58 protein-coding genes, 1 rRNA gene, 2 pseudogenes and 1 riboswitch (1 of these 62 running past the window's edge) are annotated in these 57671 nt (G+C 38.4%); of the genes and pseudogenes, 19 read left to right on the top strand and 42 right to left on the bottom strand.

The window, feature by feature from the left end:
* From D8Q48_RS13245 to mobQ, 6 genes are all read left to right on the top strand, one after another.
* Positions 1–783, top strand: the 3' portion of a protein-coding gene (locus D8Q48_RS13245; RefSeq protein ID WP_015530849.1) for a ParM/StbA family protein. The gene continues 135 nt to the left of window position 1, outside the view; the window shows 783 of its 918 coding nt (coding positions 136–918); the start codon falls outside the window, past its left edge; its stop codon occupies positions 781–783.
* Positions 784–786: 3 nt separating this feature from the next.
* Positions 787–1170, top strand: coding sequence for a hypothetical protein (locus tag D8Q48_RS13240; RefSeq protein WP_005348488.1), 384 nt, complete (start codon positions 787–789; stop codon positions 1168–1170).
* Between the two features lie 24 nt (positions 1171–1194).
* Complete coding sequence (locus D8Q48_RS13235; protein WP_008392702.1) at positions 1195–1911, top strand: replication initiator protein A; 717 nt, start codon at positions 1195–1197, stop codon at positions 1909–1911.
* Positions 1908–2765, top strand: a complete 858-nt coding sequence (locus D8Q48_RS13230; protein WP_121056762.1) for an ATP-binding protein — start codon at positions 1908–1910, stop codon at positions 2763–2765. Before D8Q48_RS13235 ends, D8Q48_RS13230 begins: the two co-directional genes overlap by 4 nt.
* A 170-nt stretch (positions 2766–2935) precedes the next feature.
* A complete protein-coding gene (locus D8Q48_RS13225; RefSeq protein ID WP_009265797.1) occupies positions 2936–3157 on the top strand; it encodes a DUF3847 domain-containing protein in 222 nt (73 codons plus the stop codon).
* Between the two features lie 137 nt (positions 3158–3294).
* Positions 3295–5004 carry a MobQ family relaxase gene (gene mobQ / locus D8Q48_RS13220; protein WP_121056760.1) on the top strand — a complete coding sequence of 570 codons (1710 nt, stop codon included), beginning with the start codon at positions 3295–3297 and terminating at the stop codon, positions 5002–5004.
* A gap of 142 nt (positions 5005–5146) precedes the next feature.
* On the opposite strand, the gene D8Q48_RS13215 is transcribed toward mobQ, so the two are convergent.
* The 7 genes from D8Q48_RS13215 to D8Q48_RS13185 form a co-directional block, all read right to left on the bottom strand.
* Positions 5147–5527 (bottom strand): DUF4825 domain-containing protein, encoded by a 381-nt coding sequence (locus D8Q48_RS13215; RefSeq protein WP_008392698.1) that lies wholly within the window; start codon positions 5525–5527, stop codon positions 5147–5149.
* A 61-nt stretch (positions 5528–5588) separates the two neighbouring features.
* Positions 5589–6005 carry a YjdF family protein gene (locus D8Q48_RS13210; protein ID WP_008392697.1) on the bottom strand — a complete coding sequence of 139 codons (417 nt, stop codon included), beginning with the start codon at positions 6003–6005 and terminating at the stop codon, positions 5589–5591.
* A gap of 428 nt (positions 6006–6433) precedes the next feature.
* On the bottom strand, positions 6434–7195 hold the full coding sequence (locus D8Q48_RS13205) for a helix-turn-helix transcriptional regulator (protein ID WP_015530848.1): 762 nt from the start codon (positions 7193–7195) through the stop codon (positions 6434–6436).
* A gap of 321 nt (positions 7196–7516) precedes the next feature.
* Positions 7517–7888 (bottom strand): TnpV protein, encoded by a 372-nt coding sequence (locus D8Q48_RS13200; protein WP_008392695.1) that lies wholly within the window; start codon positions 7886–7888, stop codon positions 7517–7519.
* A gap of 31 nt (positions 7889–7919) precedes the next feature.
* Positions 7920–9587 (bottom strand): 23S rRNA (uracil(1939)-C(5))-methyltransferase RlmD, encoded by a 1668-nt coding sequence (gene rlmD / locus D8Q48_RS13195; protein WP_330514708.1) that lies wholly within the window; start codon positions 9585–9587, stop codon positions 7920–7922.
* Entirely contained in the window at positions 9584–10543 is a 960-nt protein-coding gene (locus D8Q48_RS13190) for an HD domain-containing protein (RefSeq protein WP_117990725.1), read from the bottom strand. The genes rlmD and D8Q48_RS13190 overlap by 4 nt, the downstream gene beginning before the upstream one ends.
* Before the next feature lie 21 nt (positions 10544–10564).
* Positions 10565–11881 carry a S1C family serine protease gene (locus tag D8Q48_RS13185; RefSeq protein WP_117990729.1) on the bottom strand — a complete coding sequence of 439 codons (1317 nt, stop codon included), beginning with the start codon at positions 11879–11881 and terminating at the stop codon, positions 10565–10567.
* A gap of 143 nt (positions 11882–12024) precedes the next feature.
* Here D8Q48_RS13185 and D8Q48_RS13180 point away from each other — a divergent pair, with 143 nt between their 5' ends.
* The 3 genes from D8Q48_RS13180 (at position 12025) to D8Q48_RS13170 (ending at position 16774) form a co-directional block, all read left to right on the top strand.
* Entirely contained in the window at positions 12025–14400 is a 2376-nt protein-coding gene (locus D8Q48_RS13180) for an endonuclease MutS2 (RefSeq protein ID WP_117990733.1), read from the top strand.
* A 13-nt stretch (positions 14401–14413) separates the two neighbouring features.
* The gene (locus tag D8Q48_RS13175; protein ID WP_022074935.1) at positions 14414–15115 is read left to right on the top strand and encodes a response regulator transcription factor; all 702 of its coding nucleotides are present in this window, start codon (positions 14414–14416) and stop codon (positions 15113–15115) included.
* Between the two features lie 255 nt (positions 15116–15370).
* Positions 15371–16774, top strand: a complete 1404-nt coding sequence (locus tag D8Q48_RS13170) for a HAMP domain-containing sensor histidine kinase (RefSeq protein WP_118689126.1) — start codon at positions 15371–15373, stop codon at positions 16772–16774.
* A gap of 129 nt (positions 16775–16903) precedes the next feature.
* Here D8Q48_RS13170 and D8Q48_RS13165 read toward each other — a convergent pair whose 3' ends face one another.
* A complete protein-coding gene (locus D8Q48_RS13165; RefSeq protein ID WP_118737955.1) occupies positions 16904–18070 on the bottom strand; it encodes an ABC transporter substrate-binding protein in 1167 nt (388 codons plus the stop codon).
* A gap of 219 nt (positions 18071–18289) precedes the next feature.
* Between D8Q48_RS13165 and D8Q48_RS13160 the strand changes: the two genes are divergently transcribed.
* The gene (locus tag D8Q48_RS13160) at positions 18290–18460 is read left to right on the top strand and encodes a 4Fe-4S binding protein (RefSeq protein WP_022074555.1); all 171 of its coding nucleotides are present in this window, start codon (positions 18290–18292) and stop codon (positions 18458–18460) included.
* Between the two features lie 300 nt (positions 18461–18760).
* The gene (locus D8Q48_RS13155; RefSeq protein WP_121056758.1) at positions 18761–19360 is read left to right on the top strand and encodes a helix-turn-helix domain-containing protein; all 600 of its coding nucleotides are present in this window, start codon (positions 18761–18763) and stop codon (positions 19358–19360) included.
* A 97-nt stretch (positions 19361–19457) separates the two neighbouring features.
* Here D8Q48_RS13155 and dnaB read toward each other — a convergent pair whose 3' ends face one another.
* From dnaB to D8Q48_RS13055, 21 genes and pseudogenes are all read right to left on the bottom strand, one after another.
* On the bottom strand, positions 19458–20804 hold the full coding sequence (gene dnaB, locus D8Q48_RS13150) for a replicative DNA helicase (RefSeq protein ID WP_121056756.1): 1347 nt from the start codon (positions 20802–20804) through the stop codon (positions 19458–19460).
* 21 nt (positions 20805–20825) lie between these two features.
* Positions 20826–21275: a 50S ribosomal protein L9 gene (gene rplI, locus D8Q48_RS13145; protein ID WP_022074685.1), complete on the bottom strand. Its 450-nt coding sequence runs from the start codon at positions 21273–21275 to the stop codon at positions 20826–20828.
* Between the two features lies 1 nt (position 21276).
* The gene (locus tag D8Q48_RS13140) at positions 21277–23322 is read right to left on the bottom strand and encodes a DHH family phosphoesterase (protein ID WP_121056754.1); all 2046 of its coding nucleotides are present in this window, start codon (positions 23320–23322) and stop codon (positions 21277–21279) included.
* 280 nt (positions 23323–23602) lie between these two features.
* Positions 23603–23869, bottom strand: a complete 267-nt coding sequence (gene rpsR / locus D8Q48_RS13130; protein ID WP_022074687.1) for a 30S ribosomal protein S18 — start codon at positions 23867–23869, stop codon at positions 23603–23605.
* Positions 23870–23908: 39 nt separating this feature from the next.
* Positions 23909–24361, bottom strand: a complete 453-nt coding sequence (locus D8Q48_RS13125; RefSeq protein WP_022074688.1) for a single-stranded DNA-binding protein — start codon at positions 24359–24361, stop codon at positions 23909–23911.
* A 15-nt stretch (positions 24362–24376) separates the two neighbouring features.
* Positions 24377–24664, bottom strand: coding sequence for a 30S ribosomal protein S6 (gene rpsF, locus D8Q48_RS13120; protein WP_022074689.1), 288 nt, complete (start codon positions 24662–24664; stop codon positions 24377–24379).
* Between the two features lie 121 nt (positions 24665–24785).
* Positions 24786–24974, bottom strand: coding sequence for a DUF951 domain-containing protein (locus D8Q48_RS13115; protein WP_022074690.1), 189 nt, complete (start codon positions 24972–24974; stop codon positions 24786–24788).
* Positions 24975–24984: 10 nt separating this feature from the next.
* Positions 24985–25803, bottom strand: a complete 819-nt coding sequence (gene srtB, locus D8Q48_RS13110) for a class B sortase (protein WP_121056752.1) — start codon at positions 25801–25803, stop codon at positions 24985–24987.
* A 231-nt stretch (positions 25804–26034) separates the two neighbouring features.
* Positions 26035–26160, bottom strand: a complete 126-nt coding sequence (locus tag D8Q48_RS17810) for a hypothetical protein (RefSeq protein ID WP_279230738.1) — start codon at positions 26158–26160, stop codon at positions 26035–26037.
* A gap of 41 nt (positions 26161–26201) precedes the next feature.
* Positions 26202–27047 (bottom strand): hypothetical protein, encoded by an 846-nt coding sequence (locus D8Q48_RS13105; protein ID WP_243116302.1) that lies wholly within the window; start codon positions 27045–27047, stop codon positions 26202–26204.
* A gap of 145 nt (positions 27048–27192) precedes the next feature.
* Entirely contained in the window at positions 27193–27585 is a 393-nt protein-coding gene (locus D8Q48_RS17600; RefSeq protein ID WP_243116301.1) for a hypothetical protein, read from the bottom strand.
* Positions 27585–28133 (bottom strand): annotated as a pseudogene (locus tag D8Q48_RS17595) (helix-turn-helix transcriptional regulator); the annotation flags it as partial. The pseudogene D8Q48_RS17595 and the gene D8Q48_RS17600, both read right to left, overlap by 1 nt.
* Positions 28134–28348: 215 nt before the next feature.
* The gene (locus tag D8Q48_RS13095; protein ID WP_121056750.1) at positions 28349–28546 is read right to left on the bottom strand and encodes a hypothetical protein; all 198 of its coding nucleotides are present in this window, start codon (positions 28544–28546) and stop codon (positions 28349–28351) included.
* Between the two features lie 672 nt (positions 28547–29218).
* Complete coding sequence (locus D8Q48_RS13090; RefSeq protein WP_121056748.1) at positions 29219–30778, bottom strand: SMI1/KNR4 family protein; 1560 nt, start codon at positions 30776–30778, stop codon at positions 29219–29221.
* 639 nt (positions 30779–31417) lie between these two features.
* Positions 31418–31750 carry an Imm70 family immunity protein gene (locus tag D8Q48_RS13080; protein WP_243116303.1) on the bottom strand — a complete coding sequence of 111 codons (333 nt, stop codon included), beginning with the start codon at positions 31748–31750 and terminating at the stop codon, positions 31418–31420.
* On the bottom strand, positions 31705–31833 hold the full coding sequence (locus tag D8Q48_RS17590; RefSeq protein ID WP_243116299.1) for an immunity 70 family protein: 129 nt from the start codon (positions 31831–31833) through the stop codon (positions 31705–31707). The genes D8Q48_RS13080 and D8Q48_RS17590 overlap by 46 nt, the downstream gene beginning before the upstream one ends.
* A 68-nt stretch (positions 31834–31901) precedes the next feature.
* Complete coding sequence (locus D8Q48_RS13075) at positions 31902–32408, bottom strand: hypothetical protein (protein ID WP_118688947.1); 507 nt, start codon at positions 32406–32408, stop codon at positions 31902–31904.
* Between the two features lie 342 nt (positions 32409–32750).
* Entirely contained in the window at positions 32751–33386 is a 636-nt protein-coding gene (locus D8Q48_RS13070; protein WP_121056746.1) for a lactate utilization protein, read from the bottom strand.
* A 17-nt stretch (positions 33387–33403) separates the two neighbouring features.
* A complete protein-coding gene (locus D8Q48_RS13065) occupies positions 33404–34927 on the bottom strand; it encodes an AAA family ATPase (protein ID WP_121056744.1) in 1524 nt (507 codons plus the stop codon).
* A gap of 76 nt (positions 34928–35003) precedes the next feature.
* Positions 35004–36338, bottom strand: a complete 1335-nt coding sequence (locus D8Q48_RS13060) for a VWA-like domain-containing protein (protein ID WP_121056742.1) — start codon at positions 36336–36338, stop codon at positions 35004–35006.
* An 11-nt stretch (positions 36339–36349) separates the two neighbouring features.
* Complete coding sequence (locus tag D8Q48_RS13055; protein WP_117992054.1) at positions 36350–37312, bottom strand: leucine-rich repeat domain-containing protein; 963 nt, start codon at positions 37310–37312, stop codon at positions 36350–36352.
* A gap of 235 nt (positions 37313–37547) precedes the next feature.
* Between D8Q48_RS13055 and D8Q48_RS13050 the strand changes: the two genes are divergently transcribed.
* Entirely contained in the window at positions 37548–38393 is an 846-nt protein-coding gene (locus D8Q48_RS13050; RefSeq protein WP_117992045.1) for a YitT family protein, read from the top strand.
* Positions 38394–38460: 67 nt separating this feature from the next.
* Here D8Q48_RS13050 and D8Q48_RS13045 read toward each other — a convergent pair.
* Together D8Q48_RS13045 and D8Q48_RS13040 are read right to left on the bottom strand one after the other, a co-directional pair.
* Positions 38461–38607 (bottom strand): annotated as a pseudogene (locus tag D8Q48_RS13045) (MerR family transcriptional regulator); the annotation flags it as partial.
* A gap of 49 nt (positions 38608–38656) precedes the next feature.
* Positions 38657–39556, bottom strand: a complete 900-nt coding sequence (locus tag D8Q48_RS13040; RefSeq protein WP_121056740.1) for a hypothetical protein — start codon at positions 39554–39556, stop codon at positions 38657–38659.
* A gap of 184 nt (positions 39557–39740) precedes the next feature.
* Positions 39741–39853, top strand: a riboswitch (TPP riboswitch).
* 141 nt (positions 39854–39994) lie between these two features.
* Between D8Q48_RS13040 and thiW the strand changes: the two genes are divergently transcribed.
* From thiW to D8Q48_RS13025, 3 genes are all read left to right on the top strand, one after another.
* Positions 39995–40501: an energy coupling factor transporter S component ThiW gene (gene thiW, locus D8Q48_RS13035; RefSeq protein ID WP_121056738.1), complete on the top strand. Its 507-nt coding sequence runs from the start codon at positions 39995–39997 to the stop codon at positions 40499–40501.
* Positions 40502–40805: 304 nt separating this feature from the next.
* Entirely contained in the window at positions 40806–42116 is a 1311-nt protein-coding gene (gene thiC / locus D8Q48_RS13030) for a phosphomethylpyrimidine synthase ThiC (protein ID WP_118688953.1), read from the top strand.
* A gap of 259 nt (positions 42117–42375) precedes the next feature.
* Positions 42376–42756 carry a hypothetical protein gene (locus tag D8Q48_RS13025; RefSeq protein ID WP_117992041.1) on the top strand — a complete coding sequence of 127 codons (381 nt, stop codon included), beginning with the start codon at positions 42376–42378 and terminating at the stop codon, positions 42754–42756.
* A 119-nt stretch (positions 42757–42875) separates the two neighbouring features.
* Here D8Q48_RS13025 and D8Q48_RS13020 read toward each other — a convergent pair whose 3' ends face one another.
* Together D8Q48_RS13020 and kduI are read right to left on the bottom strand one after the other, a co-directional pair.
* A complete protein-coding gene (locus D8Q48_RS13020; protein ID WP_022074702.1) occupies positions 42876–43670 on the bottom strand; it encodes a gluconate 5-dehydrogenase in 795 nt (264 codons plus the stop codon).
* Positions 43671–43767: 97 nt separating this feature from the next.
* Complete coding sequence (gene kduI, locus D8Q48_RS13015; RefSeq protein WP_022074703.1) at positions 43768–44631, bottom strand: 5-dehydro-4-deoxy-D-glucuronate isomerase; 864 nt, start codon at positions 44629–44631, stop codon at positions 43768–43770.
* A 274-nt stretch (positions 44632–44905) separates the two neighbouring features.
* On the opposite strand from kduI, the gene D8Q48_RS13010 reads away from it, so the two are divergent.
* Positions 44906–45775 (top strand): AraC family transcriptional regulator, encoded by an 870-nt coding sequence (locus D8Q48_RS13010; protein ID WP_022074704.1) that lies wholly within the window; start codon positions 44906–44908, stop codon positions 45773–45775.
* A 34-nt stretch (positions 45776–45809) separates the two neighbouring features.
* On the opposite strand, the gene D8Q48_RS13005 is transcribed toward D8Q48_RS13010, so the two are convergent.
* The 6 genes from D8Q48_RS13005 to dctP all read right to left on the bottom strand — a co-directional run bounded on the left by D8Q48_RS13005 (position 45810) and on the right by dctP (position 51418).
* Positions 45810–46451 (bottom strand): L-rhamnose mutarotase, encoded by a 642-nt coding sequence (locus D8Q48_RS13005; protein WP_118688957.1) that lies wholly within the window; start codon positions 46449–46451, stop codon positions 45810–45812.
* A 56-nt stretch (positions 46452–46507) separates the two neighbouring features.
* Complete coding sequence (locus D8Q48_RS13000; protein ID WP_172697012.1) at positions 46508–47377, bottom strand: polysaccharide deacetylase family protein; 870 nt, start codon at positions 47375–47377, stop codon at positions 46508–46510.
* A gap of 90 nt (positions 47378–47467) precedes the next feature.
* Positions 47468–48586 carry a glycoside hydrolase family 88 protein gene (locus tag D8Q48_RS12995; RefSeq protein WP_022074707.1) on the bottom strand — a complete coding sequence of 373 codons (1119 nt, stop codon included), beginning with the start codon at positions 48584–48586 and terminating at the stop codon, positions 47468–47470.
* A gap of 16 nt (positions 48587–48602) precedes the next feature.
* Entirely contained in the window at positions 48603–49907 is a 1305-nt protein-coding gene (locus D8Q48_RS12990; protein ID WP_022074708.1) for a TRAP transporter large permease, read from the bottom strand.
* On the bottom strand, positions 49908–50384 hold the full coding sequence (locus D8Q48_RS12985) for a TRAP transporter small permease (protein WP_117992038.1): 477 nt from the start codon (positions 50382–50384) through the stop codon (positions 49908–49910).
* Between the two features lie 11 nt (positions 50385–50395).
* Entirely contained in the window at positions 50396–51418 is a 1023-nt protein-coding gene (gene dctP, locus D8Q48_RS12980) for a TRAP transporter substrate-binding protein DctP (RefSeq protein ID WP_121056736.1), read from the bottom strand.
* Between the two features lie 316 nt (positions 51419–51734).
* On the opposite strand from dctP, the gene D8Q48_RS12975 reads away from it, so the two are divergent.
* Positions 51735–52622, top strand: coding sequence for an AraC family transcriptional regulator (locus D8Q48_RS12975; protein WP_117992036.1), 888 nt, complete (start codon positions 51735–51737; stop codon positions 52620–52622).
* 30 nt (positions 52623–52652) lie between these two features.
* Here D8Q48_RS12975 and D8Q48_RS12970 read toward each other — a convergent pair whose 3' ends face one another.
* Entirely contained in the window at positions 52653–53465 is an 813-nt protein-coding gene (locus tag D8Q48_RS12970; RefSeq protein WP_121056734.1) for a sugar phosphate isomerase/epimerase family protein, read from the bottom strand.
* Positions 53466–53691: 226 nt separating this feature from the next.
* On the opposite strand from D8Q48_RS12970, the gene D8Q48_RS12965 reads away from it, so the two are divergent.
* Positions 53692–54330 (top strand): bifunctional 4-hydroxy-2-oxoglutarate aldolase/2-dehydro-3-deoxy-phosphogluconate aldolase, encoded by a 639-nt coding sequence (locus D8Q48_RS12965; protein WP_121056732.1) that lies wholly within the window; start codon positions 53692–53694, stop codon positions 54328–54330.
* 41 nt (positions 54331–54371) lie between these two features.
* Positions 54372–55394, top strand: coding sequence for a sugar kinase (locus D8Q48_RS12960; RefSeq protein ID WP_121056730.1), 1023 nt, complete (start codon positions 54372–54374; stop codon positions 55392–55394).
* A gap of 276 nt (positions 55395–55670) precedes the next feature.
* Here the strand turns inward: D8Q48_RS12960 and mgtE are convergent, their stop codons facing one another.
* Positions 55671–57065 carry a magnesium transporter gene (gene mgtE / locus D8Q48_RS12955; RefSeq protein WP_121056728.1) on the bottom strand — a complete coding sequence of 465 codons (1395 nt, stop codon included), beginning with the start codon at positions 57063–57065 and terminating at the stop codon, positions 55671–55673.
* 493 nt (positions 57066–57558) lie between these two features.
* Positions 57559–57671, bottom strand: a 23S ribosomal RNA gene (locus D8Q48_RS12950); the annotation flags it as partial.

Genomic DNA, 57671 nt, shown 5'->3' with positions numbered 1-57671 from the left:
TACAACGGCATTTACTACCGGATCGGCGAAGGACACAAAGAATTTATCCCGGATAAAGCTATGGACGAAGAATATTATCTTCTGACGCTAATGGCTATTGCAAGGGAACTGAATGTCTTTTCCATCCGTGAAGCAGATGTTCATCTGGCTGCCGGACTTCCTCTGACATGGATCAGAAATCAAAGAGAAGCTTTTCGTTCCTATCTGCTCCAGAATCCAGAAGTCCATTACCGTTTCAACGGCAAAGAATATCATCTCCGCTTTGTGGGATGTAGCCTTTACCCACAGGGATATCCGGCTATTGTAAACCACCTTGGAAATTTCAAGGGAACTAATCTCCTTGCAGATATCGGAAACGGAACCATGAACATTCTGTATATCAACAATAAGAAAGCACAAGAAAGCCGATGCTGGACAGAAAAACTTGGTGTAAACCAATGCATGATTGCTGCAAAGAACGCTGTTCTGGACAAATTTGGAGTGAAGATTGAAGAATCTACAGTAGAACAGATTCTGCGGTTTGGAACAGCTGACATTTCAGCACCATATATGGATTGTATCAGTTCTATTGCCAGACAGTATGTGGCAGAACTTTTTTCCACACTCCGCAAATATGAATACAATCCTGACCTAATGCACCTGTATGTAGTTGGCGGCGGTGGATGTCTGATCCGTAACTTCGGAACGTATGACAAATTACGAGTCACCATCATTGATGACATCTGCGCCACCGCCAAAGGTTACGAATCTCTGGCTTATATGAGCCTGAAAAGGAGGGGATAAACCATGCAGAACAATATCCGCAACACAAACCTGCGCTTTAATCTGGACAAAGAACAGCAACGGAGAGCCTGGGAATATTTACAGACGATGGACAGGCAGGATTTTAAATCTTACAGTCAGGTAATCTCTCTTGCACTGGTAGATTATTTTGACCGCTACTACCGCACACAGGCTGATCCTTATCTGGAAACAAGAGAACGGGAAGAACTTTTTGTGAAACAGATTGTAGATGCAGTGGAAAACAGTCTGAAACAGGCATTGCCACTTTTTCTTTCCGGACTGACTGCAGGCATGGCGCAAAGGGAGCCCCAAATCAGGGCATCCTTTCCAGCACCTGAAAATTCACAGCCAGATAGTGATGTAGACTGGGATTTTCTTGGGGAATAAACCCTTTTGATTGGAGGTGAACACATGACTGACTTTCTGACAGCAGACACCAACCTGCCATCTTATATGATGTTTCCCCGTTTCCTTCTGGACATGGAAATAAACGAAACTGCCAAAATGCTTTATATTATCCTGCTCGACCGGGCAAGGCTTTCCCAGAAAAATGAGGGCTGGTCAGATACAGATGGTCATGTGTTCATTTACTTTACGATTGAAGCACTGGCAGAAGTTCTCCACAAAAGCCAGATGACGGTTAAAACTGCTCTGGCAGTACTGGAAAAACAAGAGCTTATCTTCCGAAAACGGCAGGGTCCCGGACAGCCCAATCGGATTTATGTAAAACTCCCAAAAGAAACCATCCACTATACAGACAGATTTCTTTCCCTAAGACAGACAGAAAACTGTCCTATTGACAGACAGGATTCTTTCCCTGATACAGACAGAAAACTGTCTGGTAATAAGAAAGAGATAAAAAAGAACAATTTAGCAATAAGAGGGAGTAAGGATCCACTCTCACCCTATGGAAAATTTCAAAATGTTTTTCTGTCAGAAAAAGAGCTTGAAGATATCCGGCAGACAATCCCTGACTGGAAGGATTATATTGAACGCTTATCCGGTTATATGGCTTCTACCGGAAAGCAATATCAGAACCACGCAGCTACCATCATCAGTTGGGCAAGACAGGATCATCCTGCTTCCCGACAACGAAATTACGAAAGTGAGGAATACGAAACATTATGACAAAATTTATAGAAAAACCAACAGCTATAACCCCAAACAGAGAGCTTCAGTCTGATGAATATTTTAACGAAACAGACCACCTTATCTACTGTTCCAAATGCAATACGCCAAGGCAATGCAGGCATGAATTACAGGGAAAGGTTCTTATTCCTTCCATCTGCTGTAAATGCCAGCAGGAAATCTTTGAGCAGGAAGAAGCCCAGAGAAAACTTCATGAAAAACAAATGGAAATAGAGCATCTTAAAACCAGCGGCTTACAGGACAAAGCACTCTATGACTACACTTTTGCTAGGGATAACGGCATCAATCCGGAAATAAAACTGGCACACAATTATGTAAGCAACTGGGAAGAGATGAGAGCAAATGCTTCCGGACTTCTCATCTGGGGTGATGTCGGTACTGGAAAATCTTTTTTTGCAGGCTGCATTGCCAATGCCCTTCTGGAAAAAGGCGTTCCTGTACTGATGACCAACTTTTCCCGAATTCTAAATACCCTTACCGGAATGCATTTTGAAGACAGAAACCAGTTCATCAACAGCTTAAACCGCTACAGTCTTCTGATTATTGATGATCTCGGAATTGAGCGGAACTCTGACTTTGCACTGGAACAGGTATTCAATGTGATCGACAGTCGTTACCGAAGTAAAAAGCCCCTGATCATAACGACCAATCTCACTTTATCAGAGCTGAATAACGCCGCTGATATCGCACACAAACGAATTTATGACCGTATTCTGGAGAGATGTATTCCTGTCCGTATCAATAACCGGAATATTCGTCAGGACAACGCTTCCGCCAATTTGAAAGAGGCGAAGAAAATCCTGCTAAGCAATCCTGATTTGAACCAGAATTGAAACAACGGAGTATAACTCAATAGTTATTTCTCACTGGCAGTGGTGCTACTTTCTTTTCATATTCATCACCAGAAATATGCCACTGTCAGTTATCCGAAACTATAGTACTAGACCAGAAGATTTTGAAACCAAAATTGCCCGGATACGGGCATAAAAAGGAGGTGCCAGATATGGCAGATAAAAGGACAATAACACCAGAAGAAAAGGCACTTTTACAGGCAAAACACCGTCAGGAAGAAGCTGAAGCAAGAAATCGGAAAAAAGAGCGTGATGCCAGAACACACCGATTAGTCCAGGAAGGAGCAATTCTGGAAAGTATTGTTCCCCATATTAAAGAAATGGATTTAGATTCCCTAAAACGGGAGCTGATGATCCGGTTACGGGGAATGTAAACGCACAAGTTCTACTCCCGAAGGGCGCACTTACTCACCACCTGATAAATCAGGCAGTGGTATCCCCTTCGGGGCTCGTGCGCTCTGCCGAGGGCTTTATCCGCTGTTGCAGGCAACATCGAAAGGAGGTGCCAGATATGGCAATTTATCATATGCAAGCCAAAGTCGTCAGCCGTGGTTCCGGTCGGTCTGCTGTTGCTGCTTCTGCTTATATGAGCTGTAGCCGCATGTACAATGATTATGACGGCATCCAGCATGACTATACCAGAAAGCAGGGGCTGATCTATCAGGAGGTGATGCTTCCTTCAATGGCTCCATTGGAATGGAATGACCGGGAACAACTCTGGAATGCTGTGGAAGAAAACGAAAAGACCAAAGACAGCCGACTTGCAAGAGAATTTGTTGTCGCACTCCCCGTTGAGTTGGATAAAGACAGCAATATTTCTCTTCTTCAAAATTTTATTCAAAAGAATTTTGTAGATATGGGAATGTGTGCTGATTTTGCCATTCACGATACAGATGGTCACAATCCCCATGCACACATTCTTCTTACTGTCCGACCACTAAATGAAAATGGAACATGGCAGTATAAAACCGAAAAAGAATATCTCTGTATCAAAGATGGAGAAGAAAAAGGATTTACTGCTTCTGAATTTAAAACTGCTCAGAAACAGGGATGGGAAAAGCAATATCGCTATAAAGTTGGGAAAAAGAAAGAATATCTGACTTCCTCTGCCGCACAGGAAAAAGGATATGAACGGATTGATAAACACCCCAAGAGCAGCCGATATGGCAGACAGAATCCTATTTCCGAACAATGGAACAGTGATGAACAACTCCATATCTGGAGAGCAAACTGGGCAGATGCCGTAAATAAAATGCTTGCACGTAATCAGATAAATGCCGCCATTGATCACCGCAGCTTTGCAGCTCAGGGAATCACCGAACAGCCAACCATCCATGAAGGCTACATTGCCCAGAATATGGAAAAGAAAGGCATGATAGCAGACCGCTGTGAAATCAACCGTCAGATTCGTGCGGATAACAAAATGCTCCGAGAATTAAAAGCAAAATTAGCAAAACTGGCTGAAGCTGTAGAAAAGTCTATTCCAATAATTGCAGAAACCTTGGAAGCAATCCGAAATCACATGATTTTTACACAATATCATTTGCTCCACAATGAGATGCAAAAAGAAGTGATCCATGACTGGATGAATCATTTTAATCCAATACTGAATAAATACAACACCGTTAAAAAGAAACTCAAAGCTAAAGTTACAGAGCGGAAAGAACTGAATGTGAAAAAAGAGAAAACCAGTATTTTGAATCCCATCCAGCATATAAAATTGAATCAGCAGCTTACCACTGTTACCGAAGAAATTGAAGAACTGAAATCAAGGAAAGAGCAGCTAATCTTCCAGGCACAATGCTCTACCGATAAAGATATGACGAATCTATCCAAGAAATACGGCCAGATGAATAACAATCTTGATATCCTGGATTCTCAGGACATCTCGCTCAAAAAACAGCTTGAAAAAGATGCTGCCGCTTTCCGGGAAGAAAAATTTCGTCCTGAACCTGAACAGTATACAGAATTACTGGACACCAGAATCCAGATACGTCCTGATTTCCGGGATAAGCTGATCGAGCAGCTCAAAGGTACTTTTGGTAAGTATTATGACTATCACCGCCGTGATATTGCCGCCAATGAAGTGGATTATCTGAATGTTGAAGATCCTGATGTCTTCTCCCATCGTGCCTGGGAACTTGAATGTCAGAGGAAACAGGAGATGCGGCGAAATCAGCCTGCTTGGGCTAAGAAAAAGTCCTATGATATGGAATTGTAATCATCTTCGAGTAGATAATATACTCTTACAAATCTCTTGTTCAAAAATAAACTCCTTTCAAAAAGGCGTATGGAAATCAAAACTTCCATACGCCTTTTTATATTCTGCTCTTCAAATTGTCTAAAAGTTGACTAAAAATATATCACCGTTCATATGATACAATAATTTCTTTGCTATCTGCTGTTTTATAATCAATTGTTCCCAAATTACCAATCAAATCAAATGTCATATCTGCATTAACCTGCAATTCATCTTCAAGCTTGACTGCAGACGGCTCATCTTTTAGAAAAACTGTTAATCCATAAGGCTCTGTTTCAGACTGTATCTCTATACTATCATATGAGTATCCCTCCGGATACTCTTGACCGCTTACAATATTTATAACATTCGAAGAATCTCCTACATAATCTGTCTTATACTGCGATAGATCAGGAATTTCGTACAGATTTTCTTTTTTTCCACACGCCGAAATCAACATTATTGACATGGCAACTAACATAATTGCAAGTACTTTTTTCTTCATAGAAACACCTCCCGAAAGCTTTATTCAACACTTTTCGATTTGAGTAAAAGCCCAAGGGACTTTAATGTCCCTTACGCTTTTCTCTTTTCTGTCGCTGTTTCAGTTCAAACATTCGCTGCTCTTCTGCCTCTTTTTTCTTGCGTCTTTTCTCTTTGCGTTCCTGCTTGTTCTGTTCCTGCTGTAATTTCAACGCCTGTTGCGATTTTGTACCAATGCCTATTTCCAGCATCTGTTTCTTTGCTTCCCGCTGCATCCGTTTCGGATTTCTTTTGATATCCTTTACAACAGTTTCAACAACCGGACTGAATTTCAAACTGAAATAGCACTTTTGAATATATTCCTGTACTTCATAATCTTTTGGCTCTGCACCAAATGTTACCTTTGCCACAGATAATTTACCATCTTCGATGCGTTCAAAGATTCCCACCCAAAACGGCTCTTCAAAAAATACTGTCAGCTTTCCATTTACTTTGTCCATAAGAATCCCTCCTAAAATTGATTGAACAAAGAATGGACAACCCGGAGGGGCAGGTTACTTACCCTATTTATATAGGACGGCCGGGCTACCTACCGGCTCTGGCACATCAAAGATGTACGTTGCGTTTTTATCTTTGCGTTTATAATCAAGCCATATGGCACGATTAACTTAATTCTGTAACTTCTAAGTTACGTTCCTCCAAAATATTCTTCTTACTTCATAAGATTCTATCTTCTGTTCAAATCATACCATATGATTAATGCATTTTCTATATACTTTCTTGATAACCAGCAAAAAGCTCCCGAAGGAGCTTTCCACGTTTTAAATGTACGCTAATTCGCTTAACACAATCTCTTCTGCATCATTCCTTATTTCCCATGAAGAATGTTGTAAATTAGTAATATCCACAACGATAGCAGGTAATTTAATTATTCGTATTTTTTCCCGATAATGTAAATCGAAACTACCATACCACCTAATATCATAATTAAGAAAATTTTATTTAAAATATCCCATAAAGCTATATTGAGACAATTGATTATTATAATACCTGCAAGAGGATATAGAACAACCGTTGCAAGTGTCCAAATTTTTAAAGTTGTACAGATGTACATCCAATTTCCATTGTTAAAGGATAAACCCACTAGATGTATTCTAAAAATTCCTTGTGAAACATAATTTATCTTGTTGGCATCATAATATGTTGGTAACATGTCTTTGGCAAAGAAACAAAACCATGCACCAAATAAAAGCATTAACCCTGTAACCAGCAATATATCACCTTTCATCTCTGCTATTGAATTCCCAGATGCAACTAACATAATAATTTCTGTAATAGATATTAAAAAACATAGCAAATATGCTAATATCCAGTTTTTTCTATGCTGATGAATAGAATTCCTAACAGCCATATCGAGAGAGCCTACTACCAATTCCTCGACTTCTTTTGTATCAATATTTTTCTGTGTATCTATTTTTTCTCCACGTAACAATTCTGTAACGGTAACATCTAATATATCAGCTATTGGTATGAGTAATACGACATTAGGCATACTAAGACCACGTTCCCATTTACTAACTGTTTTATCTGATACATATAATTTTTCAGCCAAATCCTTTTGAGTTAAATTCTTTTCCTTTCTTAATTCGGTTACAAATAAACCAAATTTTTCATTACTAATTTGATACATACATCCACCTCCTGCACACATATTATAATGGGAGTACGCATAAATCAATCGACCAGCAGTAGAATTGCAGAATATTAACACAAAATTCATCAAATAATCTCCCCATCATGATTATTTCTATAAAGTTATCTTCGAATATTTTTTAAGGCATACTATGGAATAATTAAATCGGCAACTTATGACTATGACGGAAAAAACCAGCCTTCCGGAACTTAGAAAAAGTCACCTGATATGGAATTGTAATTCGATTCTTCTTAGAACTCTTATAAACACAAAAGCTGAACAAATAGGATTTTTCTTCCTACCTGTTCAGCTCTTTGTTTACCTGTAAATCAATTCATTTAACACAATCTCTTCTGCCATATTACGAATACCATTTACTGCTCTGACCCATGCCATCTGGTCACGAGCTTTCAATTCTTCCGTAATGCTCTGCCTCTCCATCATCTGACGCACCAGAATACCCATCCTCTCCTGTGCTTCGTTGTCTACAGCATTCAGATGTTCTGTCAGTCTGTCTTCCAACATATACAGTGAATACATTGCCGGACGATGCTCTTTAAGATATGTCTTTCGCATCATTCCATATTTCCCATAATGCGGTTCTTCATCTGTACTGACAAGATTCGGATAGTAAATTCCGTCTGCGCCAAGTGTGTAGGTTCCACCCATTTTTTCAAATGTGCTTTTCATGTGTTATTCCTCCTTGAAATCAGCGATATCCTTAAATCATCGCAAAATATTTCAGGGCAGCCTTGATAGCATCTTCTTTCTCTTTCGGACACTGTAGCACTTTGGGATTTTCTGTCTTTGGCAGATTATAGTTTTCTCCCACTTCAATTCCACATTTGCGTTTTACCTGAGAAATATATAAATTTGAAACCTTCAAGCCAAATTCTTTCAGCACATAATCTTTGATTTCCTGATAGGTTGCTTTCAACTCGGCACTGGTGGCATCCAGCTCGTCCAGGTCTAAGTCAATCTCTATCGTGTCATCTGGTTTTTGTTGGGACAAAAGAACAACCGTCTCTATATGCACCGACATCGGAAATTGATCTACCGCCCTGACTCTCTCCAGGCAATATCCTCTCTCACAAAGAATCTTCAAATCTCTTGCCAATGTCGCCGAATCACAGCTTACATAGACAATTTTATCCGGCTGCATCTCTGTCATCGTATGCAACAATGTCTCATCACATCCTTTACGTGGCGGATCTACCACAATAACATCTGCATGAGCTCTTTCTCCGTCATGTGTTTTTGCATATTCTTCATAGTATTTTGGCAAAATTTCTTCTGCTTTTCCAACATAAAATTCTGCATTTTCAAATCCGTTGATCGCTGCATTTCTCTTAGCATCTTCAATGGCCTGTGGAATAATTTCAACTCCGTAAACCTTTTTTGCTTTCTGTGCTAAAAATAATGAAATCGTTCCAATTCCACAGTACAGATCCCAAACTGTCTCATTCCCTTTTAAATCCGCATATTCCAATGCAAGCCCATACAATTTATCTGTCTGTACAGGATTAACCTGGTAAAATGACAATGGAGAAATCTGATATTTTACATCCCCGATGTAGTCTGTAATATATCCTTGTCCCCAAATTATTTCATAAGAATCGCCCATGATTACATTTGTTCTTTTTGTATTGGAACTAAATGTAATACTTGTCATTCCTTCCAGTTCTCGCAATGTTTCTACAAGTTCTTCGACATGTGGAATGTGTTTTCCATTAATTACATAACAAACCATGATTTCTTTTGTTGTAAATCCATACCGGATAAGAGCATGACGAATCAGACCTTTTCCTGTATTCTCATCGTATGACGGAATCTGATATTTTTTCATAAACGAAAGGGTCTTCTCCAATATTTCTTTATTGACTGCCACTCCAAGTGCACAGTCCGTATTTGCTATAATATCATGTGTTCTGCCCGCATAGAATCCTGTAATGGGATTCCCCTCTTTATCTGTTCCGAATGGAAATTGAGCTTTATTTCGATAGTGAAACGGCTCTTCCATTCCGACAACCGGCTCCATGATTTTTTCTAAAAGTTCTGGAGAAAATCCACCGATTCTCTCCAGATTACCACGTACTTTATTATGTTTAAATTGAAGCTGCTGCTCATATGACATTTCCTGAATCTGACATCCGCCACATTTTCTTGCAAATGTACAGACTGGTATCACACGATCTTTCGATGGTGTGATGATCTTCATCAGTCTTGCGTAACCATAATTTTTTTTAGCTTTCATAACCTTCGCTTCTACTACATCGCCAATTACAGCATCTTTAATAAATAATGTATATCCATCTATTTTTCCGATTCCTTCACCATTGACACCAATGTCTTCAATAGTTACAATCGCAGTTTCGTTTTTCTGCATCATGATTTGCTTTCCTCACTCAATGATGTTTTTCTAAGATTTGATTCAAACAGACGATTATATCCCAACCAGTCTGTTCCTGATTTATCTTTGAAAATCTCCTTCAATGTCTGCATCTTTGCGTCTGCATTATCTGCCAGATTCAGCGCCACAGCTTCTGCCAGTGCCGGTTTCTTTGGTGAACCATATTCTAATTCTCCATGGTGTGCTACGATGCAGTGTTTCCATTCATTTGCCAGTTTTTCCGGGAAATCCGGAATTGTACGGATTGCCTCCCCTATCATCTCAACTCCTATCACAATATGTCCAACGAGCTGTCCGATGTCTGTATAATCATTGTCTGGGAAATTTGACAGTTCTTTCGTCTTTCCAATATCATGACAAACTGCTGATGCATACAATAAGTCTGCATTTAAAATATCATATGCATTTACAAAGTATTCGCACATCTTAGTCACGCTCAAAGTATGCTCCAAAAGCCCTCCTGCAAATCCATGATGAACTGTCTTTGCTGCTGAATGTCCTTTAAAGGATTTGATAAATGCTTCATCTTTTACAAAATAGTATTCTACAGCCTGTCGTAAATGTGGATTGGAAATTTTGCGAATGTACCCCAGTAATTCCTCATACATACCATCTACACTTTTTTCTGAAGTCGGCATGTAGTCTCCCGGATTGTATTCATCTTCACTTGCAATACGAAGCTGTTTGATATTTAACTGTAAATTATTGTTGTATGTAATTACATCTCCAACAACTTCAACAAAGTCCTTCTCGTCGTAATCTGCAATTCCCTGAGAGTTCGGATCCCATATCTTTCCGTCCAACGTACCTGTCTTATCCTGTAAGATAAGGTTATCATATGGTTTTCCGTTTCTTGTCTCGGCTGAGCGTTTTCCTTTACACAGATAAATACTTCTGATCGTTTCACCCTCATGCAGCTCTTTAATATATTTCATTATTATTTCCTCTTTCTATCTCTATTCTTTGCTTCCTATCGTGACATTATATGTCACTTCTACATATCCATTACTTCCACGGCGTTGTCCACGGACTTTTATTATTTCACCCACGGTACACTTTTCAATCGCTTTCGTATATGATGCTGTTCCTGTCACGGTCATTCCTTTAATTTCCTGAATAATATCTCCATGCTGGATTCCCGCATCCATCGCCGGAGAATCTGACTGTACATTCGTAATATATACTCCGATTGGTATGTTCTGCTGTTCTGAAATTTCTTCTGTCACAGCACTTCCATACGCTCCCAGATATGGTATACTTTCTCCGTTTAACAACATCTCAAGCACTTCCTTCAAATCTGAAATCGCAAGTGCATTTGCTGTCCTGCTTCCTGTGTCCTTCAATATATCACTTCGGATCAGCCCTAATACTTCTCCTTTTAGATTCACAAGAATCCCTGTACCGCCTTCGGCTAAAGAAATATTTGTACTGAGCACCTGACACTGGCTGTCATCAAATACCGCCTCCTGTGATTTGGAACTGATCACACCATAGCTTAAGCCATCATCATAGCCAAATATGTATCCGAGTGCAATAACAACCTGTCCTCTTTTGCAAGTATTTGAATTGCCAAATGTGGCTACTTCGATTCTCTTTTGTGTCGCATCGGAAACATTTTTCTTATCTATGCTAAACACTGCAATATTTCTATTCTTGTCTTGTTTTTTTAATGCCGCATCAGATTTTTCCTTCCCGTCAAATGTCACTTTCCAATGCGTTGCTTCTTTGCAGATCAAAGCGTCTGTTAAAACAAGTATTTCCCTCGAATTTTCACCTACGATCACTCCTGAAGATTGTTTCAGATTCATAGTCTCTGTTGTCCAGTCCCCTTTTTCGGTCGCTTGAACTATTACAACACTTTTTTCTGCTTTCTCTGCTATAGAATACATGCTGTCCAACATTTCTTCATAGTGTTCTGCCGCAGTCTCAGTACTAAGCTGTGAATCATCTGCATCGTCTTGTGAATCATCGTCTTGTGCTGTATCTCCATCCTCAACAGGTATTGTTACCTTGGTCTCATCGTGATAAAATATCTCTTCTGCCCATGGTTTGAGCGCAAAAAAACTACAGCAGGCAAAACCCCCGAAAATTATACCATACAATATATTCCGTATATATTGCATAACTCGGCTTTTCCCGCTCTTCTTTTTTGTCTTTACAGTCTCTTGAAGAAAAGAAAAGTTTTCTCCTGCTTCTTTTTGACTTTTCCTTGTATCTTTTTTCTCATCAGCACTTGAATTGTCACTGTTTTTTTCTTTCTGTTCCTTCGACATACGCTGCAGTCTCCTTTACCAAATCAGTATAACGTATTCCTGCGGATTGTTCAATATTATCCTTTCCAATGGATTGTAAATAAGCTATAATGAGGATTGGTAAAATAGTATTTTAATTAATATTTTTATAAAAAGGATAGATTATGAATCAGAAAACATTAACCAAATTAGAATATCATAAAATTATTGCCATGTTGGAAGAACAGGCATCTTCTTTTCGTGGCAGGCAGCTTTGTCGTAAACTGAAGCCGATGACTAATCTGAATAAGATTAATACATCTCAGGAACAAACTGCTGCTGCATTTACCAGACTGATTAAAAAAGGGCGCATTTCTTTCAGCGACGCCGCTCCTGTAGAAGAGTCCATGAAACGTCTGGAGGTTGGTGCTGCTCTCGGAAGCGGCGAATTACTCCGCATTCTCAAGCTTCTTCAAACAGCCGGACGTGTCAAAGCATATGGCCGTCATGACACACAAGATGAACTTACTGATTGTCTGGATGCCTATTTTGAACAACTAGAGCCTCTGACTCTTTTGGCAAATGAGATTGAGCGCTGTATCATCAGCGAAGATGAAATCAGCGATGATGCCAGCAGCACACTGAAGCACATCCGACGTAATATCAATAATATGAATGACAAAGTGCATGCTACCTTAACAAATCTTGTAAATGGTTCTCTTAGAACTTATTTGCAGGACCCGATTATCACAATGCGTGGAGACCGTTATTGTCTGCCGGTCAAAGCAGAGTGCCGTGGAAATGTACAGGGTATGATCCATGATCAGTCTTCTACGGGTTCTACTTTATTTATCGAACCTATGGCTGTTGTGAAATTAAATAATGATCTGAAGGAATTATATGCTAAAGAACAGGAAGAGATCCAGGTGATCCTGGCTCGTCTTAGCGAGGATACTGCAGAATATATCGAAGAGATCCGAACAGACTATCGCTCTTTAACTGACTTGGACTTCATTTTTGCAAGAGGACGTCTTGCACTGGAAATGAACGGAAGCCGCCCGCTTTTTAACACCGAGGGACGTATTTATATCCGTGAGGGACGTCATCCGCTACTGGATGCACGTAAAGTTGTTCCAATTACAATTTCTCTCGGAAAGGATTTTACACTATTAATTGTAACCGGACCAAACACCGGCGGTAAGACAGTGTCTCTTAAAACTGTGGGATTACTGACATTGATGGGACAGGCAGGACTTCATATCCCAGCCGGCGACCATTCCGAACTGGCTGTATTTCATCAGGTTTATGCTGATATCGGAGATGAACAGAGTATCGAACAAAGTTTAAGTACATTTTCTTCTCATATGACGAATATCGTTTCCTTTTTGCAGGATGTAGATGAGAATTCTCTTGTTCTTTTCGATGAGTTAGGTGCCGGAACCGACCCGACAGAGGGAGCTGCCCTCGCCACTGCCATTCTCTCATATTTACACAAGCGTGGAATCCGGGCAATGGCTACTACACATTACAGTGAATTAAAAGTGTATGCATTATCTACTCCGGGCGTTGAAAATGCCTGTTGTGAATTTGACGTAGAAAGTCTGAAACCGACCTATCGTTTATTAATCGGTATACCTGGTAAAAGTAATGCTTTTGCAATTTCCAGCAAGCTTGGAATTCCGGATTATATTATTGAAGATGCGAAAAAACGACTGACTGAACAGGACGTCTCTTTTGAAGACATGATGACTGATCTTGAGACAAGCAAACGTACAATTGAAAAAGAACGCGAGGAAATCGCTGCATATAAACGTGAGATTGAAGCTTTAAAGATGCAGACTCGGCAAAAACAAGATAAACTGGATGAACAAAGGGAACGTATCTTACGAGAAGCAAATGAAAAAGCAAACGCTATTTTGCGTGATGCCAAAGATGTTGCCGACGAAACGATTAAGAATTTCCGTAAATTTGGAAAGGAAAACATTTCTGCGGCTGATATGGAAAAGGAACGTGAACGACTTCGCAAAAAAATCAAAGATACTTCTGCTGCATCTACAATCAAAGCACAGAAGCCAAAAAAAGCTTATAAGCCATCCGATTTTAAGCTTGGTGAATCTGTTAAGGTTCTCAGTATGAATCTGACAGGAACAATCAGTTCTAAACCTGATTCTCGTGGAAATGTAACTGTACAGATGGGTATCTTACGTTCTCAGGTAAATATTTCTGACCTGGAAATTATCGAGGATGTGAATCCATACAGTCCAAAAGCAATGAAGCGAACTTCGAAGAGTAAAATTAAAATGAGTAAATCACTTTCTGTAAGTCCAGAGATTAATTTACTTGGAAAAACTGTCGATGAAGCCGTTTCCGAATTGGATAAATATCTGGATGATGCACTTCTTTCTCATCTGAACAGTGTCCGTGTCGTACATGGAAAAGGAACCGGTGCTTTGAGAAAAGGAATTCATGAATACTTACGCCGTCAGAAACACGTCAAGTCTTATCGACTTGCTGAATATGGCGAAGGTGATGCCGGTGTTACTATTGTAGAATTGAAATAAGGAGGAATTTGAAATGGTCACAAAACAGAAAATTTTAATCGTAGATGATGATGAAAATATTGCCGAGCTCATTTCTCTTTATCTGACAAAGGAATGTTTCGATACGAAAATGGTCTATAACGGAGAAGATGCACTCAACGCATTTGACACTTATCAGCCAAATCTTGTGCTTCTGGATCTTATGCTTCCAGGCATTGACGGTTATCAGGTGTGCCGCGAAATTCGTGCTAAATCTGCTACGCCTATCATCATGCTTTCCGCCAAGGGAGAAGTTTTTGACAAAGTACTCGGGCTGGAGCTTGGTGCAGATGACTATATTTTAAAACCGTTTGACTCTAAAGAAATGGTTGCCCGTGTACGCGCCGTTCTCCGCCGTTATCAGCCAGTCCGTCCGGAACCGGCTGCTGCCGAGAAGATTAAATGTGTGGAATATGACGGACTTATTATTAACTTGACCAATTACTCTGTCGTTTGTGACGGACAACAGGTCGACATGCCGCCAAAGGAACTTGAACTGCTTTATTTTCTTGCATCATCACCAAACCAGGTATTTACAAGGGAACAATTATTAGATCAGATTTGGGGATATGAATATATCGGAGACACCCGCACTGTTGATGTTCATATTAAACGCCTTCGTGCAAAAATCAAAAATCATGATTCCTGGGGGCTTAGCACCGTCTGGGGTATCGGATATAAATTTGAGACAAAATAACTATGTTCTTATGCCGTACGGTCCTTTAGCTGTACGGCAATGATTATATCAAGTCGAGCAGCCGCGAGACTTGGCGCGTGATTCTGGTCAGCGTAAGCTGACACATTCTTTTCAGAATCACTGCGCATCCTCGCGGAGCGTTTATCTCAGTCGGAGATTGGACTCCCACTGAAACAAATTTGCTGTTACTCACCACCTGAAAGAGGTGGGAGTCTTCTCGACTGAGATAAAAAAACAAGAAAGGCTTATCTATCTATGAAAAGTACACTTAGTTTAAAGTTTATTATTTTATATATCATTTTTGGATTCTTGAGCTTTTTCACTGCCGCCACTCTTGGAAATCAGCTTTTAATTGAGACTCTTAAAGTCAACACCGCGCAAAACATGTACAAAGAGGCCAATATCCTTACAACCAATTATCTGCCTTCTTATTTTTCCGGCGAAACTACCGCATGGTCTGTCCATACTCAGTTAAGTGCAATGAAGATCTACATGAATTCTTCTCTCTGGTTTGTATCAGAAGACGGAACAATCATTACTGCCAGCAATTGGAATAACACAAGTGCGCCTTCTTCTATTGCTGATTTCGATCCAGCTGAAACCGCCGGAAATCAATATTTAACAGGTGATTATCATGGATATTTTAAAGAAGATATGATTACAGTCATCGCTCCTGTTATACAAGGATTTGATACCAAGGGGTATCTTTTAATCCACACCCCTGTATCTTATATTGACAACATTTGTGTTCAGCTGATGAAACCTTTCTATATCACTATTTGCGTAATTTATATTATGGCATTTATTTTTCTGATTGGTTTTCAGTATTTTATACTTCTCCCTCTCCGACAGATTACAGATGCTGCAAAACAATATGCGCTTGGAAATCTTGAGTATGAAACTCCTGTACACACACAGGATGAGATGGGATATCTGTCAGCATCTCTCAATTATATGGCTGCACAGTTAAAGGATATGGAAGACTATCAAAAGAAAATCGTTGCAAATGTTTCTCATGATTTCCGTTCTCCTCTTACTTCTATGAAAGGGTATGTTCAGGCTATGTCTGACGGAACAATTCCACCGGAATTATATGAGAAGTATCTCGGAATCATTTTATTTGAAACAGAACGTTTGACTGATTTAACCAATGACCTGCTCACCTTAAATGAATTTGATACAAAAGAACTTTTACTTGATAAAACCGATTTTGACTTGCAGGAAATGATCAAGCATACCGCTGCATCCTTTGAAGGAGTCTGCACTCCAAAACATGTTTCAATTAAATTAGTACTGGTAGACGAAACAGTTCTGGTCCATGCCGACCGACGAAAAATCCAGCAGGTACTATATAACTTAATCGATAACGCTATCAAATTCAGCGACAATGATTCTACTGTCACCGTCGAAGTCACACTGAAAAACGACAAGATTTTTACTTCTGTCAAAGATACCGGTATCGGTATTCCTAAAAATGACCAAGGAAAAATCTGGGAACGTTTTTACAAATCAGACCTCTCTCGCGGAAAAGACAAAAAAGGAACCGGCCTTGGGCTCTCTATTGTAAAAGAAATTATACAAGCTCACGATGAACATATTAATGTCATCAGTACAGAAGGCGTCGGAACAGAATTTATTTTTTCGCTTACTCGAAGCTAAGGCAGGGGAGCCAAAAGGGGACGGAGAGCCAAAAGGGGACGGAGTTTAATGGCTTTTTGCTACGCAAAAAAGCCATTAAACTCCGTCCCCTTTTGGCTCTCCGTCCCCTTTTGGCTCCCTCTTTTGACTCTATTTATACAACATATTCTGAATTGATTCATCTTCCAGGTTATCTTTTGTAACCCAGATATATCCTGTATCTACAACTGCTTCATTTCCACTCTGCAATATGGTTCTCGCTGCTGCAACAACGGAAGCATATCCCATACCAAATGGATTCTGCACTACAAGCCCTGCTATCTCTCCATTCTTCATTGCAGTAATTTGTTCCTCTCCTATATCAAATCCTACAAGTGCCACTTTGCCTGCAAGCTCTGTTTTTTGCAATGCTTCCAAGGCAAAAATTGTTGAGGATTCATTTGTTCCAAATACTCCTTTTAAATCAGGATATTTTTTCAAATAATGCTGCATTACTTCATCGTCCGTCATCTTCTCTACTGCTGCTTTTTGAAGATCTTCTGATATATTCGGATCCTTTTCTACTGCAATCTTCTTTTTCAAATCATCCAGCTTATCACAATATATCGTTTCTACGATTGATACAGACGGATAATTATTTTTTATCTCCTCTTCAAAACTTTTTACTCTTTCTTTTGCTGTCTCGGAATTGGAATCATGTACAACAAGGATAACCTGTCCTTCATCTCCTATTTCGTTGGCCAATTTATATGCTCCTGTGCGGGCTGCATCTTTATTATCAGTCTTTACGATACACTGGATTCCTTTATACTCATTTCCTGAGTCCAGTGAAATGACCGGAATTCCATTTGCTGTTGCCAAGTCAAACTGTACGCTGCATGCAGCACTGTCAATACTTGCTATTCCAATCGCATCCGGATAGCGCGACAGCTCTTCATCCAGAATATTCACCTGCTCATCGATATCCTCTGACTTTGCCGGTGCATTATATGTAACTTTAATCTTATCGCTGCCTTTATAGCCAAGCTCTTTATTTAAATCGTCCGCGGCCTGCATAACACCTTTTTTAACATTCGTCCAATAGGATGATGAATCATCTTTTCCGATAATTGAAATATATGTACCCGGCTCAAGGTTCAAGCCTTCCACATTATTGTATGCCGCAGGCGATATCGCATTAAGATTCCCCTGGTATTCTGGCTTTTCCGTTTCTTTTCCGGTAAATGTTGTTGTCTGTTCCTGCTGTTTTCCACACGCACATATCATAAATGTCGTTGCCATTACAACTGCTGTAACGGTCATCCATCTTTTCTTCATTCATTATCTCCCCTTTTTATAACAAATCATTGTATATGCTTTTACTGTACCTTACTTATTGTACACGATTATTGTGAAAATAAAAGGAATTTTTTCTTAAATCTTTCTTTTTTGCAACTTATACTGTAATAATTTTCTACTTGTATATTCTACACATTTGTATTAGAATAGAGGATAACAACAGAAAAATGTTGTAATTTTTCGAAGGAGGTACATACTATGGCACGCGTAATTAGTGATGAATGTGTAAGCTGTGGTACTTGCGAAGGCGAATGTCCAGTAGGCGCTATTTCTGAAGGAGATGGCAAATACGTTGTAGATGCAGACGCTTGTGTTGATTGTGGAGCTTGTGAAGCTGCATGTCCTACAGGAGCTATTTCTGAAGCTTAAGAATCATATTATAAAGCAAAGTGATCACAAAAAAGAAAGCCTTACTCATCTGATGTCAGATGGCGTATGGCTTTCTTTTTTATTGCTTTACTTGTTTTTTTCTCAATATTTCTTTATAACCACGTTTTTTATCGTTACTGTTCCAAGTAACTTTTTGTCTTCTCTTCGCAGAATTTGACGAACGATTTTCCCTCGCAATAAGTATACTCTATGCTATACTTGTTTAAGGAACATGATTCATATTTATATCATTTCTATTAGACTTGTTATCCGAATATCTTAAGGAGGTATCTATATTTTATGGGTGAAGTCAGATTTATGATTTCTGAGGCCGCTAAACAAGTTCATGTTGAAGCTCATGTACTTCGTTACTGGGAAGATGAACTGGATTTGAAAATTGGCCGTACAGAAATGGGACACCGATACTATACTGAAGATGATATACAACTATTCCGATGTATTCAAAGACTAAAAGATGAAGGCGTTATGCTAAAAGATTTGAAACCTATGATTCATGAACTAACAATCGCAAAAGAAAAATTAACTGAGCCAAAAGAAACCGCTAAACTTCCGGCAAATGTAACATCCACTGATATTACTAAAAAAGAAGTGGATTCTGCTGATGTAATTCCTATCACTCAATTGGAACAAGTTCGTAATCTCATTGGGGATGTATTGACAGAAGTTGTAACTGAAAATAACAAAACACTGGAAACAAACATTAGCAAGAAAGTAACTCAGGATGTTCTGCGAGAAGTAGATTTTCTTTTTCAGGCAAACGAACGTCAGGAAGAAGAACACTATCGTAAACTTGACACCTTGATTCGCCAACAGCAGACACTTCGAAAAGAGGCCGTGAAAGACACTCCTCTCACCCGCCTTCGAAAAATTCTTACATAGGAGAGAACCGGGGAGAGCCAAGGGGACGGAGTTAGTGGCTTTTTGCTACGCAAAAAGCCACTAACTCCGTCCCCATTTGGCTCTCCGGTTCTCCCAACTATTGATCCTGCTGTCGCAGTTCGTTTCCAAATCTTGTATACTGAGGCATCCATGCCAGTCGCACTGTACCAATCGGGCCGTTACGCTGTTTTGCAATAATAATCTCAGCAATGTTTTTATCTTCCGTATCTGGAATATAATAATCTTCTCGATAAATAAACATACATACGTCGGCATCCTGCTCAATGGCTCCGGATTCACGCAAGTCAGACAACATAGGACGCTTATCTGTTCTGGATTCTACTGCACGACTCAACTGAGAAAGTGCAATAACCGGAACATTTAACTCTCTTGCCAGCCCTTTAAGCGAACGTGAAATCTCTGAAATTTCCTGCTGACGGCTCTCATTACTTCTTCCACCGCTTCCACTCATCAACTGTAAGTAGTCAATAATGATAAGATCCAGTCCCATCTCCATCTTATACTTACGACATTTCGAACGCATCTCTGCAATTGAAATACCGGATGTATCATCGATGATCATTTTCGATTTTCCAATTCGTCCTGCTCCTTCTATCAGCTTCTCCCAATCTGTATCTTTCAAATTACCGGTTCGAAGCACCTGTGCATCTACATGAGATTCCAGCGAGAACAGTCGGTTAACCAGCTGTTCCTTTGACATCTCAAGACTGAATATTGCAACTGCCAGATTTTCACGGAATGCAACATGCTGTGCGATATTTAACACAAACGCTGTTTTTCCCATAGAAGGACGGGCAGCGATCAAAACCAAGTCCGAACGCTGTAATCCGGATAATTTATAATCCAGGTCTATAAAGCCGGTTGGAATACCGGTTACTGTTCCCTTCGTCTTGGATGCTTTTTCGATTACATCCAACGCATTTAACACAACCTGCTTAATAGGAACATATTCTTGTACATTTCCCCGTTCAACTAACTCAAATACCTTTTTTTCTGTCGTTTCCAAAATCTCCTCAAGCGGACGATTTTCCATATAACAGGTATTGGCGATTTCTTCATTAATCTTGATCAGTTTTCTTAATGTCGATTTCTCCTGAACAATCTGCGCATAATACTTTACATTTGCAGAAGTGTCAACATTCATCAACAAATCACGGATATACTCCATGCTGACAATTTCCGGTGGAGCATTTTTTTCTTTTAAATGTTCCTGCAATGTAATCAGATCAACCGGTTTGCCAGAATGAAACATCTCCACCATCGCATCAAACAAAATTCCATAAGCAGTCTGGTAAAAATCCTCACCATGCAAAATCTCAGATGTCTCCATAATTGCATCTTTATTCATCAGCATGGCTCCTATGACAGCCTGCTCTGCCTCTGTACTGTGCGGCATAATTCTTTTAATTACTGCTTCTTCCATACATTCCCCTTAAGAACGTCTTTATTTTTCTTCTTTTACTTCTACTGTCACTTCAGCTGTTACCTCAGGATGAAGCTTTACAGGCACTTTATGTGTACCAAGTGTTTTTAATGCATCCTTCAACTGTACTTTCTTCTTATCGATCTCCAGTCCTAACTGCTTCTTTACCTCTGCTGCAATCTCTTTATTTGAAACAGAACCGAATACTTTTCCGCCCTCTCCAACTTTAATTGCAACTTCAACTTTACCTGCTTCCAACTGTTTTGCAAGCTCTTTTGCAGCTTCAAGATGCTCTTTTGCAACCTTTGCTTCATTATTCTTCTGGAGCTTAAGATCATTCATATTTTTTCCATTGGCCTCAAGACCAAGTTTCTTTGGCAAAATAAAATTTCTTGCATATCCATCGTTTACATTTACGATTTCACCTTTTTTTCCAAGGGATTTTACATCCTGTAATAAAATAACTTTCATGTTAAATATCTCCTTCTTCTATCATTTTATCAATCGTCTGTTTTAACGCCTTGATTGCTTCTTCCATATCGGTATGATCAAACTGAGCACCGGCAGCATTGATATGACCGCCTCCACCAAGCTTTTCCGCAACAATCTGAACATTTACCTCATCAATAGAACGGGCACTCATATAAATCTTGCCCTCATAAATAGTCAAGACAAATGATGCCTTGATTCCACTAATATCCAACAGCTCATTTGCAGCCTGTGCGGCCAGAACAGTCGGACTTTCAACATCACTCGGACACTCTGCGATTGCAAATTCCTTGCGATATACCTCTGCCATACGGACAGCCTCTGCCTTCGCTCTATATGAATCCATGTCATCTCGGAACATCTTACGGACTCTTGTAATATCCGCACCGCATCTTCGCAAAAATGCAGCGGCTTCAAATGTTCTGACACCCGTTCTGTTCATAAAGTTTCTCGTGTCGATCATGATTCCTGCATACAGACAATCCGCCTCAACACTTGGAATCTTAATATCATCCACAATATACTGAAGCACTTCTGCTACCATCTCACAAGCAGATGACGCATACGACTCTACATAAGACAAAACTGCATTCTCAATTATATTACTGCTCTGTCTATGATGATCCAATACAGCAATTGTCTTCGACTTCTTAAGCAACTCCGGACACTCTGTCATCTGTGGCTTATTTGTATCAACCACGACAATCATCGTATTATCGTTGATATAATCCAGTGCTCTCTCTGATGTCAGGAAAATATCATCCTCATATGCAGTACTATCCACAATCTCATCATATAATGGACGAACAGAACTTGGCACACTGTTCATGACAATATGCGCTTTCTTCTTCAATTCCTTTGCAGCTCGATAAATTCCCATACAAGCTCCAAGACAGTCTGCATCCGCAATCTTATGTCCCATAACAATAACCTGATCCTTGGCAACAATAAATTCACGCAACGCTTCTGCTTTGACACGCGCTTTCACACGTGTATTTTTTGAAGTCATCTCTTTCTTACCACCAAAATATGTGATGCCATTACAATCTTTAATTACTGCCTGGTCTCCCCCTCTTGCAAGTGCAAGATCGATTGCTATACGGGCATAGTTATAACTCTGAGCATATGTTGCTGTATTTAATCCTAATCCAATACTTAATGTCGCTGAGCGGGCATTACCAATATTGACCTGTTTTACCTCTTCCAACAGCGAAAATTTATCTGCTTCGAATTTCTTATAGCTTTCTTTTCGGATTACAATGAAATACTTGTCCTTCTCCAGTTTCTTGACAATTCCATCTACATCTCCGATATACTTGTTAATCTTTCGGTCAATCAATGCGATTAATAAGGACTGTCGCACTTCCTCAACACTTTCCATGACTTCGTCAAAGTTATCAATATAAATGAGTCCTGCAATCATACGCTGGTCTTCATTTTCTTTGATGTACTCATTTAATTCTGTAACATCTGTCATGTAAACTGCAATAAAATACTCTTGTTCTTTTGGAATCTGAAGCACTTCTTCTTTCTCACTGAATCCTTCCATCGACACCTTTCTAAGTGTCACTTGATAATCGCGTTCCTTGTACTGTACTTGTAATTCCACTTGTTCCATATTCTGCTTTGGAAATACACCGCGATTCAGCCCCGGAATCAGTTTGTTCATATACTTTTCCCACTTCTGATCTACAAACAGTTCTTCAAAACTATCATTCTTCCACAATATTCTTCCATCTGCCATCAATATTGCATACGGAATTGCAAGTTCCTTCAAAAGTGTATTTTGGATTCCCTTGTACTGTGTGGAAAATTGGATCATGTCCGCAAGAATTAATGAGCGATTGTAGAAATACAGCACGCCTACAATTACCATATAGATGATGACAAATACCGACATCATTAAGCCGGCTTTCCGGTCTACCTTATACATCCATATATTCATAGCGACCAGAAGAATTGTCATAATGACCGGCCACTGCATATACATTCGCAGCTGCCCTTTTAAACGCACATTTCTATTATCCATGAAACTTTCCCTTTCAGGCTATACTCGTCTCTCCCCTTGAGTATGCACGTAAATATGTAATTATTCTGTATCCGTTCACGAATGAACAATCTTATTACCCCATTATTGAGTTCTAGTATATCACTTTTTACGCATTTAATCCACTGGGATTTTTTCGCATCGGACTTCTCATAAAATTCACCTGATTTGTACAACTCAAAAAATTCCATGGACCTTTTTGTCATATGCACGACAAAAAAAGAGCTGCCACACAAAATGTATGACAACTCTATCATTTCAATTAGTCCTGAACGTATGGCATCAAAGAAATGTGTCTTGCTCTCTTGATTGCTACTGTAAGAGCTCTCTGATGTTTTGCACAGTTTCCTGTGATTCTTCTTGGAAGAATTTTTCCTCTTTCAGAAACATATTTCTTTAATTTTGCAACGTCTTTGTAATCGATTTCGTTATTTTCTTTACCACAGAATACGCAAACTTTTTTTCTTCTGCGTGCTGGGCCTCTTCTCTTGAAGCCGCCTTCTGGTTTGCTACCTTTTTCGTAAGCCATTTCATTTACCTCCATAATTATTCATTTGGAAGTCAGACTTTAGTTAAACGGTAACTCCTCATCGATTCCATCTGGAATATTCATGAAGCCATCTCCGGCATCAACGCTTGGTGATGGTGCTGCCTGGCTAGGAGCTGACTGGTGGAACGCACCTCTGTTCGCTTCACTCTCTGCTCTGCTTTCAGCAAATTCCTGTTCTTCTACGATTACCTCAGTAGTGTAGACTCTTACGCCATCCTTATTTGTATAGCTTCCTGTCTGGATACGACCGGAAACGGAAACGCGCATTCCCTGACGGAAATATTTTTCTGCAAATTCACCTGAACGACCGAACACAACACACGGAATAAAATCTGCGCTTGGCTCATTATCTCTTTTGAATCTGCGGTCTACTGCTAATGTATATCTGGCAACTGCTGTTGAGCTGTCACCCTGAGAATATCTAACTTCCGGGTCTCTGGTTAATCTTCCTACCAAAACTACCTTGTTCATATATACCTCTTTCTATTATGCATCCTGTCTAACGCATAAATATCTGAGAACGTGATCCATGATACGGATACGCTGTTCCAACTCTGCAGGAACAGTACTCTCAGCCTCGAAGTGGATGAAGTAGTAGAATCCTTCTTTCATCTTCTGAATTTCGTAAGCAAATCTTCTCTTACCCCATTCATCGACGTCTGTTACATTACCACCTACACGAGTGATCAGATCTTTCACTTTTTCAATGACTTCTGCTCTAGCGTCGTCTTCGATTTTAGCGCTGACAACAACAGCTAATTCATACTTGTTCATGTGTTTTTACCTCCTTTTGGTCTCTGGCCCTCGACTTTGCACGAGAGCAAGGAAATGTTTTCAACCGTTTATTTAAACGGCATGTCACAATTTGCTATTTTATCATAGTGTTCTATTTCTTTCAAGCCTTTTTTCGTATTTCTTTTGTATTTTTTTCAACCAATTTTCTAGACACCATGACCTGATGCCCACATCCTTCACATTTCAAACGAAAATCCGCTCCCACACGAAGAATCTCCCATTCATGACTTCCACATGGGTGTGGCTTCTTCATCCGGATAATGTCTCCTACCGCAAAACGATCTTCCATGCCTCTCCTCCTATTTCTCTTCTATTAATACACCCTGCAACAAAAATCTTTCATCCTCATTTACATTCGTACATGTAGACAAACTTACGATCTTGGATTGTACATTTACCTCTACATCCACAGCATAATTAGATGTACTCCTGCACAGTTCAATATATTTCATAAAATCCTCATCTGTCGCATAGGACAGTATATAATTGTCTGCTGTATCTTTGACCACACCTGCACTGAACACCTGATATGTTCTTGTTTTTCCATCTGGTGTGTAAATATAGAAATATGGATGTGCCTTGCAAAAGCTCTCATCCGCATATTCATTTAATCTCGAAAACATCTCCCCGCCATAATTCAAATGATGTCCGTAGATTAACGTATTTCTTCCTGAAAAATCTGATGCACAGTCTTTATCAACAAAGATTGCTCCCAATTTATTGTCATTTGCTGTAAATGTCTTTGTCAAATATTCATTGTTATCCTGGCTTTTTACTACCGGATAACTGATGATCGACGGTTCATCAAATCGAATCCACGCTACTGTATCCGGATTCATTTCTAATAGTGTTGCAAAATCCACTTTGAATCCTAAAGCTGCTTCCTCCACTTGTTCTTCACCTGAAGTGTCCTGTTCTGTTGGGGTTTCATTTTCAATTACCAGTTTCTTTATTTCATCATAATCTTTTCCTCCTTGATAGTAAGGAAGGATATTTTTGAGCAACTGATAACCTGAAAATACAAAGACACATAATGCTATAATCAATATAATTTTGGAAATGATATTTCCCGCCTTATTTTTCTTTTTTCTATTTGGTTTTCTATTTCTTTTACTCATGCATTTTATTTCCTTATAATTCCAGACAATAAATATTTTTTCAATAAATTCAACTTCGTTCTGGTATCTGTATACACAACTGTGTTGAAAATGGATGTAGAAACCTTTCCACTTTGATACCGGCGTTGAATACTCATCTGCTAGATATTCCTACTCAAGCTCATCTATTGTATCAAACGGAAAACATAATGTACAGCCATCCGATATTTCTTTCAACCTGACAAACTGCTACTATCTAAATCTTTGCATGCTATATTTGAAATCTTCCAATCCTTTTAATCTTTTTACTCTACGAAGTTTAATACCACATACATTACATATCTGGTCAAGTCTGGCTTCTACAATTACATTTGACACCCTTATTTCCTTCGGTACTCCAAATTGAAAAATGAAACCTATCAGAATTCTGCCAACATTACAATCGCATCATCCTCTGGTTCAAGCATTTCAAATTTAATGATAGTTCCTGTATTTGCATCTCCTAATAACGACAATGCCGGATTTACAGGGCGATCATATTTTTTATCCGTAACTAATGTTCCTAATACAGATACATCTGCCTCTAAAACAGCATTGCATTTCGGGGCTTTTTCCAAGTCTGAGAGCAAAGCTTCATCTGTAATCAGTAAATTCCCAAATTGAAAAGCTGTAAAAGGAAGTGGCTCTTCACCAAAATTCCATGTTTTCTTATCTTTTCCAAAAGAAAGCAGAAACATATTTCCCGATTCAAAATCAACCTGCTTTTCTGTATCAGCATAGTAACGCAAAGCCAGTTCCAAATCCTGTAAATACTCGCTCATACGCAATACTTCTTCCTCATCCATATTATATGGATAATATCCCGGCTCGAAAGACAGGAAATACAGCCACTGATTTTTTCCGCGATATGTATATCCTAATTCCTTAATAAGCTTTCTTTGCCTATTAGATAGTTCGTCACGATTACCCCAATAGCAGGTGAGATTTCTTTGGTTAAACATCGCATATCCAGGAGCCAGATTCATGCTCTCCTGCATGGTAAGCATGAGAAAACTATTTAATCCCTCGTATCCTTCATAGACGGCTATTCCATAACAATCACCGCCTCGCCCCAGTATACTGAAGAAAATCGTTTCCTCTTCAGTACCATATCTGATGCCAATTAAATCCATATCCCAGAACTTTTCCCATGGTTTCAGTTCCTTAATGCGTGTTCCTGCCTCATACAACGTCTTCCATTGTTCTATAGATGCCTCTTTTCTCATATGTCCCCCTAGCTTCTCTTGAATCCGTATTCTTTTCAATAACAAAATTTTTCCGTCACTTTATTCGTACATAGTTTATTTACATGTTCTATTTTTATTTGCCTGATTTCTTGACACCGGAAGCCTCGTTCTAAATTCTTTATTGCTAATCCCAACTACTTCCTCTGCCATTCTTTAACACCATTTTCACCACACCAAGCAATGCTACAAACAAAACACCTGCAACCGGCCATACAATCCATGTAATATCCCAGCTCATCGTCCAGAGGCTCCATGCAAGGTAAATCGCTGTAGTTAAGCACCAATATACACCAGAAAACGTATCCGTCTTTTTCTTAAACAGTTTCTCTTCTTTTGTATATTCGCCTTCCTGAAGAAGGGTATCGTAACTGCTTTTTACTATTCCAACACGAATCATCAGATTCACTCCTAGTGCAAGAATAAATAGCAACAATCCAACGGAAAGACCACAGTAATAGTCAGGTGCTTCCATGGCTTCGGCAATAATTGTCGGAATCACTGCCAGGATACAAATCACTACCCCAACAGCTGTTCCTCTGATAAAAATCGGTTCATAAGAATCTTTTTTTCTCGTACCATGCCAGATACACCATACTCTGTTTCAAAGCATTCCTTTTCAAAATGTTCCATACGTGATTCACGCATTCCATATGTAATAAACAAAAAGACGGCTGCCGCAAGCATTCCAAGCAAAAAAACACATCCAAACACTGTTGCCAGAGATTCCGAAACATGAAATACGCCATCTTCTGCCATTGTCACAAGAACAATCAATAATATTGGCCTTGAGATACACATACTTGTTGCGTTTGCCACTACTTTGGATCCACTTCTTTTCATGTCAAGAAATTCATTTGCATTCTCCATAGTTACTTTTTTCAACGGTTCTGCACAGCTTTCAGTAGTTTCGTGATAGGCGATATTTTCTGCTTTCATTTCATCTTTTAATAGGTAATCTGTACTAACACCAAATAGCTCCGACATCTGTAAAATTCTTTGCAAATCCGGAACAGCTCCTGCACTTTCCCACTTAGATACTGCCTGTCTGGATACGCCCAACTGATTGGCTAATTCTTCCTATGACCATCCATTCTTTTTTCTTTCCTCTATAATTTTATCAGCTAAAATCATTTTTTCCTCCTTTTGTAGATTTTATGAGCTAAATATAGCAGTTTTGCTGTTTGCATTCCACCATTTCAGGCTGTAAATCTGTCAACCAGCAGTTGCAAATCACAAAAGGACTCAATGAATCCCTATTTTTCAGCTATACAAGCAGGAAATTATTTATCATCTGTATTTGTTTTATTGTTTTCCTTTTTCTTATAAGTCGAACCTAAGCAAAGAAATGCGGAACCAAGGCTTAACCATACTATAGCCATAGTATTTTCATTTCCATTCGTTAAGCCAATAGCTGAGGCTGTCAAAAACAGAGCTGATACAACATAAAATAAGATTGATTTGTTTATTCCTTTTTTCATAAATAAGCATCTCCTCCAAATACTAATTCGTTTCTTACATTCTAACTCAAAACTCTATTCTTAGATTATCAAAGGATAAAGTAAACTTATTGTCATAGCAACACATCCTAATCCTACAGTACGTCCACCTTCACGATACTTTAATCCCGTTTTATCCTTCATTTTTTATGTTTTTCTATCCAAAATACATTGAAAAATGGCTGATTTACATACTCTATTTTTATTTACTTGATTTCTTGGCACCGGAAGTCTTTTTTCTAAATACTTTGTCATCAACACCTACTACTTCCTCTGCCATTTTCTTATTGCACCCATTCTTTTTTATTGTTATAATCAGAACATGGGTGCTACCATAACGGTAGGCGGTTAGTCCTTCAACAGAGGGACTGTGACCCTCTGATTACATAGAAACCCGAACGGGAATCCACTGGAAAGGAGGGCTAAGCCAATGAGTATTGTGGACTTCATTGCAGTTGTGAGCTTCGGCATCACCTGCTTTTGTGCCGGATACACATTCGGCAAGGATAATAATAAGACACAAAAATAACCGCCCCAGCCTCGCAAACTGAACGGTTATTTTTAATCGATTAAGCATGTGGACTAACCGTCTATCGGTAGCACTCTTTTTCTATAATCATATTATCACGCATCTGTGAAAATGTCAAAAAGTTCTTACCTTATTTCAAATAGTCCTGGCATGCCTATTTTCTCAGCTATTATATTTGCTTTTGAACTTGTGATGTTTGATAACAATTTTGTTGGCAAACTTTTCGATTTTTGCAATAACTCTCCCGTACTCATTTCCAAATTGAAAGCCCTTTTTATTGTTACCAATCCTTTTACTCCTTCTTTCGGCATTTTTATTAAATATAGATCACCATAGTCAACTCCTCTTACATCTTCTCCATCTATATCTTCGATTTCAAATCCTTTTTCCATCCATTTATTAAAATCCGGAATAATTTGATACGGACTTTCCAAATCATAATCACCCGCATCTACCAGATAAACAGTTTTCGTTTCTTTTTCCTGCTTCATCAGAAAGACCAGATCACCTCCATCATTTCCGATAGCAACTGTATCTGGCTGATATATATTTACCTGCAAGTCTTTATTCATAGCATCTAATTCTTCAAGCGGATAGAATGTGCAGCCATTCTCTAAGCTCAGACCATCATATTTACATATGAACTCTTTATATACTGCTGGCAATTTATATTTTTCTTCCTTTAATTCAAATGGTAAAGCCTTACTTTTTTGCAAATTATCAAACAACATTTTTTCAAATCTTTTTCCGTCATTTACATACATTCTTCCTGATTTACTGAAAGATACTTCCGGTATCATTTCTGTCTTTATACTTAAATTTATAAACTTTGCAATCGGATCAAAATTAATTAAATTATGCGGTTCCGGAAAATTCTTCTCTATATTAAATTCTTCATATTCTTTTATAAAACTCTTATGTTCGGGCATCTTAATCTTATCAAGCAATGGACTGTCTTCCAAAAATTTCATAGCTATATGATACAAACCATGTATAAATATTGCCACCATCTTTCCCAAAGTTTGAATGTCTTTATCCAGCCCATAAATGTGTTCATTAATCCACTTACATTTTCCCATAAGATCACACAATTCCTGTAATCCGCGATTAACTCCGTCCACATCTTTCTGATATAAATCATAGAAAAATTTTGCTAGTTTTAAATCAAATTGTGTCCGTTTTTTCTCCATAAATGTACTTAATTCTGCCTGTGCTTTCTTTCCCTCCTCATCATCATGATATGTCATGGCATAAACCATATTATAATACGGAGCTGAATAACCGGAACTAGCAGGCCCTGCCTCAAATGGCATGATTTTTTCCAACAGTTTGTAATCATTACAAGAATAAGCAATCACAACTTCAATGAAATTAATTGTCTGTGCTCCTCCGCTATTCGCTCTATTTCCATAAATGCAATTGAAACGATTTTCCTGATAAATCCCATTCAACATATAAGCCGTATCACCGGTTATAAAAGCTTTATTTATTCCTGCAAACATAAGTCTATTGCTGCGCAGCAAATTAAAATACATATTCCAGAAGTATCCGTCTGCTTTTCCAAATTCGACTTTCTTTTTAAATTCAGCTATATCCCTTTCAATATCACTCCAAAGTTCATCTTCACTAGACTCACCCATTATTTTTTCATATTTTTGTTGATAACTTTTTGCTGCCTTTACCATAACTTATCCCTTTCTCAATTCTACAACCCGCAATTATCTGACATCTAATTATATTAAATTTCTTTTACCAATTTTTGAGGAACGCAATTTAATTTTTTTACCATAAATTCAACCTTAAAAGTTGCTGTCAATATTCCGTTAAAAAATATTCGTTTTATGCCTTTTACTTCGAGAAAGTATTCGTTATTTTTTTCAAAAAAATCATACTCTAATGTATCATTTGCATTATGTGTTTTCAATTGTTGAATTATTTCGCTTTGAGACATTTCTGTTTTAAATATCAGATTCTGTCCCGTTAGAATATTTCGTATATCTCTTCCAGCGTGTTACGATAATTATCACCGAGCTAATCAACATTATACAAAAAAATATATAAAAAATAAGAGTACTGTTCATATTACTCCCTTTCCTCGATTTATTTTTGTAATATCAACTGCGCACCTCTGCAATCCTGCCGGAGGCTATATCAGCTGGGGGATTGACTCCCACCACTAATACCAGCTTGTTTCTCACCACCTATAGAGGTGGGATTCATCTCCCAGCTGATATAGCGATTTTCGTATTTTAATAATTTATAAATCAAGTTTATCTAATTACTATAATCAGAACTCTTGCTTCTTCCTTCTGATTTTTAAACTATTATAAATTATCAATCTCAATATCGCACTGCATTTCTTTTGCTTCATTCATCGCCTCGCTTAAAACGGAAATCAAATCTCTTCCATCACTGGTAACAAAGTAATTAGACAAATCTGTAATATCTGAACTAATATTATTTCCCCAAGGCGGTGTTAAACTTAAGTCTTCAGCATCCCATATTACATCAGAGGGCGAAAAGTTTTTCAGTTCTTTTCTTACTTTACACAATTCCTCTAGCCCTTCATTTAAATCCCGATTTTTTAAATAGCCTTGATATAATTTCCCCATTAATTTGGGATAAACACGCCCCCATTTCCCATGTTCGAACCGAATACATATCGTAGAAAAAAAGAATGCAAAAAATCACTTGTTCCAACTTGAAACCAATAATAGCCTACTTTAAATCCTACCGTCATATCATCCCTCCACTATTTGCTATGCAATGCCACCGTTATCTGACTTTTTTTGTAAACTCACAATTTCGTTAAACTATTAAATCGTATTCTCTCGGGCTTTGAGCACCTATAGTTACAAATCGTAACTGCTCCTTTTTACTATAAGCATTTTTTAATATCATATATCCATTGATAGTTGTAGAAGCATATCTTTTCATAATTTTTCTTAAATCATTGAAGATTTCTTTGCTAATTTTATTGTCATACCATATTGTAGATACAGTTGTAGGCACAATTATATTTTCATCATATAATCCGCCAAGGTCAATAGCAACACTCGTTTCATTCAGATATTGAGATATATGTTTATATTTATCAAAGCATATTGATTCGTCATCTTTTATAACAAGATATTGATTTCCTATGTGACTTCCATTGAGAGAAATACCAAAATAAATAGTTTTAGTAATATCATCGATTTTATTCTCATTTCTACCACATTTATAATATTTAACTAAATTAAGTTCTTGAAATTCATAAAATACACTTTCTAAATCTGTTCTTGTTCCAAATACTCTAAAACTTCTTGAAGCCATTTGTTTTTTCCCCTAAAGCCAAGTTTGTATTGCGTTTTTCTAAGTATACCATATTGCATAACAAAACTCTATTCTTACCTTTTTATACAACTCAAAAACCCCAGAAACCTAAGCCTCTGGGGTCTATATCTTGAGTTAATATTCTGATAACAAATCTCTTGTATATGCACCAATCAAGGCGAAAAAAAGAGACTTGCAAGCAAGCTTGCAGTCTCTTTTTTATCACCTTGATTGGCGCTTTATTCATTGCTTTCGCGTATATTACTCAATGATTGTAGCAACACGACCTGATCCTACAGTACGTCCACCTCACGAATCACAAATGCCTTGCCGTTCCACCATTTAGAACCCCAGGTTCTCGTCCACCAGAATCACCTTGATTCTCTTCGCCGCTCTGGAATATCTCGTGATCAAAATCTGACAGCAAATGCAATCCGGTGATTTGCAATCATAGCACATTCCATTTTTAGAACATGGAGTATCAAGTCCGAATCTCTGTGCATTGATTGGTGCCGCCTCATTTCTAGCTCTGCTCATAGCATCTTCTTCAGATTTTACAACCTTATTCATACCTACGATCAAAAGTACATTTTTAGGGCCAAAAGCAAACGCTGCCACACGGTTTGCATTTCCATCTATATTAACCATCACGCCATTTTCTGCTAATGCATTTGTACTTCCTATAAAAAAGTCGCAATCAAGAGCTTTATGAGCAATCTCATTTTTCAACTCCGGCGTCTGAGCTTCTTCCCTGTCATATACTTCATAATTTCCTTCATGTACAGCATCTAACAAGCCAATCTCCTTAGCTGAAACGGTTCCTCCCCAGCTGATTGAGCTTCCCTCTGGAATCAGCTCCAATGCTTTTTTTAATGCTTCTTCTTTTGTTTTCACGAAATATGCTTCCATATTACGGGATTCCAAATTTTTCACTACCCGGTTAGCTAATACTTCATTTCTCATTTCTCTTACATTCATCTTCGATTGCTCCTTCCTTAGCTGATTGCCCCTTGCTTGTTTAATAATGTCTCTACTGCATCCATATCTTGTACAATTGCCTGCTGACGCTCATCAAACAGCAGCCCTTTATTATACCGATAATACTGGTCACAACCATTTTCTTTAATAAACCACACCGCATAACTGTTAGCATTCAGTTCTGTAATCAGTACAACCATTTCCTGACTCTCTCCAAATGCAGCCTCCATAAAGTCAAAAATATGTGTCAACATCTCTGAAGTCAATTCTATCAGATTTTCACGGTTCTGTACAAGCTCTCCGAACATTTCTTTTACTTGTTCAAATTGTTCTTCACTATTATTTTTCAAAATATTATTCTGGCTTTGTTTTGCAAATTTTTCCAGTGCCGCAACCGCCTTTTTCATTACGATTTCTTCTGTATGATTCAATAATTCTTTTCGTATCTGTTCCTGATAATCGCGTTCTGCCTGATGCCAGATATCTTCTGGGCGCATAGATTCCAGATTTTCTTTATAAATCAATAAATATTCATATACTTTTGAAACATATGCATCCTCCAGAAAACTTTTCTGAAACATTTCACTTGCTTTACCATTTAACAAACTCACTACACTTAAATGCTCATCAAACGGAGCCGCCTTGATTTTCTGTAACGTTGCGGTATTCCATTTTCCTTCCAGAATATCTTCCACGCCATAATCTTTCCTATATTTATAGAAGAGTTCCAGATAATTTGCAAAATCTTTTGCAATCATTTTATGCTGGATATACTGGGCAATAACATCCCTGTCTATTGTTTTTCCAAGCACTTCATAAGTCTGGATAAGCTGTGACAAATCTTCCCAGCCTCTCGCCGTAGCAAATGCTTTTCCGTCTACCGTTGTCTCAATCCGGTAAAAATTCTGTTTACGCAGTTCTAAATATGATATCACTACCGGATGAATGCCCTGCTTATACGCATATTCTTTCCATACATCCAAATTTGCCTCTACATTGATTTTTTTAATTCGGTCTAACGTAACGATGTCAAATTCTCTAACCGACTTGTTGTACTCCGGCGGATTCCCTGCTGCCACAATAATCCAGCCTTGCGGAATTTTCTGATTTCCAAATGTTTTTCCTTGTAAAAATTGAAGCATTGTCGGTGCCAGTGTTTCTGACACACAGTTAATCTCATCAATAAACAGAATTCCTTCTTTGATTCCCGTCTGTTCAATTTTCTCATACACTGACGCAATAATTTCGCTCATCGTATATTCTGTTACCGAATAAGTCTGTCCTCCATATATTTTTTCTTTGATAAATGGTAATCCGACTGCACTTTGTCTTGTATGGTGCGTAATTGTATATGCAACCAAACCAATTTTACATTCTTTTGCAATTTGTTCCATAATCTGTGTTTTACCAATCCCCGGAGGTCCCATCAGAAGTACCGGTCTTTGGCGGATGACCGGAATCCGATATGCACCAAACTCATCCTTCGCCAAATACGCCTCTATAGAATCTTTGATTTCCTGTTTCGCACGCTTTATATCCATTTTATGTTCCCTTCTATACTTCCTCTTACTTTATTTCTGTCAAATCAGCCAATGTAACTGCCGATACGATAGAAATCTATCCTAATTCATCCTCGCTTAATATTAGTTTGATTGCCCACACAGGAACATCTACATCTGTATAATCTTCCTGCATAAAAACAAATGCTGTTTTAAATGGCGGCATTCTATTTGGATAAATGCCGTACCCATCTGTAAAATATATCAATCCACGCAAGTCATGAAACTCTTTTTCCCTGACCAGCTGCTCCACATATTCAAATGCCGGACGAAAGTCTGTCCCTCCTTGACCATACAAATCCATATGTTCCATGTATTCTTTTAATTCCTCTTCACTTGTAATCTTACAGTCAGAGTGCACCTGCTCATCACACTGAATAATATGCACATTTATTTTCTTAAAAAAACTTTCATTTTCCTTCAGAACGCTATAAGTCTCCTCCAGAAATTTTTGTACCAGTTCACCGGAGCACGACATGGAAGTATCTATAACAATCGCAAACTCTTCTATTTTCTTTACTTCTTTTGTTTCCTGCGGTTCTATCAAAGGCATGTTTCCATATAATGATAATCCATAACTATAAAAATTATAATCAAAAGAATCCGGGTCGATTCCCATTTCTTCCCTGAACACAGAAAACTTTCTAAGAAATGATTTGTAGTCATGCCGTTCTCTATTCTCTATTTTTATCTGTCCAATGAAATCACCATTTTCTTGTGATGCTTCTTTCGAAAATGTCTCCAAATCTGTTTCCATTTGTTCATTGATGTCCTGCCACTTCTGATTCAATATTGGATCTGGCTGTCGGTTTGGTTTCTGACTCTCCCAATATCGATGATCGTCCACATAAAATTCCTGTTCTAATTTCTCCAGTTCCTTTTCTCCGAGATTCCAGCTTTGCAGAATCTTGAAAATGCGTTCCGCATTCAGCACTTTTCCATTTGCTTCCTGCTCCAACCGCCTATATGTTTCACGCCGCAGCAAACTCTTAGGTGCCCTCACCGACCTATGATAATTGGCATCCACCAGATGTTCTACCGCAACATCACAGCTTAGCTCCCACACATTTCCATTTACAGGTTTTACAATATGACGGAAAATGCAATGATATACCATATGCAAATATCCCCGATTAACTTGAATTCGATTTCTTCGGTACATTCCACCCAATAATTGCGGATGATAAAAGATGCTTCTTCCGTCTGTTCCAAATGGTGCAATCTCCGTATTCATCTGATAATCAAAACTGCTTAAAGCCACATCAAAAAAACGCATACCGAAATATAATTCTGCACGGGATGCATTCAAAATTTGTGTCCCGATTCGCTCTAATTGTTCAGCAAGTTCACCGATCGCATCCAGCGTTCCTAATCCTTGATTGTCCATCTGCATCCCCTCCTCTTTTATAATTCAAACGTTTTCTTCTTCCGCTCCGGATACAAGCTCTGTTTTTCGTTCATAAGAAAGCTTAATGTTTCTCCCCTCTTTTTTTCAGAGGCTTCCATAATAGCTATGTCCAACATCTCCCGGCTCCAAAGATTTTGTTTACTCAAAAATTGCAATCGTTCAATCGCATCTTGCTCCACTAAAATCTCTGACCACTGTGCAAAATGTTCCAACATATAATCTTTATACTCATCTTTGTTTTTATCCGTCAAATCATACGGATATTCTAACCTGTTAAACACCATATCGACCAATACTTCTTGTTTATCCTGTGCTTTTGCCAAAACAAACAACTCATCATATTTTCGATAATCCATTTCCTTATTATAGAAACACTGTCGATAATTATTGCCCGTTCCATGATGTTGTGTAAACAAAATTCTTGCCGGTGTATTTTCCACCGCTTCCTCATAATGTTCCGGGAATACTAATCTTGCCTCTTTCCCTGATTCTTCATATATAAAAGTAACATCTATCCGCTGCCACAAATCTCCAAGAATCTCTTTTACACAAGATTTCTCTCCCCGCTTCATATGCACTTTCAATCCACTCAATTTGCCACATCCGGTAAATGCTCCACTGCCTATACTCATTAATGTATTGGAAAATTCTAGATATCGCAATTCCTTACAGCCATAAAAGATATAATTACCGATTTCTTCAACAGTCTCTGGAAAGATAACTTTCTCCACATCTACTCCCGCAAGCAATTTATTATTTTCTTCCAGCAGAAGACCGTCTTCACTTTCATACGTAAGCACATCCTCATCTTCCTGTGATTTTCTCGCCGAAAATGTGTATGCAGCTACTTTTTTTACCGGATATCCGTCAATTTGTGCCGGAAGCGTTACGCAGGAATCCACTCCATAGCAACGGACAATTTCTATATAATCTTTTTGAATTCGATACTCTATTTTCATACTTTTACACCCTCGAAATTTTTCACTTTTCTTATTATAGCATAAAATTTTTTTCTTTTTCTGCACTTTTATCTGTACGATTTTATTTTGCGTTGACAAATAAATATCCTCGCGTTACAATTCGGTTGGTATATGGAAAAAAATTACTGTTCACATGGCATTTTATAAACAGTAATTAAAAGAATTTTCTTTTGAATTCTTATAGGTAACATAAGCAAATTTCAGGAGGATTCATATGAATATAAGTAAGATAAAACACTTTACTTTACTGACTGTCAGCACACTCATTATGGCAGTTGGAACTTATTTTTTCAAATTTACAAACAATTTTACTTTTGGTGGTATCACCGGTCTTGCCGTACTGGTTGCCAAAACCGGGAAAATATCCGCCAGTGATTTTTCATTTATCATGAATATGCTGTTGCTGTTACTTGGATTTTTTGTACTGGGTAAAAAATTTGCAGCAAAAACTGCCTACTGCAGTATTCTGCTTTCTGTTGCACTTTCTGTCTTAGAACGTGTCTGTCCAATGACCCATCCTCTGACAGACCAGACGATGTTAGAACTTTGCTTTGCAATCGCACTCCCTGCACTTGGCTCTGCCATTCTTTTTAATATCGGCTCATCAAGTGGCGGGACGGATATCATTGCTATGATTATTAAAAAATACAGCAGTTTCGATATCGGAAAAGCATTGCTCGTATCCGACATTCTGATCACAGTTGCCGGATGCTTTGTATTTGACATCAAAACCGGACTGTACTCCTTCCTCGGACTTGCCGTTCGTTCTTTCATGATCGACAACTTTATTGAAAGCTTTAATCTTTCGAAATATTTTAATGTTGTATGCGATGATCCACAACCTATTTGTGATTTCATTGTAAATGAGCTAAACCGCAGCGCAACTGTTGTAGATGCCCAGGGTGCATTTACCGGAAATGAAAAATATATTATCTTCACTGCACTCAACCGCCCTCAGGCAATTAAACTTCGTAACTATATTAAGGAGAATCAGCCAACAGCCTTTATCTTGATATCGAATACAAGCGAGATTATTGGTAAGGGATTTCATAGTGTGTAAAGTAAAAAGAGAACCAGCCCGACTCAACTTAAATTTTGAGTCGGGCTGGTTCTCTTTTAAGACAGGCGTTCTCTTCTGCCTGCTCAAAAGGCAGCATACCTTCCTCCGTATAGAACTTCAAAGTACTGTAGCGTACTGCAGTAAGCCGCGCAAGTTCTCCGATTGTCACATATTCCGCCTGTTCTATTACTTCCATACTTCTCTGTCTTGACATCTGCTCACCTTTTCCACTATTCACATACTTGCTATGCCAGTACCCTTTTCTACCAGTATGCCGGTACCAGATTAACTCCCTGAATCGGTACTTTATACGCCGTTTTTGTCATCGGGAATATGCGATAATATATATTTCCTATTTTCAGCAATGTCTCACTGCCTATTCTTATTTCTTCTACTGTAAATCCTTTTTTATCCAGATATTCTACTGCCGCAGCCCTTCTATCTGCTACATTTGTCCCCCAAATAACCATATCTATAAATACAGATTTCCTTCTGTCAAGATAAGGGAACGCAAGATTCACACCTTCTAAATATGGATTCTTGAACAACTTACTCTTTGTCTTTACAAAACGATTCATAACTCCTTCGAAAATACTGTGGAACTCTGCTTCCCATAGTGTACGATACTGCTCATCCTGCGTGGCAGCCTCTGTCATACGCTCTTCTACACGACTCTGCTCTGATATAGAAAACAGATCATGAATACAACCACTCTCACGAAGAAGCCATAATAAGACTGCATGTTCCAAACTAATTGGACCATCCTCTAAAATCTCTGCACGAAGGCCTTCTTTTATTCTAACATAACTTATCTCATCACTAAGATATGCCTTCAGCTCAATACCTGATGTATCATAATCCATATCACATCCCAGAAGATCCGGAACTTCCTTTAAAAGTTCTTCTGCTTTCAGAGCTTTTACCACTTCTTGCTCAATCTGAGATGTTTCTTTTTTCTTCAAAGTCTTTGCTATCTGCACTGCTTTCTGTAATGCCGCAGAAAATTCTGAAAATGAATTTGTATCTCTCCCCAACTTTGTTTCCAACACCTGTGCCGCAGCAACCGCACGCAGCACCGCATTTTTTGCCACACTTGGATGAAGGCTCTCCTGTCCGTTTAACGCAAGTAGCGCATATTGCTGAGATAATATAAGCTCTTTCATAACATTCTTCCTCTCTTTCAATTTATCTGCGAAATCTATATTCCACTTACTACTTACTACTTAGAATATATAGTATAATATATTAATTTTCAAGTTGTTACTGTTCACTCAAAGTTTCCATTTTTTAAGATTCCCCTTGCAATTTCATACATATAGATGCATAATATCACTAGACAACAATTTTATATTGTCACTGGGGAGCTGGCGAAAGCCGGCTGAGAGGAAACGTAATTCCGTTTCGACCCATTTAAACCTGATTTGGATAATGCCAACGGAGGGAATGTATACCATGTAATTGATTGAGATGCCCTCGCATCTCATTTCTTTTATTTCGGACAGCTGGTAGGATCTTCACTTCAGGTGAGGATCCTTTTTTCATCTCAATTTTTTCAAAATGACAAACGCATTTCCGAAGAAAAAGAAAAGGAGACTCAGATTATGAATGAAACAAATAAAACAAAAAAATTAGCACTTGCCGGAGTTCTTACTGCTCTTGCAGTTGTAGGAAGTTTTTTGAGCATTCCCGTTGCCGGAAGTAAATGTGCTCCGGTTCAGCATATGGTCAATATTCTTGCCGCTGTTACACTTGGCCCTGGTTGGGGCGTCGGCATTGCTTTCTGTGCAAGCCTGCTTCGCAATATACTTGGTCTTGGAAGCCTTATGGCATTCCCTGGAAGTATGGTCGGTGCATTGTGCTGTGGACTGGTTTACAAAAAATGTAAAATCTTAAGCCTGACTTGTCTTGCTGAAGCTATCGGTACCGGTATTCTTGGTGGTATCGCAGCTTATCCGGTTGCCCGCTTCCTTATGGGTGCTGCACCTGCAGGACTGTTCGTTTATGTAATACCATTCCTTATTTCTACTGTGGCTGGAAGTATCCTTGCATTTATCCTGATTTCAATCCTTCAGAAAAGTGGAGTGATATCACAGCTCACTACAGCATAATTTTTTTGTTTGACCAAAAAGCGATACATTGGGGACACCACCTTGTACCGCTATAAAAAAGCAAATCGCTTTATGATTTTGTATATCATCAGATTGCTCTGATGTAGGCGTTAGCAAAAATTTTTCATATCCATAGAGAAATATTTTCTCTTATTTCTTCTATGCTCATTCACTGGACGTGTTGGTTTTTCGATGAATGGTCTGTATCACTACAGACTTTCATCTTTCATGTACGCTGTCCGTATTTTGCTGACGTCATAAATATAATTTATTTTTTTACTAAAATGATTGGAGGCAAAATAACATGAGAAACTACACAACCCAGATGGATGCAGCCCGCAAAGGAATTGTCACTCCTGAAATCAAGCTTGTTGCTGAAAAAGAACATATGGATGTTGATAAACTTATGACACTTGTTGCTGAGGGTAAGGTTGCCATTTGTGCAAACAAAAACCATACTTGCTTAAGTGCCGAAGGTGTCGGAAGTATGCTCCGCACAAAAATTAACGTCAATCTTGGTGTATCGCGTGACTGTAAAGATTATGACGTAGAAATGCAAAAAGTAATGAGTGCGGTAAACCTAGGTGCCGAAGCAATCATGGATCTTTCAAGCCATGGAAATACTCAGCCTTTCCGTCGCAAACTGACAAGCGAATGTCCTGTTATGATTGGAACTGTTCCTGTTTATGACAGTGTTATCCACTATCAGCGTGACCTTGCAACACTTACAGCTCATGATTTTATCGATGTTATCCGTATGCATGCAGAAGATGGTGTTGATTTCGTCACACTTCACTGTGGAATTACAAGAAAAACAATCGAGCAGATTAAAAAACATAAAAGAAAAATGAATATCGTAAGCCGTGGCGGAAGCCTTGTATTTGCATGGATGAGTATGACAGGCGAAGAGAACCCATTCTATGAATACTATGATGAAATTCTTGATATCTGCGAAGAGTATGATGTAACAATTTCTCTTGGCGATGCCTGCCGTCCCGGATGTCTTGCAGATGCAACAGATGTATGCCAGATTGAAGAACTTGTTCGTTTGGGAGAACTTACAAAACGCGCCTGGGATCACAATGTACAGGTTATGGTAGAAGGTCCTGGACATGTGCCGCTTGATCAGGTTGCAGCCAATATGAAAGTACAGCAGAGTATCTGTATGGGAGCTCCTTTCTATGTACTTGGACCTCTTGTAACAGACATTGCTCCTGGTTATGACCATATCACAGCTGCCATCGGTGGTGCCGTAGCTGCCATGAGTGGTGCTGCATTCCTCTGCTATGTAACTCCTGCAGAGCACCTTGCACTTCCAAATGTAGAAGATACAAAACAGGGAATCATTGCTTCTAAGATTGCAGCTCATGCAGCCGATATTGCAAAAGGAATTCCTGGTGCACGTGATATTGATGACAAGATGGCTGATGCCCGTCGTGTTCTCGACTGGGATGCTCAGTACGCATGTGCTTTAGATCCTGAAACTGCTAAAGCGATCCGCGACAGCAGAAAACCGGAAGATGATCACAGTGACACTTGCAGCATGTGTGGAAAATTCTGCGCTGTCAGAAGTATGAACAAAGCACTTGCCGGAGAATATATTGATATACTGTAAAACCAAACATGTCGTAAATAAGTAGCCTGTTGGCTACTTATTTACGACATAGTTTTTATTTCTGGAAATTTACTTTACCACATTGTACGCAAAACATCACCCTTTAAATATAGATTTCCCCTTGCTTCTTCTTTTACAGACTTTAGCTTCTGTTGATTTACCATATAAGATATATTTTACCGAGAACACTCTAATAAATTACAGCTTTCTGTTGTATCAAGAATATTTTTTTGTACAAACTTCAAACACTGGAGCAAAAATGAATTTACTACAAAAATATATCTTCGTGCCACTTGACATTTTTAAGCAGATTCAGCACAATGAAAACAGAGCAATAAAGATAGAAACAAGGCTGGAAGCATGGCTTGCGTTTCTGTGCATGGATGAACCGGAAGCAATCATTGAGATTATTGAACGATATCCGGATTTCAGGGAAATGTACACACAAGTCTATGAGATTTGCCGGAATGTCGAAGAGGTGATGAATATGTTTTCGAAAGAGTTGATAGAATTAGACCGGAATACAACGAAGTTGATGATTGACGAAATGCAGAAAGATATAGAACAGAAAGAAAAAGAACTTAAGAAAAAGGATGAAGAAATCCAAAAATTAAAAGAAGAATTACAGAAACAAAAGTAATATACTACTGTATAAAAGGGCGCTGTCACATAGCACCCTAAAAACAGCCCATTTTGTACATAACAAAACAAAATGAGCTGTTTTTCTATATTATCAATTTATGATATTTTAAAAGATTCTTATTGTGGCTGTTTGCCGATATAAGCAAGGATTCCTCCGTCTACATACAAGATATGTCCATTTACAAAGTCTGATGCATCAGATGCCAGGAATACTGCAGGTCCCTGAAGGTCTTCCGGTGTTCCCCAACGAGCAGCCGGTGTTTTAGCAACGATGAACTGGTCAAATGGATGTCTGCTTCCGTCTGCCTGTCTCTCACGCAGTGGTGCTGTCTGTGGTGTTGCAATATATCCAGGTCCGATACCATTACACTGAATATTGTACTCACCATACTCAGAACAGATATTTCTTGTAAGCATTTTCAATCCACCCTTTGCTGCTGCATAAGCAGATACAGTCTCACGTCCAAGCTCACTCATCATAGAACAGATGTTGATAATTTTTCCGTGTCCTTTTTCTTTCATTCCCGGAATAACTGCTTTAGAAACGATGAATGGAGCATTCAAATCTACATCGATTACTTTTCTGAACTCATCAGCTTCCATTTCAAGCATTGGTTTTCTCATGATGATACCTGCATTATTTACAAGAATATCGATGATTCCAACTTCTTCGTTGATTTTAGCAACCATTGCCTGAACCTGTGCTTCATCTGTTACATCACATACATATCCATGTGCATCTACACCGATTTCTTTGTATGCAGCAATTCCTTTATCTACTTTTTCCTGACTAAGATCATTAAAGCAGATTGTTGCTCCTGCTTCTGCATAAGCAGATGCGATTCCAAATCCGATTCCATAAGATGCTCCTGTTACGAGTGCAATTTTACCTTCCAGTGAAAAATTAACCATGTTAAATTCCTCTCTTTCTTCTTATTATAATTAGATTTATATATTAGGGATTATTATTTGTATATTAAATATGTGAGCTTCTAAAGTTCTTCCGTTATTATCTCAAATCTTTATTCTCGATATTGTCCATATCGCCGTAGTCCTGATTTTCTCCGCACATTCCCCAGATAAATGTGTATGCTCTCGATCCACATCCTGAGTGAATTGACCAGCTTGGAGAGATAACAGCTTCTTCATTATGCATAATGATGTGTCTTGTCTCCTGTGGCTCTCCCATGTAGTGCATTACAAATGCGTCATCTTCCATATCAAAGTACAGATAAACTTCCATACGTCTGTCATGTGTATGTGCTGGCATTGTGTTCCATACGCTTCCTGGAAGAAGTTTTGTCATACCCATTGCAAGCTGGCAACTATCCACCTGACCTGTCACAATATATTTGTTGATCACTCTGTGGTTAGAATCTTCAAGTGTTCCCATTTCCACTTTGTTCTCATCTTTTACAATCACAACACCCTCTTCAGGTTCTCCCTCAAGTTTGATATGTACTGTTGGGTAAGCAACGTGTGCCGGAGCACTGTTCAAATAAAATTTAGCCGGACATGAAGCATCTTTGCTTTCAAATGTAATATCTTTTGATCCACGTCCAATATACATTCCATCTCTTGCATTTACTTCATAAACGCGTCCATCAACTGTCACGATTCCATCTCCACCAATATTGATCAGTCCCATTTCTCTTCTCTGAAGAAAATATTCTGCTCTCAGTTCATCCCCTGCTGTCAATGCAAGCTTCTCCTGAACCGGTACTGCTGCTCCTGTGATGATACGGTCAATGTGGCTGTAAACCAGATTGATCTTGTCTGCCTGGAACAGATTCTGAATTAAAAATTCCTCTCTCAATCTGTCTGTTGTGTAGTGTTTTACATCTCTTGGTGATGCTGCTGTTCTTACTTCCATGATAATCCTCCTGTTATTTTTTGTAATAGCTATTTGATTTGTCTAAACAATGAAGTTCTGCTTTTTTAATGAGTTTTTTCTCATCTCTTGACTATACTATACCATTCGCTTTATTCCTTTTCTTGTGAAATGTTGATGTAAATGTTGAATATTTTGAACATACCTCGTATAATCAAAATAAGAGTTCAAAATTTGCATGTTTTATAGACTCAATTTGTTCAAACATTGCAATATTATTCGTATATTTATTCAAAAGAAAAGGAGGTTTAACCCAATGAAAGCTTGTTCTACATGCAAAGAATCTATGAAAAATTGTATCGACACACATTCTTTTGCATTTGCTCACTTATATAGTGATGAAAAAATTATGGATATGCATATTCACAATTGTTATGAAATCTATTATTCGATTTCCGGTGGCAAACAATTTCTGATTGATAATTGTCTGTATGACATCCATCCCGGTGATATTTTTTTGATCAATCAATTTGAAAGCCATCATTTAACTCAGATTGATCAGGAAACTCATGAAAGAATTATTTTATCTATTGACCCGGATTACCTGACACAACTTTCTACCCCAAACACCGACCTAAACCATTGCTTCAGTTTTCGAGATACCCATATGCCTCACTGTGTTCATTTAACACCGGAAGAGCAGAATAGATTCATTTATTTTATTCATAAATTTCAATCAAACGAAGGAATTGGTGAAGATTTATTAGATAAAGCAGTTTTTCTTGAATTGATGGTATTTTTAAATCAGACATTCCAAAACAGAGGTGCCGCTACTATAAAAAATGATGCTGAAAAATCAACATCCAAATATCATACGCAAGTGGATGAAATTCTTTCTTATATTAATTCTCATATAAAAGAACCTCTGACTTTAGAAGATTTGTCGGCACATTTTTATATGAGCAGTTCCTATATCTGTCGTATTTTTAAAGCAGCTACCGGAACGACGATCAATAAATACATCACTGCAAAACGACTGACCCTTTCAAAATCTCTGCTTAGTCAGGGATACAGTGTGACTGAAGCATGCGAGATGTGCGGATTTAATGACTATAGCAATTACTTAAAGGCATTTACAAAAGCAGTGGGCATATCTCCGAAGAAATATGCCCAGTTTAATTCATAATATTATGGGTGACTGGATAGTTACCCATAATTTTTTAATTATGCCACGCCAACCTCACGCTACTCACATGATGCTCCCCTGTCAGCCAGTCCACATCATTTGTGATCCAGTCCATAATCTCAAGCTGGCGTGTCTCCCATACAACTGCATTTGCATGAGCCTCGCTTGTTTCCTCTTCTTCCATCGTAATATCGATCTCATCATATCCAAAAATATATCCGCCGGCACTCCAGATACTAAAATTACTGTTCGGTCCCGGATCAATCGTATCCCCTCGCTGTGCAATCAGTGCATCGTGACGACGCTTATATTCTTCCTCGCAGCCATCATGAAGTTTTGTCATAAATACTCTGTGACGGATAAGTTCTTTCTTCTCACGAACGATTCCAAAGTTGTGATACATTAATCGCATGTCTTCCCCCGGTGTCGATATCCATGTAAATGTATCATCGAGCTTTGACACAATCTCCCGTATCTCGTCATCGACACAATACGCTGCGCCATCCTGCCACTCTCCATATACAAACATCAGGTTTTCTGCATTCCAGATACTAAAGTTCCCCACTTTATTCTTATCTAGCCATGCTGTCAAATCAGGCCAGATTTCTCCTAGTTTCTTCTTGAACTCATTCATTTTTCCTTCATTTATTGCTACTGCTGCCGCATGACGTTCCATATTCTACTCCTTCCCTATTGCGATTGAATTCTCTCTCGTAAAAATCAACCTACTTCTTATCGATGTTCATATTCAATTTCAATTGTTTCTCCTGCTTTAATCTCATATGCTTTCCCATCCACCTGCATCCATACATCAATACACGATGGATTATAAATATAATCACCCGTTGCAGAATATACCAATAATTTCACAGCATTGATATATTCACAGATTTCTCCATTTGTCGCATACCAGATTTCCTCACGATTTCCCACTGTCTTTAAAAATCTCTCAATTTCATTCCATTGATTATAGGAATCAAATTCATACGCATGTCCCCATAGATAATACAGCCATGGTTCTACATATCGCTCCTGATCAATCGTTTCTAAGAACACATCCAACAGCTCAAACATTTTCGAATCTGTATGATGACAGGTTGGATGCCACGCCAGAAAATCTTGTGGCATGGAAAATGCGTATGTTGGTTTTGTTGTTCTCGCATATGTAATCCCACAAAGTCCTGCCACCTGCTCTACCTCGGTGCTCCAAGTTCCAAACGGATATGCCATACCGGTCACCGGATGTTTCACCAGTTCTTCCAGTTCTTTTCTACACTCTGTAATCTCGTAGGATACCATTCCAACAGGAACTTTCGTCAAATCCGGATGTGTCATGCTGTGTACTGCAATCTCCTGATTTTTGTATATTTCCGCGATTTTGTCTTTAGAAAATTTATTATGATTTACTCCGGTGCCTCCCTGAACAAGCCAGTCATTATCTCCCATAAGTCCTGGATTCAAGTTAAATGTTCCTCGGATTCCATATCGTTCCATTAATGTAATCAGCTGTTCATCCTGCGTAACTCCATCATCGTAACTCATTGTAAATGCTTTCTGCTTTCCTCCCGGAAATAACATGACATCTCTTCTTAATCTCAACATATCTCCACTCCTCCTGTCTGATTTTGAATCTCTACAATGCACTTCAGCCATACAGACAAAATGCTGTATGGCTGAAAATCTTTTCTATTTTTATAAGTGTAACAATGCTTCTGCAAGTGCAAGGATTGTCAACGACTGACCGTATGCCATTGGTGCAATAAGAATATTTTTATAATGCTCTGCATTCATTCCCATTCCTGTTCCACCGGATACATTCAAAACTGTTCCGTCTTTGTCTATATTTTTCATAATTCCCTTAATTGCTTTCTCTGCACATGGAAGATAAGAATCATCCAGAATTCCCATACGGATTCCTTTTAAAATACCGCATGCAATCGCTGCTGAACCGGATACTTCCTCGTAACTGCTTGCATCTGTCAGGACTGTATGCCACAGTCCGCTCGGAGCCTGCAATTTCTTAAGTGCTTTTACCTGTGCTTTATATGTATCAACAATAATTGTCTTTACTCCCGGATTCAATGTCCCTTTAAACATATCAATGTAATCCAGGATTCCTAATGTAAACCAACTGTTTCCACGGCACCAGAAAATCCCACCGAAGTTATTATTTCCATTGAATGTCCATCCATGATAAAATAATCCGCTCTTTTTATCATACAGATATTTAATGTGCATCAATACCTGATGAATTCCTTCGTTGATCCACTCTTCATTCTGATATTTCTGTCCCATTTTATTTAAGAAAAGAACTGTCATAAATAACGTATCTATCCACATTTCATTTTCATTGAGGCGCACACCCTGACGATCTCCGTTTGCACTTGTCACATGCTGGAATCCGCCTTCTTTTGTCCTTGGAATACAGTTCATCAGCCAATCAGCCCAATCGAGACAAAGTTTCTCAAACTTTGCATCATGACAATACTCGTTGAGCTCTGCCAAAGTCAGAAGCGGTGTTGTTGTGTTGATGTTTCTGGATGGAAGTCCCTGTTCCATATTCTCCACAAACCAATCCTGAAGAAATTCTTTATATTTCTCATTTTTATCATATTCCATGATTTTTAACAATCCGTACAATCCAACACCCTGCGGCCAGTCCCACTCACGGATTCCAAAGTCTCGTTTGAAAAATCCGATTGCTTCGCCTCCATCTGAAAGTTCCTTCTCATTATCCGGTCCTTCCAGATTTAAAAGCTTCTCAATCACAAGATCTAATTTTTTTCTCAACTCTGTTTCTTTTATATTCATATTTTATAAAACTCCTTTACATGAGTCCCAGAACTGTTGGCAGCCATGTGCTGATTGCCGGTACAAATGTAACGAATAATAATGCTACTACAATTGCACCAAAGAATGGGATCAATTTTCCGATAACATCTTCTACTTTTAATTTTGCCACACTACATCCAACGAACAATACGCTTCCAACAGGAGGTGTGATCGTACCGATTGAAAGGTTCATTACCATCATTACACCAAACTGGATCGGATCCATACCGATTGCTGTGATAACCGGAAGGAAAATTGGTGTGAAGATCAAAAGTGCAGGTGCCATATCCATGAATGTTCCTACGATCAAGAGAATTACATTGATCATAAGAAGAATCACAATCTTGTTATCTGAAACTCCAAGCATCAGGTTACTGATTGCCTGTGGAAGTCCTGTAAAGGACAGTACAAATGACAATACAGAAGACGCACCGATGATTAACATAACGATCGTTGTTGTCACTGCCGCATTTACCAGAATGTCTTTAATCTCTGATAGTTTAATGCTCTTATAAACAAATACTGATAAAATAAATGCATAAATTACAGCTACTCCTGAAGCCTCTGTTGGTGTAAAGTATCCTGATAAAATACCTCCGATAATAATTACGATCAACAATAAACTTGGGATAGAATCTAAAATTGTTTTGCCGACAACAGCTGCTGTCATTTTTTCTCTCTTAACTACATAACCATGTTTTTTACCATAAATGAATGCTACGATCATGCAAAGGAATGCCCATAATAATCCTGGAATCCATCCTGCCATAAATAATGTAGCTACTGCTGCTCCACCACTTGCTGCTGAATATACGATAAATGCATTTGTTGGAGGAATCAACTGTCCAACAGGTGCTGTTGCAATGTTACATGCTGCTGAGAATTTTTCATCATAACCTTCTTCTTTTTCAAGAGGTCCCATAACTCCACCTACTGCTGTTGCAGCAGCGATACCTGATCCTGACAGAGAACCAAACATTGCATTTGCAGCAACATTTGTCAGAGCCAGTGAACCCGGAACTCTTCCAAGAATCAACATTGCTAAATTAATCAAACGTTTCGCAATACCACCACTACTCATCAACTGACCTGCAAGGATAAAAAACGGTACTGCAAGTAATGTAAAACTATCAATTCCACTTACCAGCTTCTGTGCGGAAATAAACATTCCAAACTGTGGATTTAGGAACATAACAATAGTAACAAGTGCTGCTGAAATAATACTGAACGATACTGGAACGCTCATTGCCAACAGGAAAAAGAATACGATAACCAGTACGATTGCTGCTTCTATCTGCATTTATTTCTCCTCCTTTGTCTCTTTTAACTCTTTCACAAAACGGATTAGACGCTCTCCGGAATAAATGATCATCAATACTCCGCAGATTGGTGCTCCGACATAATAAAACTGCATTGGAATTCCCATAGCCGGTGACAACTGTCCGACTGCATTTATTGTTACCATGATTCCACCTGCGATTAACACGAATGCGCTGAGGAAGAGAACCAGAATCTCAATAAAAATCTTATTTCTTAAACTTCCTTTTTTTGTAAATGTAGTTGTAATAAATCCGATTGAAATGTGCTGTTCTTTTCCGTATGCGTATGGAACTCCTAGCATTGTCAGCCAGATTAGTGCGTATCTCAAAAGTTCTTCTGTCCATGAACTTGCATTATTTAAAACAAATCTTGTAAAAATCTGCCAGAAACATCCGACAACCATTACTACAACAAGGAATGCCAGAATGTATTCCAAAACTTTATTTAATTTCTTCATTGTTCATCCCCCTATTCTGCGTAACTCTGAATGTCATCATAAAGTGCCTGGTAATCCTTGCCTTTTCCACAGAACTCCTCGTGGATTGGCTGTACTGCTTCAATGAAAGCACTCTTGTCAATGTCTCGATAAACATGAACACCATGTTCTTCTGCTTCTTCTATAGCCTCATCCATCATTCCATTGTACAGCTTCTTAAAGTTTTCATTTGTCTTCTCAAGACACTCAACCAGATAATCCTGCTGCTCTTTTGTCAGGCTATTCCATTTCTTTGTACTGATAATGTAAATATCCGGTGAATACTGATGCTCTGTATATGTATAAGATGAAACCAAATCTTCATGTGCATCTACTGTCAATGCCAGCTCTGTATTCTCAGCTCCGTCTACGATTCCCTGCTGAAGTGCTGTATATGTTTCACTTCCTGCCATTGGCACCGGAGAACCGCCCATTGCCTGAATCATTTCCATAGATGTTGAACTTGGCATAGAACGAATCTTTTTACCTTTTAACACAGATGGGTTATCACAAACCACATCCTCTTTCAAATAAAAGTTTCTTGCACCGTTTGCATAGTATCCAATTGCAATGTAGCCCTGATCTTCTGTTGACATAAACAGGTCTTTTACTTCCTGACTTTTTTCCATTGCTGTGTAGTAATGATCCTGATCCACAAACAAATATGGTACTGCAAAAATAGAATAACGATCTTCAAACTGTCCCAATGTATTTGAACTTACTTTCGCCATATCCAGGATTCCTGCCTGAACCATCTCTATTTCTTCTTTTTCAGATCCAAGAACACCACTTGCGTAAATATTTACATCCAGATTCATAGAATCATCTTCTGCTACAAACTCAGAAAACTTTGCAATAGAATCTGCAATTTCTGAACCTGCTGCCTGGTTATGAGCCAGTCTGATTTCAACCTTATCCGTACTGTTAGCTCTTACAACTGACACAAATGTTGCTGCAACTATACACAATCCGACTGCGGATACTGCGATCCCAATCTTTTTCTTTATGCTTCCCATGTTACTCTCCTTTTCTCTAAAGCCTTCCTAACTTTGCCCTCATTCTTTTTAACCGGTCATAAGAATGAATGGTTTTTTTATCTTGTGCACGTTTTCATGGCTTGCATTTTAGCACATACATAGGTGCATTTTTACTCAAATATTGCTGTTATATCCATTTTTTCAATTTATATTGCACTCATTTTTGTCTAGAATTTATCATTCTTTTGTTGTAAGATGATTCTAGACAGAATTTTTTATCACTGTTTATATACAGCATATTAACAATTTTGAAACTATTATAGACTCTTTTTCTTTAGAAAGCAGGTACATTTTTTTGGAAAAGCTAACATCTTATTGTTCAATTGATGGAATTTCTCTTGAGCACATGGTTCGATATGGGAAATTTGATATGAGGGTAAAACATTTTCACGATGAATATGAAATCTTTTACATTTTAGAAGGCGAACGACTTTTTTTCTTTAATAACCGAAGCTTCGCTGCCAAAAAAGGAGATTTAATCTTGGTCGACAGTAATCTGATTCATATGACCAAGTCCTTTTCCAACGATACTTCCGGTCATAATCGAATTATTTTATATGTGACAAGTGAAAAAATGCAGGAGATTGATAATACTTATCCATCCCTGCAGCTGGTGAAATTTTTTCATAAACATACCGGAGTCTTCCATCTGACTCCGGCACAACAAGATAATTTTATGAAGTTGTATTACTATTTTAAACAGGAATGTGCAAAGCGCCAACACGCATACAAACATGCCGTAGAACTTGCAGTCATCAACTACTTACTTTCCCTTACCCGTGACTTGGGAAATAGCCATGGCGAAGAACCACAGGTTCCGACTGATGGGAAATACAAGCATGTTTATGAAATTGCCGATTATCTTTCCCAGAATTGTGAACAGCAATTGTCATTGGAAGAAATTGCTCAGCGATTCTACTTAAGTAAATATTATGTCTGCCGATTATTTAAAGAAGTCACCGGCTATTCTATCAATGAATATATAAATATCCATCGTGTTCAGAAAGCTCAGTGGTATCTTACAGAAACAGACTTGAGCATCTCTGAAATCGCCGGCCGGATAGGTTTTGGAAGTATGACACATTTTGAAAAAATATTTAAAACCTATACAACTATGACTCCTTTAAAATATCGTAAATCCGGTCATATTTTTGCACCTTCCGAATTACCGATAAATCCGTAAACGGATACTGTATACCATAAACAACTCTGTTTATAGATTTTTAAGGTATTCGATATCTTTTTTATCTGTCTGTGGATTCATCTCTTCTCTTAACAGATACATATCTGGTCTGTTCTTATGCAGCCATTCGGATATTGCCTGATACTGGATCACACCTTCTCCAAGAAGTGTCGGGCAATACTGTCCGTTTTCATCTAATTTGAAATCTTTAATGTGCATTGCTTCAATATATTTTCCAGCCTCATTAAGCCATTCACTCCAATATGCATACTGATTTGTAGTATCTGGAAATTCCAGCAAATTAGATGCATCGAAAATCATTCGCAAATGTTTTTCATCCTGAATCTGATTCATTACATCTAAAATTTCCTCCAGATTTTCAAGTGGATGCCAGTACACCGGCTCTATTGCAGCTTTTACATCTAATCTTGCAGCTTCATCCACAATTCTTTTTACACTATCTATCATATGCGGATACCATATTTTTTTCTCTTCTTTACTCAGATGTGGATATGCTGTCTCTGTTCCTACAACTGTTGCTCCAAGCTCCTTGTTGTATGCCAGGCACTTTTTAAATGTCTCTACTGCCTTTTCTCTGACCATATCGTCTGGATTTCCCAAATCCATATAACATCCAAACACCGGTATCTCAATCTCATGCTTTTCAAACTCTGTACGTATTTTATCAAGATGTGCCACTGTAATATCGTCATAGCTGTCAATTTCTGCAAATGCTTTTGGTAATGCCAACTGTGCACAGTTATATCCTCGTTCATGTAATGTATGTGCGAGTTCTTCAATTTTCATTTTTCCATAATCATGGGCTCTTACTCCGATTTTCATTGTCTCTTCTCCTCGTTAATAGTTAGTCTTTCCAATGTAATCGTATTTTACCACCTCTCTTCTTCTGGCTTCTTGTTTTTTCTTATAGAAAATCTTGAATATTTTGACCTTATCATGCAATATCATGAACATTTCTTCAAATCATGTTGTTTTTTCAAATTGAAATCAGTAAGATGAACTCATAATAAGAAAATCAGAATAAATGATTTTGGAGGATTTTAAGAATATGAATGATATTTTAAATCAGCTTGAAAAATGTATGATCGTACCTGTCGTTGTTTTAGAAAATGCTAAAGATGCAAAGTCTCTGGGCGAAGCTCTTTGTAACGGTGGTCTTCCATGTGCTGAAGTAACTTTCCGTACAGAAGCAGCAGAAGAATCTATTCGCATTATGAGCGAAAGCTTTCCTGAAATGCTTGTCGGAGCGGGAACAGTTCTCACTACAGAGCAGGTAGACCGAGCTGTTAATGCAGGAGCAAAGTTTATTGTAAGTCCTGGATTTGATGAAGAAATCGTAGATTACTGCCTGGAAAAAGGAATCACAGTTCTTCCTGGATGTGCTACTCCATCTGAAGTTGCCAAAGCTGTAAAACGCGAGCTTGAAGTTGTGAAATTTTTCCCTGCAGAACAGGCCGGCGGACTTCCAATGATCAAAGCTATGGCTGCGCCTTACACTATGGTTAAATTTATGCCAACCGGCGGTATTAATCCGGAAAATGTAAAAGACTATCTTGCGTTTAATAAAATTTTTGCATGTGGTGGAAGCTGGATGGTAAAAAATACATTGGTAGAGAATCAAGAATTTGATAAGATCTGCGAGCTTTCTAAAGAAGCAGTCACAATTGCAAAATCTATCCGCGGATAAGTTATAACATACAGGTAATTATTTTAAGAGAGGTTAACACAATGTCTAAAAAATATGATTTGCTCACACTTGGAGAACTTCTTCTTCGTCTTTCTCCACAGGCAAACGAAAGAATGTCAAGAACAAAGATTTTTGAACAAAATATTGGTGGTGCAGAATTTAATGTTGCTGCCGGAGCTGCACAGCTTGGACTGAAAACAGGTTTGGTAGGAAAAATTCCAGCTCATGCAATCGGTCAGCTTGCAAGAAATGAAGTGCATTTTCAAAATGTATCTGATGAATATTTGTCTCATGATAACAGTGCTGATGCCCGTCTCGGTGTATATTATTACGAAACCGGTGCCGCACCTCGTAAACCAGGGATTGTCTATGATCGAAAACATAGTTCGATGACAAGCCTCTCAATTGATGATTTTCCGGAGGAAATGTACTCATCTACCCGTTGTTTCCATACTTGTGGAATCACACTTGCTTTAAATGAACAAGTACGCAAAGCTGCTATTGAAATGATGAAGCGTTTCAAAAAAGCCGGTGCTTTAATTTCATTTGATGTAAACTTTCGTGGAAATCTTTGGAGCGGTGCCAAAGCCAAGGCTTGTATAGAAGAAATTCTTCCTATCGTAGATATTTTCTTCTGCTCTGACAGTACTGCACGCCTGACCTTCTTAAAAGAAGGCACTCCTGAAGAGGTTATGAAAAGTTTCGCCGATGAATATCCGATTTCCGTTGTCGCAGCCACACAACGAATCGTTCACAGTCCAAAAAGACATTCCTTTGGCTCTGTTATTTATGATGCAAAAAAACAGACTTTTGTTAAGGAAGAAATGTACAAAGACATCGAAGTGGTCGACCGTATCGGAAGCGGAGACGCTTATATTTCCGGTGCTCTTTACGGATTGCTTACTTCTGAAAATGATACGCGAAAAGCTTTGCAATATGGTAACGCTGTCAGTGCTTTAAAAAATACTGTTCCGGGAGACCTTCCCTCTATGACACTTTGCGAAGTAGAAGAAATGATTAAAACTCATCAAGAAGGTGACAATGGACTGGAAATGAAACGATAATATCCTATCCCTTTCAAATACACTCTTTTCATATCATATTACTAAAAAAGTAAGCAGTGGAAATTTTTTAAATTCGACTGCTTACTTTTTTCAAGAATGCCTCTGCATTCTTGCTACGAGATGCGCGTCATGCAATGCATGACATACTTCTTCTGCGCATCTCTGCACTCCTGCCGGAGGCTATATCAGATGGGGGATTGACTCCCACCACTGATACTGATTTGTTACTCGCCACCTACAGAGGTGGGAGTCATCTCACATCTGATATATTATCTACTATGCTATATGCATAATCTCTATTAATAAAATCCATGCAAGACCATAATAAGTAACTACTGCCACTAAATCATTTACTGTAGTAATAAGCGGACCTGATGCAACTGCCGGGTCAATCTTAATTTTGTTGAAAAACAATGGTATTAATGTTCCAACTAAGCTTGATATTATCATTGCTAAAAACAACGATGCCCCTACACAGCCGGATATTAAAAATGCATGTCCCAATGAATATCCTTTAAATAAGTATATATACACCCCTAGAAATACAAGTGCAAGCATTCCCAATAACAATCCACTGCTAAATCCTACTTTTGCTTCTTTAAATGTCAAATGCAGCTTATCTTTCGCACTTAAATTTTCATCCATAAGCACACGGATTGTAACAGCAAGTGACTGTGTACCGACATTTCCAGCCATATCAAGAACTAATGACTGAAAACATATAACGATTGGTAATATTGCTACAACATCTTCAAATACACCCACTACCGAAGACACCAGCATTCCGAGGAAAAGCAATATAACAAGCCACGGTAAACGCTTTTTCATACTGTCTTTTGTACTTTCCTGAAGATCTTCCTCTGCTGACAATCCGGCTAATTTTGCATAATCTTCACCCAATTCATCATCAACTGCCTCGATAACATCTTGAGCTGTCAAAATACCGATTATCTTATTTTCATCATTAAGCACAGGAAGCGAATCTTCAGCATAATCTTTTATCTTTTCAATACTTTCAGAAATTTTTTCGTGGTCACGAAGATAAGGATAGGAATAACTTATCAGCGACTCCAATGCCATTCCTGCTCGTGCGATAATCAAATCTTTAAGATCGATTGCTCCACAAAAATGATCCTCTTCATCAACTACATATATCGTTGCAATATTATCATTCTCTCCTGCTTGCTGTACGAGTTCATGCATTGCCTGACGTATTGTAAGATTATCTTTAATGCATATAAAATTAGTTGTAATCAGACTACCTATTTCATCATCATCATAAGAATTGATCAATCTGATATCTGCCTGTACATCCTCATCAAGTATCGATCTCAATTTAACTTTTACGTTTTCATCAATATCTTCCAGAAGATCTACCGCATCGTCGGCATCCATTTCATTAATAATCTCTGCCAACTTATAGATTCCTAATTCTTTAATATAATCATCGGGATCTTCAACATATGAAATAATCTCCGACATCCATTCAGAACCAAGTATATTGTAAAGATGAAGTCTTTCTGACTTATTAAGCAACTCTAAACTCTGTGCAATATCATTGTCATGATAATCATCAAGTTTTTCTTTTATCTCTTCATTTGATAATCCTGATCTGATAATATCAACAATTTCTTCTACATATATCGGTTCTTTTAATACTTCTTTTTTCACCTTAAGCCTCCTTCTCCCCAAAAAAGGGCATAAAAAATCCACCGCTAAATGCAGTACAACGCTTCGGTTGTGACACTCTGGTAACGATGGAAAAGGCTTAGATTAATAATTATTATAATTGGCGCACCTATAGACACTTGAAAGATATTCCAAGTGTTCTTCCATCGTTAGATGTACTTCGACTTCGACTATCACAACTGTCCATATAATTCGCCTCCTTCTTATTTCTTATTTCTTATTTTATAGTTCATCTATTTATAACATAATGCAAGAATTTTGTAAACGCAATTTAAGTAAAAAAATGTTAAAGAAAAGCATTCTGGTTACTGTTCACAGTACCTGTGAACAGCAACGCATTCTGTACAAACATAATTAATATTAAAACGCGCTTAAGAAATCTTCTCAAGCGCGTCTCTCATTCCATATCCGTATATCATGTACCTTCAAAACTGCATACAAAGTTTTTTCATCCATCTTGTTCCTATCACCTGTTCTGGTTATGCCCTCGACCTATTAGTAACAGTCAGCTCCATGTGTTACCACACTTCCACCTCTGCCCTATCTACCTCGTCGTCTTCAAGGGGTCTTACTAACTTGACGTTATGG

The organism is Ruminococcus sp. B05 (genome assembly GCF_003628495.1).
Taxonomy (GTDB): Bacteria; Bacillota; Clostridia; order Lachnospirales; family Lachnospiraceae; genus Schaedlerella; species Schaedlerella hominis.
Note: the sequence above shows the minus strand (reverse complement) of the source record. Positions and strands in the feature narration are given on the sequence as shown.

Excerpts from the sequence above, each read along its gene's own strand:
- D8Q48_RS13240 (WP_005348488.1), top strand. The coding sequence starts at position 787 with ATGCAGAACAATATCCGCAACACAAACCTGCGCTTTAATCTGGACAAA.
- D8Q48_RS13235 (WP_008392702.1), top strand. The coding sequence starts at position 1,195 with ATGACTGACTTTCTGACAGCAGACACCAACCTGCCATCTTATATGATG.
- D8Q48_RS13230 (WP_121056762.1), top strand. The coding sequence starts at position 1,908 with ATGACAAAATTTATAGAAAAACCAACAGCTATAACCCCAAACAGAGAG.
- D8Q48_RS13225 (WP_009265797.1), top strand. The coding sequence starts at position 2,936 with ATGGCAGATAAAAGGACAATAACACCAGAAGAAAAGGCACTTTTACAG.
- mobQ (WP_121056760.1), top strand. The coding sequence starts at position 3,295 with ATGGCAATTTATCATATGCAAGCCAAAGTCGTCAGCCGTGGTTCCGGT.
- D8Q48_RS13215 (WP_008392698.1), bottom strand. The coding sequence starts at position 5,527 with ATGAAGAAAAAAGTACTTGCAATTATGTTAGTTGCCATGTCAATAATG.
- D8Q48_RS13210 (WP_008392697.1), bottom strand. The coding sequence starts at position 6,005 with ATGGACAAAGTAAATGGAAAGCTGACAGTATTTTTTGAAGAGCCGTTT.
- D8Q48_RS13205 (WP_015530848.1), bottom strand. The coding sequence starts at position 7,195 with ATGTATCAAATTAGTAATGAAAAATTTGGTTTATTTGTAACCGAATTA.
- D8Q48_RS13200 (WP_008392695.1), bottom strand. The coding sequence starts at position 7,888 with ATGAAAAGCACATTTGAAAAAATGGGTGGAACCTACACACTTGGCGCA.
- rlmD (WP_330514708.1), bottom strand. The coding sequence starts at position 9,587 with ATGATGCAGAAAAACGAAACTGCGATTGTAACTATTGAAGACATTGGT.
- D8Q48_RS13190 (WP_117990725.1), bottom strand. The coding sequence starts at position 10,543 with ATGAAATATATTAAAGAGCTGCATGAGGGTGAAACGATCAGAAGTATT.
- D8Q48_RS13185 (WP_117990729.1), bottom strand. The coding sequence starts at position 11,881 with ATGTCGAAGGAACAGAAAGAAAAAAACAGTGACAATTCAAGTGCTGAT.
- D8Q48_RS13180 (WP_117990733.1), top strand. The coding sequence starts at position 12,025 with ATGAATCAGAAAACATTAACCAAATTAGAATATCATAAAATTATTGCC.
- D8Q48_RS13175 (WP_022074935.1), top strand. The coding sequence starts at position 14,414 with ATGGTCACAAAACAGAAAATTTTAATCGTAGATGATGATGAAAATATT.
- D8Q48_RS13170 (WP_118689126.1), top strand. The coding sequence starts at position 15,371 with ATGAAAAGTACACTTAGTTTAAAGTTTATTATTTTATATATCATTTTT.
- D8Q48_RS13165 (WP_118737955.1), bottom strand. The coding sequence starts at position 18,070 with ATGAAGAAAAGATGGATGACCGTTACAGCAGTTGTAATGGCAACGACA.
- D8Q48_RS13160 (WP_022074555.1), top strand. The coding sequence starts at position 18,290 with ATGGCACGCGTAATTAGTGATGAATGTGTAAGCTGTGGTACTTGCGAA.
- D8Q48_RS13155 (WP_121056758.1), top strand. The coding sequence starts at position 18,761 with ATGGGTGAAGTCAGATTTATGATTTCTGAGGCCGCTAAACAAGTTCAT.
- dnaB (WP_121056756.1), bottom strand. The coding sequence starts at position 20,804 with ATGGAAGAAGCAGTAATTAAAAGAATTATGCCGCACAGTACAGAGGCA.
- rplI (WP_022074685.1), bottom strand. The coding sequence starts at position 21,275 with ATGAAAGTTATTTTATTACAGGATGTAAAATCCCTTGGAAAAAAAGGT.
- D8Q48_RS13140 (WP_121056754.1), bottom strand. The coding sequence starts at position 23,322 with ATGGATAATAGAAATGTGCGTTTAAAAGGGCAGCTGCGAATGTATATG.
- rpsR (WP_022074687.1), bottom strand. The coding sequence starts at position 23,869 with ATGGCTTACGAAAAAGGTAGCAAACCAGAAGGCGGCTTCAAGAGAAGA.
- D8Q48_RS13125 (WP_022074688.1), bottom strand. The coding sequence starts at position 24,361 with ATGAACAAGGTAGTTTTGGTAGGAAGATTAACCAGAGACCCGGAAGTT.
- rpsF (WP_022074689.1), bottom strand. The coding sequence starts at position 24,664 with ATGAACAAGTATGAATTAGCTGTTGTTGTCAGCGCTAAAATCGAAGAC.
- D8Q48_RS13115 (WP_022074690.1), bottom strand. The coding sequence starts at position 24,974 with ATGGAAGATCGTTTTGCGGTAGGAGACATTATCCGGATGAAGAAGCCA.
- srtB (WP_121056752.1), bottom strand. The coding sequence starts at position 25,803 with ATGAGTAAAAGAAATAGAAAACCAAATAGAAAAAAGAAAAATAAGGCG.
- D8Q48_RS13105 (WP_243116302.1), bottom strand. The coding sequence starts at position 27,047 with ATGAGAAAAGAGGCATCTATAGAACAATGGAAGACGTTGTATGAGGCA.
- D8Q48_RS13095 (WP_121056750.1), bottom strand. The coding sequence starts at position 28,546 with ATGAAAAAAGGAATAAACAAATCAATCTTATTTTATGTTGTATCAGCT.
- D8Q48_RS13090 (WP_121056748.1), bottom strand. The coding sequence starts at position 30,778 with ATGGTAAAGGCAGCAAAAAGTTATCAACAAAAATATGAAAAAATAATG.
- D8Q48_RS17590 (WP_243116299.1), bottom strand. The coding sequence starts at position 31,833 with ATGACGGTAGGATTTAAAGTAGGCTATTATTGGTTTCAAGTTGGAACA.
- D8Q48_RS13075 (WP_118688947.1), bottom strand. The coding sequence starts at position 32,408 with ATGGCTTCAAGAAGTTTTAGAGTATTTGGAACAAGAACAGATTTAGAA.
- D8Q48_RS13070 (WP_121056746.1), bottom strand. The coding sequence starts at position 33,386 with ATGAATGTAAGAGAAATGAGAAATGAAGTATTAGCTAACCGGGTAGTG.
- D8Q48_RS13065 (WP_121056744.1), bottom strand. The coding sequence starts at position 34,927 with ATGGATATAAAGCGTGCGAAACAGGAAATCAAAGATTCTATAGAGGCG.
- D8Q48_RS13060 (WP_121056742.1), bottom strand. The coding sequence starts at position 36,338 with ATGCAGATGGACAATCAAGGATTAGGAACGCTGGATGCGATCGGTGAA.
- D8Q48_RS13055 (WP_117992054.1), bottom strand. The coding sequence starts at position 37,312 with ATGAAAATAGAGTATCGAATTCAAAAAGATTATATAGAAATTGTCCGT.
- D8Q48_RS13050 (WP_117992045.1), top strand. The coding sequence starts at position 37,548 with ATGAATATAAGTAAGATAAAACACTTTACTTTACTGACTGTCAGCACA.
- D8Q48_RS13040 (WP_121056740.1), bottom strand. The coding sequence starts at position 39,556 with ATGAAAGAGCTTATATTATCTCAGCAATATGCGCTACTTGCGTTAAAC.
- thiW (WP_121056738.1), top strand. The coding sequence starts at position 39,995 with ATGAATGAAACAAATAAAACAAAAAAATTAGCACTTGCCGGAGTTCTT.
- thiC (WP_118688953.1), top strand. The coding sequence starts at position 40,806 with ATGAGAAACTACACAACCCAGATGGATGCAGCCCGCAAAGGAATTGTC.
- D8Q48_RS13025 (WP_117992041.1), top strand. The coding sequence starts at position 42,376 with ATGAATTTACTACAAAAATATATCTTCGTGCCACTTGACATTTTTAAG.
- D8Q48_RS13020 (WP_022074702.1), bottom strand. The coding sequence starts at position 43,670 with ATGGTTAATTTTTCACTGGAAGGTAAAATTGCACTCGTAACAGGAGCA.
- kduI (WP_022074703.1), bottom strand. The coding sequence starts at position 44,631 with ATGGAAGTAAGAACAGCAGCATCACCAAGAGATGTAAAACACTACACA.
- D8Q48_RS13010 (WP_022074704.1), top strand. The coding sequence starts at position 44,906 with ATGAAAGCTTGTTCTACATGCAAAGAATCTATGAAAAATTGTATCGAC.
- D8Q48_RS13005 (WP_118688957.1), bottom strand. The coding sequence starts at position 46,451 with ATGGAACGTCATGCGGCAGCAGTAGCAATAAATGAAGGAAAAATGAAT.
- D8Q48_RS13000 (WP_172697012.1), bottom strand. The coding sequence starts at position 47,377 with ATGTTGAGATTAAGAAGAGATGTCATGTTATTTCCGGGAGGAAAGCAG.
- D8Q48_RS12995 (WP_022074707.1), bottom strand. The coding sequence starts at position 48,586 with ATGAATATAAAAGAAACAGAGTTGAGAAAAAAATTAGATCTTGTGATT.
- D8Q48_RS12990 (WP_022074708.1), bottom strand. The coding sequence starts at position 49,907 with ATGCAGATAGAAGCAGCAATCGTACTGGTTATCGTATTCTTTTTCCTG.
- D8Q48_RS12985 (WP_117992038.1), bottom strand. The coding sequence starts at position 50,384 with ATGAAGAAATTAAATAAAGTTTTGGAATACATTCTGGCATTCCTTGTT.
- dctP (WP_121056736.1), bottom strand. The coding sequence starts at position 51,418 with ATGGGAAGCATAAAGAAAAAGATTGGGATCGCAGTATCCGCAGTCGGA.
- D8Q48_RS12970 (WP_121056734.1), bottom strand. The coding sequence starts at position 53,465 with ATGAAAATCGGAGTAAGAGCCCATGATTATGGAAAAATGAAAATTGAA.
- D8Q48_RS12965 (WP_121056732.1), top strand. The coding sequence starts at position 53,692 with ATGAATGATATTTTAAATCAGCTTGAAAAATGTATGATCGTACCTGTC.
- D8Q48_RS12960 (WP_121056730.1), top strand. The coding sequence starts at position 54,372 with ATGTCTAAAAAATATGATTTGCTCACACTTGGAGAACTTCTTCTTCGT.